The organism is Bradyrhizobium sp. 139 (assembly GCF_023074175.1).
Taxonomy (GTDB): domain Bacteria; phylum Pseudomonadota; class Alphaproteobacteria; order Rhizobiales; family Xanthobacteraceae; genus Bradyrhizobium.
This window is the reverse complement of the sequence record NZ_JADPKS010000011.1, coordinates 1-57294: the sequence shown is the minus strand read 5'-3', so window position 1 is coordinate 57294 and position 57294 is coordinate 1. Positions and strand designations below refer to the sequence as shown.

49 protein-coding genes and 5 pseudogenes are annotated in these 57294 nt (G+C 64.6%); 17 read left to right on the top strand and 37 right to left on the bottom strand.

Annotated elements, in window-relative coordinates; translation table 11 throughout:
• Positions 1-106 precede the first annotated feature (106 nt).
• The 5 genes and pseudogenes from IVA80_RS03820 to IVA80_RS03800 form a co-directional block, all read right to left on the bottom strand.
• Positions 107-1276 (bottom strand): Gfo/Idh/MocA family oxidoreductase, encoded by a 1170-nt coding sequence (locus IVA80_RS03820; protein WP_247425746.1) that lies wholly within the window; start codon positions 1274-1276, stop codon positions 107-109.
• Between the two features lie 47 nt (positions 1277-1323).
• On the bottom strand, positions 1324-1638 hold the full coding sequence (locus IVA80_RS03815) for a septal ring lytic transglycosylase RlpA family protein (protein WP_247425744.1): 315 nt from the start codon (positions 1636-1638) through the stop codon (positions 1324-1326).
• Positions 1639-1741: 103 nt separating this feature from the next.
• Positions 1742-2587: a CmcJ/NvfI family oxidoreductase gene (locus tag IVA80_RS03810; RefSeq protein ID WP_247425742.1), complete on the bottom strand. Its 846-nt coding sequence runs from the start codon at positions 2585-2587 to the stop codon at positions 1742-1744.
• Between the two features lie 515 nt (positions 2588-3102).
• Positions 3103-3510: pseudogene (locus IVA80_RS38530) on the bottom strand (ABC transporter substrate-binding protein); the annotation flags it as partial.
• Between the two features lie 7 nt (positions 3511-3517).
• Positions 3518-3748 (bottom strand): annotated as a pseudogene (locus IVA80_RS03800) (alkanesulfonate monooxygenase); the annotation flags it as partial.
• Here IVA80_RS03800 and IVA80_RS03795 point away from each other — a divergent pair.
• Positions 3748-4488, top strand: a pseudogene (locus IVA80_RS03795) (aliphatic sulfonate ABC transporter substrate-binding protein); the annotation flags it as partial. The pseudogenes IVA80_RS03800 and IVA80_RS03795 overlap by 1 nt on opposite strands.
• Before the next feature lie 130 nt (positions 4489-4618).
• Here IVA80_RS03795 and IVA80_RS03790 read toward each other — a convergent pair.
• Positions 4619-5056: a hypothetical protein gene (locus IVA80_RS03790; protein WP_247425729.1), complete on the bottom strand. Its 438-nt coding sequence runs from the start codon at positions 5054-5056 to the stop codon at positions 4619-4621.
• Between the two features lie 361 nt (positions 5057-5417).
• On the opposite strand from IVA80_RS03790, the gene glgC reads away from it, so the two are divergent.
• The 3 genes from glgC (at position 5418) to IVA80_RS03775 (ending at position 8511) form a co-directional block, all read left to right on the top strand.
• Positions 5418-6680 carry a glucose-1-phosphate adenylyltransferase gene (gene glgC, locus IVA80_RS03785; protein WP_247425728.1) on the top strand — a complete coding sequence of 421 codons (1263 nt, stop codon included), beginning with the start codon at positions 5418-5420 and terminating at the stop codon, positions 6678-6680.
• Positions 6677-8134, top strand: a complete 1458-nt coding sequence (glgA, locus tag IVA80_RS03780; RefSeq protein WP_247425727.1) for a glycogen synthase GlgA — start codon at positions 6677-6679, stop codon at positions 8132-8134. The genes glgC and glgA overlap by 4 nt, the downstream gene beginning before the upstream one ends.
• A gap of 116 nt (positions 8135-8250) precedes the next feature.
• Complete coding sequence (locus IVA80_RS03775; protein ID WP_247425725.1) at positions 8251-8511, top strand: SemiSWEET transporter; 261 nt, start codon at positions 8251-8253, stop codon at positions 8509-8511.
• 70 nt (positions 8512-8581) lie between these two features.
• Here IVA80_RS03775 and IVA80_RS38525 read toward each other — a convergent pair.
• Positions 8582-8715, bottom strand: a pseudogene (locus tag IVA80_RS38525) (dioxygenase); the annotation flags it as partial.
• Positions 8716-8806: 91 nt separating this feature from the next.
• On the opposite strand from IVA80_RS38525, the gene IVA80_RS03770 reads away from it, so the two are divergent.
• Complete coding sequence (locus IVA80_RS03770) at positions 8807-8986, top strand: hypothetical protein (RefSeq protein WP_247425723.1); 180 nt, start codon at positions 8807-8809, stop codon at positions 8984-8986.
• A gap of 17 nt (positions 8987-9003) precedes the next feature.
• On the opposite strand, the gene IVA80_RS03765 is transcribed toward IVA80_RS03770, so the two are convergent.
• Both IVA80_RS03765 and IVA80_RS03760 read right to left on the bottom strand, forming a co-directional pair.
• Entirely contained in the window at positions 9004-10464 is a 1461-nt protein-coding gene (locus IVA80_RS03765; RefSeq protein ID WP_247425722.1) for a carboxylesterase family protein, read from the bottom strand.
• A 313-nt stretch (positions 10465-10777) separates the two neighbouring features.
• A complete protein-coding gene (locus tag IVA80_RS03760; protein WP_247425721.1) occupies positions 10778-10987 on the bottom strand; it encodes a hypothetical protein in 210 nt (69 codons plus the stop codon).
• A 221-nt stretch (positions 10988-11208) separates the two neighbouring features.
• On the opposite strand from IVA80_RS03760, the gene IVA80_RS03755 reads away from it, so the two are divergent.
• From IVA80_RS03755 to IVA80_RS03745, 3 genes are all read left to right on the top strand, one after another.
• Positions 11209-13899 carry an alpha/beta hydrolase fold domain-containing protein gene (locus tag IVA80_RS03755; protein WP_247425720.1) on the top strand — a complete coding sequence of 897 codons (2691 nt, stop codon included), beginning with the start codon at positions 11209-11211 and terminating at the stop codon, positions 13897-13899.
• Positions 13900-14032: 133 nt separating this feature from the next.
• The gene (locus IVA80_RS03750) at positions 14033-14305 is read left to right on the top strand and encodes a hypothetical protein (RefSeq protein ID WP_247425719.1); all 273 of its coding nucleotides are present in this window, start codon (positions 14033-14035) and stop codon (positions 14303-14305) included.
• 89 nt (positions 14306-14394) lie between these two features.
• The gene (locus IVA80_RS03745) at positions 14395-14700 is read left to right on the top strand and encodes a hypothetical protein (RefSeq protein WP_247425718.1); all 306 of its coding nucleotides are present in this window, start codon (positions 14395-14397) and stop codon (positions 14698-14700) included.
• An 87-nt stretch (positions 14701-14787) separates the two neighbouring features.
• On the opposite strand, the gene IVA80_RS03740 is transcribed toward IVA80_RS03745, so the two are convergent.
• From IVA80_RS03740 to IVA80_RS03675, 14 genes are all read right to left on the bottom strand, one after another.
• On the bottom strand, positions 14788-14943 hold the full coding sequence (locus IVA80_RS03740) for a hypothetical protein (protein WP_247425717.1): 156 nt from the start codon (positions 14941-14943) through the stop codon (positions 14788-14790).
• 122 nt (positions 14944-15065) lie between these two features.
• Entirely contained in the window at positions 15066-15590 is a 525-nt protein-coding gene (locus tag IVA80_RS03735; protein ID WP_247425716.1) for a septal ring lytic transglycosylase RlpA family protein, read from the bottom strand.
• A 180-nt stretch (positions 15591-15770) separates the two neighbouring features.
• On the bottom strand, positions 15771-17423 hold the full coding sequence (locus IVA80_RS03730) for an NAD-dependent malic enzyme (protein ID WP_346347957.1): 1653 nt from the start codon (positions 17421-17423) through the stop codon (positions 15771-15773).
• 307 nt (positions 17424-17730) lie between these two features.
• Positions 17731-18729: a tripartite tricarboxylate transporter substrate-binding protein gene (locus IVA80_RS03725; protein ID WP_247425715.1), complete on the bottom strand. Its 999-nt coding sequence runs from the start codon at positions 18727-18729 to the stop codon at positions 17731-17733.
• A 100-nt stretch (positions 18730-18829) separates the two neighbouring features.
• Positions 18830-21163: a mechanosensitive ion channel domain-containing protein gene (locus IVA80_RS03720; RefSeq protein ID WP_247425713.1), complete on the bottom strand. Its 2334-nt coding sequence runs from the start codon at positions 21161-21163 to the stop codon at positions 18830-18832.
• Positions 21164-22044: 881 nt separating this feature from the next.
• Positions 22045-22962 carry a polyphosphate kinase 2 family protein gene (locus tag IVA80_RS03715; protein ID WP_247425710.1) on the bottom strand — a complete coding sequence of 306 codons (918 nt, stop codon included), beginning with the start codon at positions 22960-22962 and terminating at the stop codon, positions 22045-22047.
• The gene (locus IVA80_RS03710) at positions 22922-23941 is read right to left on the bottom strand and encodes a branched-chain amino acid ABC transporter permease (protein WP_247425708.1); all 1020 of its coding nucleotides are present in this window, start codon (positions 23939-23941) and stop codon (positions 22922-22924) included. Before IVA80_RS03710 ends, IVA80_RS03715 begins: the two co-directional genes overlap by 41 nt.
• On the bottom strand, positions 23938-24819 hold the full coding sequence (locus tag IVA80_RS03705) for a branched-chain amino acid ABC transporter permease (RefSeq protein WP_247425706.1): 882 nt from the start codon (positions 24817-24819) through the stop codon (positions 23938-23940). Before IVA80_RS03705 ends, IVA80_RS03710 begins: the two co-directional genes overlap by 4 nt.
• 13 nt (positions 24820-24832) lie before the next feature.
• Complete coding sequence (locus IVA80_RS03700; RefSeq protein ID WP_247425704.1) at positions 24833-25537, bottom strand: ABC transporter ATP-binding protein; 705 nt, start codon at positions 25535-25537, stop codon at positions 24833-24835.
• A complete protein-coding gene (locus IVA80_RS03695; RefSeq protein ID WP_247425702.1) occupies positions 25537-26307 on the bottom strand; it encodes an ABC transporter ATP-binding protein in 771 nt (256 codons plus the stop codon). Before IVA80_RS03695 ends, IVA80_RS03700 begins: the two co-directional genes overlap by 1 nt.
• 15 nt (positions 26308-26322) lie before the next feature.
• Positions 26323-27633, bottom strand: a complete 1311-nt coding sequence (locus IVA80_RS03690; RefSeq protein ID WP_247425700.1) for an ABC transporter substrate-binding protein — start codon at positions 27631-27633, stop codon at positions 26323-26325.
• Positions 27634-27728: 95 nt separating this feature from the next.
• Complete coding sequence (locus tag IVA80_RS03685) at positions 27729-28433, bottom strand: NUDIX hydrolase (RefSeq protein WP_247425699.1); 705 nt, start codon at positions 28431-28433, stop codon at positions 27729-27731.
• A gap of 29 nt (positions 28434-28462) precedes the next feature.
• Positions 28463-29488 (bottom strand): ABC transporter substrate-binding protein, encoded by a 1026-nt coding sequence (locus IVA80_RS03680; protein WP_247425698.1) that lies wholly within the window; start codon positions 29486-29488, stop codon positions 28463-28465.
• Positions 29489-29566: 78 nt separating this feature from the next.
• A complete protein-coding gene (locus tag IVA80_RS03675) occupies positions 29567-32443 on the bottom strand; it encodes an autotransporter outer membrane beta-barrel domain-containing protein (protein ID WP_247425697.1) in 2877 nt (958 codons plus the stop codon).
• A gap of 233 nt (positions 32444-32676) precedes the next feature.
• On the opposite strand from IVA80_RS03675, the gene IVA80_RS03670 reads away from it, so the two are divergent.
• A complete protein-coding gene (locus tag IVA80_RS03670; RefSeq protein WP_247425696.1) occupies positions 32677-33126 on the top strand; it encodes a cupin domain-containing protein in 450 nt (149 codons plus the stop codon).
• Positions 33127-33172: 46 nt separating this feature from the next.
• Here the strand turns inward: IVA80_RS03670 and IVA80_RS03665 are convergent, their stop codons facing one another.
• Together IVA80_RS03665 and IVA80_RS03660 are read right to left on the bottom strand one after the other, a co-directional pair.
• Positions 33173-33958 carry an ABC transporter permease gene (locus IVA80_RS03665; protein ID WP_247425695.1) on the bottom strand — a complete coding sequence of 262 codons (786 nt, stop codon included), beginning with the start codon at positions 33956-33958 and terminating at the stop codon, positions 33173-33175.
• Positions 33958-34776 carry an ABC transporter ATP-binding protein gene (locus IVA80_RS03660; RefSeq protein WP_247425694.1) on the bottom strand — a complete coding sequence of 273 codons (819 nt, stop codon included), beginning with the start codon at positions 34774-34776 and terminating at the stop codon, positions 33958-33960. The genes IVA80_RS03665 and IVA80_RS03660 overlap by 1 nt, the downstream gene beginning before the upstream one ends.
• A 133-nt stretch (positions 34777-34909) precedes the next feature.
• On the opposite strand from IVA80_RS03660, the gene IVA80_RS03655 reads away from it, so the two are divergent.
• Both IVA80_RS03655 and IVA80_RS03650 read left to right on the top strand, forming a co-directional pair.
• Positions 34910-35692 carry an ABC transporter ATP-binding protein gene (locus IVA80_RS03655; protein WP_247425693.1) on the top strand — a complete coding sequence of 261 codons (783 nt, stop codon included), beginning with the start codon at positions 34910-34912 and terminating at the stop codon, positions 35690-35692.
• Positions 35689-37248, top strand: a complete 1560-nt coding sequence (locus tag IVA80_RS03650) for a glycine betaine ABC transporter substrate-binding protein (RefSeq protein WP_247425692.1) — start codon at positions 35689-35691, stop codon at positions 37246-37248. The genes IVA80_RS03655 and IVA80_RS03650 overlap by 4 nt, the downstream gene beginning before the upstream one ends.
• Positions 37249-37454: 206 nt before the next feature.
• Here IVA80_RS03650 and IVA80_RS03645 read toward each other — a convergent pair whose 3' ends face one another.
• The 11 genes and pseudogenes from IVA80_RS03645 to IVA80_RS03595 all read right to left on the bottom strand — a co-directional run bounded on the left by IVA80_RS03645 (position 37455) and on the right by IVA80_RS03595 (position 46493).
• A complete protein-coding gene (locus IVA80_RS03645) occupies positions 37455-39167 on the bottom strand; it encodes a sulfatase-like hydrolase/transferase (protein ID WP_247425691.1) in 1713 nt (570 codons plus the stop codon).
• Positions 39168-39347: 180 nt separating this feature from the next.
• A pseudogene (locus IVA80_RS03640) lies at positions 39348-39467 on the bottom strand (TetR family transcriptional regulator); the annotation flags it as partial.
• A gap of 78 nt (positions 39468-39545) precedes the next feature.
• Complete coding sequence (locus IVA80_RS03635; protein WP_247425690.1) at positions 39546-40778, bottom strand: biotin/lipoyl-binding protein; 1233 nt, start codon at positions 40776-40778, stop codon at positions 39546-39548.
• Complete coding sequence (locus tag IVA80_RS03630) at positions 40771-41262, bottom strand: hypothetical protein (RefSeq protein ID WP_247425689.1); 492 nt, start codon at positions 41260-41262, stop codon at positions 40771-40773. Before IVA80_RS03630 ends, IVA80_RS03635 begins: the two co-directional genes overlap by 8 nt.
• A 94-nt stretch (positions 41263-41356) precedes the next feature.
• Entirely contained in the window at positions 41357-41761 is a 405-nt protein-coding gene (locus tag IVA80_RS03625; RefSeq protein WP_247425688.1) for a cyclic nucleotide-binding domain-containing protein, read from the bottom strand.
• A 242-nt stretch (positions 41762-42003) separates the two neighbouring features.
• A complete protein-coding gene (locus tag IVA80_RS03620; RefSeq protein WP_247425687.1) occupies positions 42004-42201 on the bottom strand; it encodes a hypothetical protein in 198 nt (65 codons plus the stop codon).
• 718 nt (positions 42202-42919) lie between these two features.
• On the bottom strand, positions 42920-43690 hold the full coding sequence (locus IVA80_RS03615) for a sulfite exporter TauE/SafE family protein (RefSeq protein ID WP_247425686.1): 771 nt from the start codon (positions 43688-43690) through the stop codon (positions 42920-42922).
• Positions 43687-44943 carry a CCA tRNA nucleotidyltransferase gene (locus tag IVA80_RS03610; protein ID WP_247425685.1) on the bottom strand — a complete coding sequence of 419 codons (1257 nt, stop codon included), beginning with the start codon at positions 44941-44943 and terminating at the stop codon, positions 43687-43689. The genes IVA80_RS03615 and IVA80_RS03610 overlap by 4 nt, the downstream gene beginning before the upstream one ends.
• Before the next feature lie 10 nt (positions 44944-44953).
• Positions 44954-45217, bottom strand: a complete 264-nt coding sequence (locus IVA80_RS03605) for a DUF6111 family protein (protein WP_247425684.1) — start codon at positions 45215-45217, stop codon at positions 44954-44956.
• Positions 45214-45885: a CoA pyrophosphatase gene (locus IVA80_RS03600; RefSeq protein WP_247425683.1), complete on the bottom strand. Its 672-nt coding sequence runs from the start codon at positions 45883-45885 to the stop codon at positions 45214-45216. Before IVA80_RS03600 ends, IVA80_RS03605 begins: the two co-directional genes overlap by 4 nt.
• Positions 45882-46493: a DUF1285 domain-containing protein gene (locus IVA80_RS03595; RefSeq protein ID WP_247425682.1), complete on the bottom strand. Its 612-nt coding sequence runs from the start codon at positions 46491-46493 to the stop codon at positions 45882-45884. The genes IVA80_RS03600 and IVA80_RS03595 overlap by 4 nt, the downstream gene beginning before the upstream one ends.
• Positions 46494-46780: 287 nt before the next feature.
• Between IVA80_RS03595 and IVA80_RS03590 the strand changes: the two genes are divergently transcribed.
• From IVA80_RS03590 to IVA80_RS03565, 6 genes are all read left to right on the top strand, one after another.
• The gene (locus IVA80_RS03590) at positions 46781-47779 is read left to right on the top strand and encodes a MoxR family ATPase (RefSeq protein WP_247425681.1); all 999 of its coding nucleotides are present in this window, start codon (positions 46781-46783) and stop codon (positions 47777-47779) included.
• On the top strand, positions 47779-48723 hold the full coding sequence (locus IVA80_RS03585; RefSeq protein WP_247425680.1) for a DUF58 domain-containing protein: 945 nt from the start codon (positions 47779-47781) through the stop codon (positions 48721-48723). Before IVA80_RS03590 ends, IVA80_RS03585 begins: the two co-directional genes overlap by 1 nt.
• Positions 48720-51533: a DUF4159 domain-containing protein gene (locus tag IVA80_RS03580; protein WP_247425679.1), complete on the top strand. Its 2814-nt coding sequence runs from the start codon at positions 48720-48722 to the stop codon at positions 51531-51533. The genes IVA80_RS03585 and IVA80_RS03580 overlap by 4 nt, the downstream gene beginning before the upstream one ends.
• 7 nt (positions 51534-51540) lie before the next feature.
• On the top strand, positions 51541-53604 hold the full coding sequence (locus IVA80_RS03575; RefSeq protein WP_247425678.1) for a hypothetical protein: 2064 nt from the start codon (positions 51541-51543) through the stop codon (positions 53602-53604).
• A 144-nt stretch (positions 53605-53748) separates the two neighbouring features.
• Positions 53749-54153: a DUF2946 domain-containing protein gene (locus IVA80_RS03570; protein ID WP_247425677.1), complete on the top strand. Its 405-nt coding sequence runs from the start codon at positions 53749-53751 to the stop codon at positions 54151-54153.
• A gap of 148 nt (positions 54154-54301) precedes the next feature.
• Positions 54302-56665, top strand: a complete 2364-nt coding sequence (locus IVA80_RS03565) for a TonB-dependent receptor (RefSeq protein WP_247425676.1) — start codon at positions 54302-54304, stop codon at positions 56663-56665.
• A gap of 94 nt (positions 56666-56759) precedes the next feature.
• Here IVA80_RS03565 and IVA80_RS03560 read toward each other — a convergent pair whose 3' ends face one another.
• Positions 56760-56936 (bottom strand): hypothetical protein, encoded by a 177-nt coding sequence (locus tag IVA80_RS03560; RefSeq protein WP_346347956.1) that lies wholly within the window; start codon positions 56934-56936, stop codon positions 56760-56762.
• Positions 56937-57294: the final 358 nt, after the last annotated feature.

Below are 57294 nucleotides of genomic sequence, written 5' to 3'. Positions count from 1 at the left end.
AGACCGCGAAGCGGTCGTCTCGAAGGACGAGGCGCTCGCTCAGGTCCCTCCGAGATGTCGTATGCGATAGCCCTGCCCTCCAGGGGAGGGTAAGAGAGCAGCGGCCCTACACCACCACCCGTCGCCCCTCCTCCGCCGCCCAGTATCCCGCGTAATTCACCTTGATCGTCTCGTGCGCCAGCGCCAAATCCGACAGCGGCTGCCGCCCCGTGGCGGCGCATTCCATGAAATCCTGGATCTCCTGGAGATAGCCGCGCGTCCACTCCTCCTCGAGGCAGACATATTGCCAGCCGGTTTTGCGGTCGACCTTCTCAGTGATGTAGACGCTGGCAAGCTTCTCCTCGGAGGTCTGGTAGCTCATCAGATGCGTGTTCGGCGTGATGTTAGCGAACAGCGAACCGCCGCTCGTGTACGTCTCGATCAGGTTGCGCACGCCGCCCATGGTCATGTCGCCGGAGAACACGGTGGCCTTGGTGCCGTCCGAAAACGTCGCGGTCAGCGTGCCCCAATCCTCGACGTCGATCGGGTTGGCCTTGATGTAGGTGCGCTCCTCCGGCTTCAGGACCGCCGTGACGTTGCCGACGTCGCCGGTGACGCTGGCGACGCGGATGGTCTCGCCGCGCGCCTTGGCCTCGACCTGCTTGAGGTAGAGCACGGCCGAGAGCGGATGGCAGCCCATGCGGATCAGCGAGCCGCCGCCGGTCATCGCCCATTGCGCGGCATGCGCCGCGTGCGAGCCGGAATGGCTCTCCTCGCCCTTCATGAACAGGATCTTGTCTTTCGTCGCCTTGATGATCTCCGCGGTCTTGGTCACCGCCGGTGCGTAGATCCAGTCCTCGGCATACATGAAGAGTTTTCCGGTGCGCTCGATCGCGACCCGCGTCGCGTCCATCTCCTCGAGCACCCGCTCATACATCAGCGCCTTCGGCACGCGCTTGCCGATCGGCTGCGCATCGCCTGCGCGGCCGAAATAGCCGGCAAACGGCTTCTCGCAGATGACATGCTTGCCGGCCTGCATGCTGGCTACGATCATCTCGGCATGGAGGTTGGGCGGGGTGCAGATGTCGATGACGTCGAGTTCGCGGTCCGCCACCAGTTCGGCGAAGCTGCGATAGACCCGCGCGATCTGGTGGCGGCCGGCGAACTCGACGACGCGGTCGCCGCGCGCAGCCACGGCGGCGACCTCGACATCCACGCCGTAGACGCGCCGGAACGCATGCATGTGCAGCTCCGACACGAAGCCGCAGCCCACCAGCCCTACCCTGATCCCAGCCATAGCGCCCCTCAGCCTTGTCTAGGCGGCACTATAGCGCCCTTGCGGGCCTAATCCACCGAGACGCGGACCACGCCGGCACTCATCATGCCAAGCGCGCGGGCGGCGGGGACGGAGAGATCGACGATACGGCCCCGGATGAACGGTCCTCGATCATTGACGCGGCATTGGATCGAGCGGCTGCCATAGGACACCCTCAGAACACTGCCGAAGGGGCGCGTTCGATGCGCGCAGGTCAACTCGCCAGCTTTGCCGGCCTTTCCGTAGCCGTAGTATGAAGCAAGACCGCTTTCGGCATGTGCAACAGAAACAGCGGAAAGCGAAAAAGTCGCAATGCAAGAGAATAGCGTCGTCTGCGCTCGCACGGCACCGCTCCGGGTTGGCCCTGCCCGGAGCCCAAACGTTTGTTGGTTCCCCTAAGTTCCCCAGCCACCGCCGGGCATTACCAGGCAGTGCCATCACACATTGTTACTGTTTGTGGAAGACCAGCGTGCGGACCTCGATGCTCTCGCGCGGAGCCGCATCGGTCGGCGTGGTCGGATCGATAAAGGCCGTATGCGGCCCGAACCGCGTCCGGCCGTCGATTGCGGAATCATAGCACTTGAGCAGCAGCGCCTCGTCTGGCGTCATCTCCGGGAAATAGAACCAGCGATGATTCGGATTGTATTTCACCGAATAGGTTTCGCCGCGGCGATTGGGATAGATCAGATCGGAGGCGACGAGATCGTCGGGCGCGACCGTGGTGCCGTCAGCCATCGCCAGCGGTGAATCGCGCAGGGGACCGCGGATCGGCCGCCAGAGATTGATCACCTGCACGCGTCCCCTCAGCAGCTCATCGGCCTCGTCAGGCAGATGCTCGCGGACGCGGTTGGCGCCGGAGACGGCGGTCTGATCGACATGGACGCGCGTCGCAGGCTGGCGCGGGCCACCGTCGCGGATGTCCGGGGCCCCTTCGACGCGCTTGCGCACGGTATGATCGAAGATGACGACGCGATCGGCCTTCAGCGTCGCGCGCAGGAACGCCTCGACGGCGGGATAGTAGACCGCTCGTATTTCCTTGTCGTCGTAAAAATCCTTCACCTGGTTCGGATGGCGCACCAGCGCAAAGCCCTCGCGATCGAGCGAGATATTGTTTGCGATCAGCCGCGCATCGAAGATCGGGACCTGATGCGGCTCCGGCAACGACGTGCTCTTCGGCTCGCCCGGCGGCGGATCGAAAGCATAGGCGCGCGGCTTGCCTGAGACCGGCGCGAGGTAGTTGAGTTCAGCGGTGACGAAGGGAAGCGATTCGATTTTTGTTTCTTGCAGGCCCATGGCCGGTCTCCCGATGTGATCGTCTGCTTGATCTTTGACGGGATGCAGCGGGTTGCAAGAGAGGCGGAGCAAATAGCAATGGGAGTGTTGTCAAGAGCGAGGAATGCAGAAGGAACATTTCGAGGGTAGACCAACGTACGCTCCTCACTTTCTCCCCTTGTGGGAGAAGGTGGCGCGAAGCGCCGGATGAGGGGTCTCTATCCACGAACTCAAATGCGAGAGATTCCGTGCGGAGAGAGACCCCTCACCCGTCTCGCTGCTACGCAGCGAGCCACCCTCTCCCACAAGGGGCTAAGGCGTGCACACATCTTTCGGCCGTTGGTCAGCACCAATGGAAAGCGCAAGTCTTTTCAATGATAGCTGACCGACCGCTCTTTGGGCGGTTCCGAAACCTGGGGTCATCTAAGTCCCTGTATTAGATTCCGTTTTTGAGATGTGTGCATGCCTTAGCCCACAAGGGGAGAGGGGAAGCAGCAGCGTCGCACGCTGCAGCGCGTCCGGGACATGGGAGCGTCCTACAATCCCGCTTTCGCGATCGCGTCGGCAAAGGAGCGGTCGACGATCTCCGCCGCATCGAGCTTCTGCTTGATCAGGCCCCAACGAAAATAGAGATCGATCGTGCTCTGCTCGTCCGCGACCACGCCGTCGTCGATCGGCGCGATCCGGATCTTTGCGCGCGACAGTCAGTTCTGCGGCACGGCGGTCGGGATGTTCATCAGCTTGCCCCAGGTCGCTGCATAGCCCTCGACATTGTTCAGCGACCACGTCCGCGCCGCGGTGAGGCGCCGGATGAAGTCGGTCAGCTCGGCGCGCTTGTCGCGGATCGCGTCGGGCCGCGCCACCTGAAAGCTCAACCCCGGCGTCAGGCCCTCCGAGGTGATGATGCGGCGCGACTTGAACAGCACTTCCTCCTGGCTAACATGAGCCGGATCATTCCGCCGCCTCGCCGCGAACGGCCTGTCGCTTGGCGATCAGCTCACGCGTCAGCGGGATCAGCTCGCGGCCATATTCGATGGCGTCGATCAGGGGGTCAAAGCCGCGGATCAGGAAATGACTGATGCCGAGATCGTAATAGTCGCCAAACACTTCGGCGACCTGCCCGGGCGTTCCGACCAATGCCGTGGTGTTGCTGTTGGCACCGGTGAGCTTTGCGATCTCGGTCCGCCGGTGCGCTCGACGTCGGCTATACGGGCGACCTCTCGTTCCTTTCGGTCTACGCCGCCGGCGCGCCGATCAAGGCGATCGGTGGCACCAGGTCGGATGCGAAGACGCAAGCGATCCTCGTGCGCCAGGATTCGCCGAGCAAGTCGGCCGCCGACCTCAAGAGCAAGCGCCTCGCCGGCACGCGCGGCGGCTGGGGCCAGTTCCTGATCGATGCGACGCTGGAGAAAGCCCAGATCAAGCTGGAGGACGCCACCTTCGCGCCGCTCGGCCCGGTCGATGCCAAGATCGCACTCGTTGCCGGCTCGATCGATGCCTGGGCGGTGTGGGAGCCCTACGTCTCGTTCGCGACGCTGAAGGACAAGGCCCGCGTGATCGCCGACGGTGAGGGCCTGACGCCGACCATCACCTTCATCGTGGCCTCCGACAACGCCATCGCCACCAAACGCGCGGCGGTGCAGGACCTCGTGCAGCGGCTGAACAAGGCGCGGCTGTGGTCGCTGGATCATCTCGGCGAGTACGCCAGGAGCACGGCCGAGCTGACCAAGCTGCCGGAAGACGTGCTGCTGTCGGCCTACACCGCGCAGCGCACCGGCCCGATCGTGATCGACGAGAAATTGGTGAAGGAGGTGCAGGAAGCCTCGGATCGCTCGACGCGCTACGGCATCCTGCCGAAGAAGCTCGATGTGAGCAAAACCGTCGACCGCAGCTTTACGGCTGCGGCCGCGGGATCGAACTAGGCGGAGACGGCGGGATGCGGAGGCTCCGCCTCGAGGCCGGCCCGCTGCATCTCGCCGCAATCGTGCTCGCGCATTTTGCCTGCATGAGCTTGATTGTCTGGCTCTCTTTCTAGTCTAGCGCGCGAGGCGCTCACCAATAGCCGCGGTAATAGGGCCGGTAATACGGCCGGTAGTAGCCGTAACGAGGGCCGTAATACGGACGGTAGGGCCGATAATATCGCGGATAGGCATAGGCCGGCCCGTAGCCATAATACGCCGGCGCATAGCCATAGCCGTAGCCGTAGCCCGGTCCTGGATATCCATAGCCGCCGTAGTACGGGCCGCCGCCGTAATAGCCATAAGGCGCGCTGCTGGCGATGGCGCCGCCGATGAGCGCGCCGGCCGCAAGAGCGCCGATGCCCCATCCGAAGCCTCGGCCGCGCCAATGCACTTGCGTGGTGTCATCGCCGGCCGCGGCTTTCATGGTCGCAACGTTGGTCGGCAGCGGGGCCGCTGCCGCCTGCTCGATTTGGCCGGCCATCACCGCGCCCGCCAGCGAACAGGCAATTGCCGTTTTCCAGATACTCATCGTCTTGCTCCCTGTTTGACGTTTTGCTTGGAAAAAGATCGCAAGGCCATGATCGGGCATCCTTGCGCCGAGTCAAAGTCTCCGAAAGTCAAAGCCTGCATTGCGTGCACCGCACAAGAAAGCCCGCGCATGCCTCAATTCGCGCATGCCTCAATTATGGTCAGGCCAACGCCAGCCCCGCGCGGATATGACACCGCAGCGACGAAGCCTGGGGCCGCAGACCACGGCAAAGCATTAAGCTTCCCGCGCGTTCGCAACCAACAACCACCTTCCCGATTTACTATTCGTGCCACTACTATCGGTTCCTATGCGCGGCGGCCGGGAGGCTTTTCGCGAAGCGCCAGAGTTATGGGAGGATGCCATGAGTGCCGCGAGACCCGAGCCGCTTGCCCGCCAGGCGTTGGCGTTCGTCCTGGCTGGCGGACGCGGCAGCCGGCTCCTGGAGTTGACCGATCGACGTGCCAAGCCCGCGGTCTATTTCGGCGGCAAGTCCCGCATCATCGATTTCGCGCTCTCGAACGCCGTGAACTCGGGCATCCGTCGCATCGCGGTTGCCACCCAGTACAAGGCGCACAGCCTGATCCGGCACCTTCAGATGGGTTGGAACTTCTTCCGTCCCGAGCGCAACGAGAGCTTCGACATCCTCCCCGCGAGCCAGCGCGTCTCCGAACACATGTGGTATGTCGGCACGGCCGATGCGGTCTACCAGAACATTGATATCATCGAATCCCACGCCTGCCGCTTCATCGTGGTTCTCGCCGGCGACCACGTCTATAAAATGGATTACGAGGTGATGCTGCGCCAGCATGTCGAGAGCGGCGCCGACGTCACCGTCGGCTGTCTGGAGATGCCGCGCGCGGAATCCATCGGCTTCGGCATCATGCATATCGACGAGAACGGCTGGATCAAGTCGTTCCTGGAGAAGCCCGCCGATCCGCCGCCGATGCCGGGCAAACCGGACGTCTCGCTCGCCAGCATGGGCATCTACGTGTTCAACGCGAAATTCCTGTTTGAGGAACTCAAGCGCGACGCCGAGGATCCGAACTCCAACCACGATTTCGGCAAGGACATCATCCCCTACCTGGTCAAGAACGGCCGCGCTATGGCGCACCAGTACTCGACCTCCTGCGTCCGCTCCGGAAGCGACCCGCGCGCCTACTGGCGCGACGTCGGCACGGTCGATGCTTATTGGGCCGCCAATATCGACCTCACCGACGTGGTACCCGAGCTCGATTTGTTCGAGAGCGCCTGGCCGATCTGGTCCTACTCGGAGATCACACCACCGGCAAAATTCGTCCACGACGAGGAGAGCCGGCGCGGCCAGGCCGTGAGCTCGCTGGTCTCGGGCGGTTGCATTATTTCCGGCGCCTCGCTGCGGCGCTCACTGCTGTTCACCGGCGTGCGCGTCAACTCCTACGCCAACGTCGAGAACGCCGTGATCATGCCCTACGTCAATGTCGGACGCGGCGCGCGGCTGAAGAACGTCGTGATCGACCGCGGCGTCGAGATTCCGGAAGGACTCGTCGTCGGCGAGGATCCCGAGTTCGACGCAAAGCGCTTCCGCACCACCGAGCAGGGCATTTCGCTCATCACCCAGCCGATGCTCGACAGGCTCAATACATGACGCCTGTTCGCGTCCTGGCGGTCGCCTCTGAGGTCTATCCCATCGTCAAGACAGGCGGCCTCGCGGATGTCGCCGGCGCGCTGCCGCTTGCGCTGAAGACGCATGGCGTCGAGATGCGCACGCTGATGCCGGGCTATCCCGACGTGATGCGGATGCTGGGGAGCGCCGACGAAATCCGGCGCTGGCCGGATTATTTCGGCGGACCCGGACGGCTTCTCGCGGGCTCGCATGACGGGCTCGATCTGTTCGTGCTCGACGTTCCCCATCTCTATGCGCGACCGGGCAACCCCTACGTCACGGCCGAGGGCGCCGACTGGCCCGACAATGGCGTGCGCTTTGCGGCACTGTCGCGCATCGCCGCCGATATCGGCCACGGCCTCGTCCCGGCTTTCGTGCCCGATGTCGTGCACGCCCATGACTGGCAGGCCGGGCTCGCGCCCGCCTATCTGCACTACGACAATCGGCCGCGGCCCGGCACCGTGATGACCATTCACAACATGGCCTATCAGGGCAAGTTCGCGCGCGAGCTGATCGGAGCGATCGGCCTGCCTTGGCACTCCTTCAACATCGACGCCCTCGAATATTTTGGTGGCGTCAGCTTTTTGAAGGCGGGCGTGCAATTCGCCGATCGCATCACCACGGTCTCGCCGACCTATGCGCAGGAGATCCAGAGCGACGAGGGCGGCATGGGGTTCGGCGGCCTGCTTCGCGCCCGTGCGGACGTGCTGAGCGGCATTCTCAACGGCATCGACATATCCGTGTGGAATCCGCAGGAAGATCCGCACATCGCCTACCGCTTCGGCGCGGAGGACCTTACGTTTCGGGCCGCGAACAAGGCGGTGCTTCAGCAGCAGTTCAATCTTAATTCCTCGGATGAGGTGCCATTGCTCGGCGTCATCAGCCGCCTGTCCTGGCAGAAGGGACTCGATCTCCTGCTGGAAGCCATTCCAACCATTTTGGGCGAAGGCATGCAGCTCGCGCTGCTCGGCAGCGGCGACCGCGATCTCCAGGACGGTTATCAGGCTGCCGCCCGCGCGAATCCCGGCCGGATCGGGGTCGTGATCGGCTACGACGAGATCCTTGCGCATCTGATCCAGGCCGGTTCGGACGCGCTCATCCTACCCTCGCGGTTCGAGCCGTGCGGGCTGACCCAGCTCTGCGCGCTGCGCTATGGCGCGGTGCCTATCGTCTCGCGCGTCGGCGGCCTCGAGGACACCATCGTCGATATCGGCGACGCCGACAAATCGGGCCACGATGCCACCGGCTTCAAGTTCGGCCCCGTGACAGCGGATGCCCTCGCCGGCGCGCTGCGCAAGGCCAACACCACCTTCCATGACAAGCTGACCTGGCGCCGGCTGCAATTGAGTGGTCTTGCGACCGACGTCTCCTGGCGCAACCGCGCCGGCGATTATGCCGCGCTCTATCGCGATCTCATGGCGGCGCGCCGGGCGTAGAGCGTTTTCGCGCGAAGTGGATACCGGTTCGCGAAATCTAGAGCCTCGTTCCGATTTCGTCGGAACGGAAAAGGCTCTAGCCATGACCACCGTCGAATCCATGCTATAGAGCCGGCATGGACCCGTTCTTGATCAAGCTGCTCGGCTTTGCTGCCGCAACCTGCACCACCGTCGCCTACGCGCCGCAGTTCATCAAGGTCTGGAAGACCCGCTCGGCCCGCGACATATCGCTCGGCATGTTCCTGGTCATGGTGCTCGGCCTGGCGCTCTGGCTCGTCTACGGCCTGCTCAGCGGCGACGCCCCGCTGGTCGCCGCCAACGCCGTCACCATGGTGCTCGCCGGCGGCATCTTGTTCATGAAGCTGAGATATGGGTGAGGTTGAAGCTGCGTAGGGCGGATTAGAGCCCGATGGTGGATTACGCTTCGCTAATCCACCCTGCGATTCATCAAAAAACATACGACGCCATCGCGACACTCGCGACCTCGTCGACGAAGACGCGGTGACCGACGTCGCTGCCGGCCGCGCCGGCGGCCACCTCAGCGGCAGCAGATGGTCCTCGCGCGGATGCGCAAGCCGCGCGCCGAACCCGTATGGTTAGCAAGCCGTTAACGATTTGCCGCCCACAATCCAGCCGTGGCCGAAGGAGTCGGCCAGAAGACAAGGTCGTAAGATGAAGAAGTTTGCGCTGGGGGACGTCGTCAACAGTGACAAGGGCCGCCGCGGCGTCGTCCGCGCCGCCTACAGGTCGAAGGACGGCCAGCAATTCTACGCTGTCGAGAAGGACGGCGCGATGGACTATCTCGAAGAAGGTCGGCTGAGCCCGGCGCCCCGCGTCGAACTCGCGGCGTAAATCCAACTCATCCTGCCCTAGCGCGCCAGCCGGTCGAGACGCTCCGTCCAGGGGTCGTCTCCGCTCGCGATGCGATCGTTCGTGATCAGCAGCAGGCGATCGCCGTCTGCGGCCGCATCCCAATGCGGCAGATCCGGGCCGTTGGGATTGCCACTCTTTGCAAAGTTGATCCAGTAACTGCGCATGCGGTTCGCGACCGCGCGATCCTCCCATGTGCGCAGTCCCGCGCCGGGTACGCCTTCCGCGCCGAAGATGAATTGCAATTCGCGCCCGTGCCCTTCGTCGGGATTTGTGCGCCGGGCCTCGCTCACGTAAGCGAAGCGATAGCGAAACGTAGGCGCACCGGTTGCGGCATGGAGGCGGGCAAGCAGTCTGACCGGCTCGGAGAAGACCTTGTCGGTGTAGAATTTGGCTCCGCGCTCCGATGGCCTCGCGATGTCCGGGTAGAGCTTGCGCAGCTCATCGCTGCTCGCGCCCGAGGACGCAAGCGTCTCCTTGATCTCCGGCTCGCCATCGAAACGCGTTTCGTCATCGTTCGAGCCGATGATGAGGGGGATGCGGCTTTCATGTCCCGCAGTAAATCCCGCGGCCACGTCTTCGCTCACCAGGATTCCGTCCATCGCCGGCGCGAAACTGCGTACGGATTTTGCGAGCAGGTTTTGTTCGGCAGCAAGCAGTCGCGCCGGCTCGGCGGCGCGCAAATCCGCCTCCTGCCCGAGCGCCGCCACGAATTGCCGGCCCATGGCCTCCGCCTCCTGCACCGAGCGCAGACGCGCGCGGCCGGGCAGCGATTGCAGAATGGCTTTGTGGAAGAGATCGCGCGATTGCGCGCACAGCATCAGCAGCGCGATCGACGTCGCACCTGCGCCGCTGCCGAACAGGGTGACGTTGCTTGGATCTCCGCCGAAGGCCGCGATGTTGTCGTGCACCCAATGCAGCGCCGCGATCTGGTCCATCAGGCCGTAATTGCCGGAGCCGCCTTCCGACAGCGCGGGATAGGCGAGCCAGCCGAGCACGCCGAGACGATAATTCACGGTGACCACGATCAGGCCGGCCTGCGCGAGCCTTGCACCGTCGAACAGCGGATCATTCGCGGTGCCGCTGGCGAATGCGCCACCATGGATGAACACCATCACCGGCAGCGGACCGTCGACCCCGAAGGGACGGAATACGTTGAGCGTGAGGCAGTCCTCGCTCGCACCCGGCAGCGCCGACTGAAGGCACGGCGGGCCGTACTCATAGGCGGTGCGCATCTCGGCGTTCTCGGCCGTTGCCTGCGGTGGGCGCCAGCGCAACGGGCCGATCGGCGCGGCCGCGTAGGCCAGCCCCTTGAAGGACGCCACCTCGCCCTCGACGGCGCCGAGCATCTGTCCTTCACGCGTCAGCGCGAACGGGAACTGTCCGACCGCCTGAGCGACGGCTGCAGCGCCGCAGCAAAGAAGCGAACAGGCCACAACGAGCGCAAACAACGACCGCATCTTGGGGGATCTCGATGCGCCAAAACATTCCCGAGAGGTTACGTCCACCGCCCACGAGGAGGCAAGCTGCGTCTTACCTCGCCCCGCCTGCGGCAGGGCTGACGCATATCATGTGAAGAAACAGGTGGCTGGAAGCTCGGCTGCGGCCATCCTTCGAGACGCCCGCCTATGGCGGGCCCTCAGGATGAGGGACGACTACGCGGCAGCAATTTCAACGGAGACCGATGCAGCCAAGCCTCATCCTGAGGAGACCGCGAAGCGGTCGTCTCGAAGGACGAGGCGCTCGCTCAGGTCCAGCCGAGATGTCATGTGACTAGCCGCGCTTGTCGATGATCTCCGCCAGCGCGCGGCGGGCGACGATGCCGAGCTCACCGAGCGTGGAGTGACCGGCCTGCGCCGCCTCGATCAGGCGCTCGGCGATGAACCTGCGGCTGTCGTGATCGCCGCCATGCGGCAATTGGCGACACGTCTCCTCCAGGACAACGTCCATGTTCGCTTTCGTCCGTTCACTCAACTCTATCATGACGCCCGGTCGGTACGCGTGGCTTCGAATCGCAGCATACACAGAAGGATGCGCCCTGATTAGTCCGGAGAATCCCGGCGATTGTGCATCGCGGTGCGTGTATCGCCGCAACCTTCGTGCGACCACGATGGCGCCGCAAGACTACCGAAGATTGCGCTTGTTCTGATGACAAGCGGCGCCTGCAGCGATAGCCTGCCGGCAAAACACACGGGAGGAATTCCATGCCTGACGCAATGGTCGCCGCACGCGAGTCCGAAGCGGCGAGTGGAACAGCCCACCAGGTCGACGTCGCCGTGGTCGGCGCCGGGTTTGCCGGCCTCTATCTTCTGCATCGCCTGCGCAAGGCCGGGCTCACGGCGGTCGCCATCGAGGAAGCCGGCGACGTCGGCGGCACCTGGTACTGGAACCGCTATCCCGGCGCGCGCTGCGATATCCAGACCATCGATTACAGCTACACGTTCGACCCGGAGCTCGACAAGGCCTGGACCTGGTCGGAGAAGTACGCGACCCAGCCCGAGATCCTGCGCTATCTCGGCTTCGTCGCCGACCGCTACGATCTGCGCCGCGACATCCGCTTCGAGACCAAGGTCACCGAAGCCACGTGGGACGAAGCGACAGAGCGCTGGCAGCTCACCACCAACAACGGCACGCCGGTCTCCTGCCGCCACTACATCATGGCCACAGGCTGCCTGTCCGCGCCGAAGCCGCCGGAGATCGACGGCGTCAAGGATTTTGGCGGCGAGGTCTATTTCACCGGCCGCTGGCCGCATGACGGCGTCAATCTGGCCGGCAAGCGCGTCGCCGTGATCGGCACGGGCTCATCGGCCATCCAGTCGATCCCGCTGATCGCGGAGCAGGCCGCGCACCTGACCGTGTTCCAGCGCACGCCGAATTTCGCGCTGCCGGCGCATAATGGCCCCTCGCCGTCCGATCGCCTGGATCTTTTCCAGAGCGACCGCGCGGCCTATCGCGAGCAGGCGCGCCAGTCGATGGCCGGCGTACCCTATCCGCAGCAGGTGGCCGTGAGCTGGCAGCTCAGCGACGCCGAGCGCCGGGCACGCTTCGAGGAGGCTTGGGGCAAGGGCGACCTCGTCTATATCCTCACGCAGCTGTGGGCCGACCAGGCTGTCGATGTCGGCGGCAACAAGCTGATATGTGACCTCATTCGCGAGAAGATCTCGGCGGCCGTGACGGATCCGGAGACGGCGGCCGCGCTGATGCCGCACGATCATCCGTTCGGCGCAAAGCGTCCCTGCCTCGATACCAATTACTATGCGACCTACAACCGGCCGAACGTCACGCTGGTCAATCTGCGCCAGGAGCCGATCAAGGCGATCACCGCGAGCGGCATCACAACGGCCAGGCGCAGCGTCGATGTCGACGTCATCGTGTTCGCGACCGGATTCGACGCCATGACCGGCGCGATCCGCGCCGTGCATCCGATCACCGGACGCGGCGGCAAGTCGCTGACCGATGTCTGGGCCCAAGGGCCGCAGACCTATCTCGGGCTCACGGTCGAGGGCTTCCCGAATTTCTTCATGATCACCGGCCCCGGCAGCCCGTCGGTGCTGTCGAACATGGCGGTGTCGATCGAGCAGCATGTCGACTGGGTCGTCGATCGCCTCGCCGCGCTGCGCGATGCCGGCTTCACCACGATCGAGCCGACCGAGACGGCGCAGGCGGGCTGGGGCCGGCACATGGCCGACTGCTCGATGCTGACGCTGCACCGGCTCGCCAACACCTGGTACACCGGCGCCAACGTGCCGGGCAAGATTCAGGGACTGATGCCCTATACCGGCGGCGTCGGCCCCTATCGCAGCATCTGCGACGAGGTCACGAGCCGCGGCATGCTCGGCTTCAAGCTGACCGGCCCCAACGTTGGGGTGCAATGCAATGACGGCGAGGTCGTGCGGCTGCAGCCGGATGTGCGGCTGGTGCTGAACCTGCTCGCGCAGCTGAACCTGCCGCCGATCGAATCGATGGGCGCGCTCGGCGCACGCGCCTTCGTCGACGAGTTCAACAAGGGCCGCCCCGCGGGACGGCCGATCGGCGACATCGGCGACGGCACGCTGCCCGGCACCGACGGCCCGTTGCCGTACCGCGTTTACCGACCGGCGGCACCGGGCCCCCATCCGGTCGTGGTCTATTTCCACGGCGGCGGCTGGGTACTCGGCGACGAGCAGTCGGACGATCCGTTCTGCCGCGACATGGTGCGGCGAACCGGCATGATGTTCGTCAGTGTCGGCTATCGCCACGCGCCGGAGCATCGCTTCCCGACGGCGGCCGAGGACGGCTATGCGGCAACGCGCTGGATCGCCGAACACCTGGCCGAGCTTGGCGGCAAGCCGGGTCCGGTGCTGGTCGCAGGCTGGAGCGCCGGCGGCAACATCGCCGCCGTCACCTGTCAGCTTGCGCGCGACCGCGGCGGACCGGAGATCGCCGGCCAGCTCCTGGTGTGCCCGGTCACCGACTGCACCTTCGACCGGCCCTCCTACAACGACAATGCGACCGGCTATTTCCTGACGCGCTCGCTGATGTACTGGTTCTGGGACCTCTACTGCTCACCGGCCGACCGCACCGATCCGCGCGTCTCGCCGCTGCGCGGCAACGTCGCAGGCCTGCCGCCGGCCTTCGTCGTCACCTGTGAATTCGATCCGTTGCGCGACGAGGGCATCGCCTATGCCGAGGCAATGGCGGCCGCCGGTGTCCCCGTCGAGCAGCTCAGGGGGCGCGGCCATTTCCACTCGTCGTTTGCGATGGTGGACGTGGTGATCACCGGCGCCGCGGGCCGGGTGCAGATGGCCGAAGCCATGCGACGCTTCGCCGGGCTTCCCCCGCAGGTCGGCCGCGGCGATGAGGAGAGCCACGGTGATACCATCCCGGGGCACAGAATCGCGGCGGCCGCGAGCTGATGGCGGCAAGGCAGCCGGGAACCTTTTTCCGGCTGCTGCGTTGGGCCGCTTGTGGCATTGAGATGCAGCGATAGGTGTGGGCCCCGGCACGCAAGTTTGCGTGCTGGGGCACTTTTTTGCGTGAGGCGAGGCGATGGGGGACGTGGTTGCGCATTCAAAGGTCGATTTCGGTGCACTCGCGGCCCTGCATAAATGGCCGTCGCTTGCGAACCAGCGCCGACCGGACAGAGCCTCTTACCAGGTGAGTGAGGGCACGCTCGACGAGTGCATCTCCGCGTTCATGGCGAAGCCGTCGACAACCAGGCATCTCTATGAGATCCGCACGGCGGCGCAACCGCCGCTGGTGACGGACATCCTCTCGCCCGATCACATCGCCGAACTATCGCGGCTGAGAGAATTCCTCTGATGGCCTGCAGAAGCACTGATTGAGCGCAGGAACCTTTTTCCGGTTTTTCCCGTTATCTGAGATCGGAAGTCCAGGCGTGAGTGCCACACATGCTTGAATCTGGCGTGCCATCCCCGGTCGTTCCCTATGGCGCAGATCAGACCTTGTTCGTGGTGATCGATCGCGTCGACGAGGCCACCGAAATCCGCGTCGAACGGAGCGATCTCGAAGCCACGATCGGCGAGCTTGTCGCCGGCTGCTTCAATGACCCCATCAAGGTGATTTCATTCAACACGCTCGAGCATTGGATGAAGGACATCTCGACTGATGTGGCCGGCGAGATCCAGGCGCGCTGCGATATCGACGGCCTGACGCTGCCCGATTATCTCAGCGACTTCGTCGAAAGCCATAGCTGAGCGCGCGTTGCTTCAATGGCGCAGACCGCTTCAATGAAGCAGACAAGGAAGCGAGGGCGAATGCGTCCAGTGCATGGTATGTGAGGATCAGGCGCGCCGGTACTTGCCGGCGAAGACCTCGATTTCACGGCGGCGTTCGCCAGCGAAGGTCAGGAGCTTTTCGATCGTCAGTGTATCCGTGATCCGTTTGGCGAGCCGCTCGGCGCGCGCGGCCTGATCTTCGAGATACTGGATCGTGTTCAAACGCCGCCTCCCCAACCCGATTACGAGCCCGATTTGGAGCCCCGACCCGTTGGAGACCCATTGTGCGCGATGGGCAGCTAACAGCCGGTTAAGCGCGACGCCTGCCGTCGGTGAATCGCGCCTTATCGCACGACGTCGAGCCTGACATTGGTGATGCCCTTGTCGACCATGCCGAGCGCCTCGGCCGCGGAGGGAGAGACGTCGACCACGCGTCCGCGAACATAGGGCCCGCGATCGTTGACCCGGACGGTTACGAAGCGACCGGAGGACACGTCGGTGACGCGCAGCTTTGTGCCGAACGGCAGGCTGGGATGCGCCGCGGTCAATTCGTACTTGTCGAACTTCTCGCCGCTCGCAGTCTCCGTATCCGAATAGAAGCTGGCAACGCCGTGCGAGGCGGTTTGCTTGGTATCGCTCGTGTCGGCCCGGATGCGCGCCCGGCTGATGGGCCGCGGATGCAGCGCCGCCACCCTGTGCGGCCGCTCGACGGCAGCCTGCCGGCTGGTGCCGGCCAGATCGGCCTTCTGGCGGCCGACCGGAGATTGTGCGCACGCGGCGAGCGAGGCGGCACCGATGATGGCGAGCAGCAGCCTGCCCGAGGCTGCGAGGGAAATCCGGGCACTGTCGGCACGTGCAAAGCAAGACATGATACGCCCTCCGAACGGCCGGAGTTTCGGTGGGCAATGAGGGCAGAACCTTGTCGGAACAAAAGCGGACCCGAGGCCAGAGTCGGTTTCGCACGGGCTGTGATGATTCCATCACAGTCGCGTATCCTGAATCGAGGCAGACCCGCGACAACCGCACCGTCCTGAGTTCGGCACCGCGTCCTAATATTTCGGCTCGTACATCTGCGACTGAACCAGGTCCTTCACGTCGTTGGGCGCGGGCCCGTCCGCGAGCCCGCGCTGGAAGGCGACGTCGGCGACGGCGGCCGCGATCCGGACGGAGACCTCACGGATGCGGGGCAGCGCCGGATAGAGGCTGCCCTGCGCGAGGTCCTCCTTGCCGACGCAATCGGCAAGCGTATGGGCGGCCGCCATGAACATCTCGTCCGTGACGAGGCGCGAACGGCTGGCGATGACGCCGAGGCCGACGCCGGGGAAGATATAGGAGTTGTTGCCCTGGCGGGGCACGAAGGTGCGGCCGTTGAGCTTCACCGGATCGTAGGGACTGCCGCAGGCGAACAACGCACGGCCCTCTGTATAGCGGTAGGCATCCTCGGCCGAGCATTCGGCCTTCGAGGTCGGGTTGGAGAGCGCGAACACGATCGGCTGCTCGTTGAGCGCGGCCATCGCCTTGAGCACGTCAGGCGTGAAGGCGCCGCCGACCGCAGCGACGCCGATGATCGCGGTCGGCTTCAGCGTCTTGATCGCGGTGAGGAAATCGGCGATCGGCGCCTGGTCGGTATGGGCATAGCGCAGCTTGTGACCGGAGAGGCCTTCACGGCCGCTGACGACGAGGCCGCGGGAATCCACCAGCCAATTGCTGCGGAGCGCCTCGGCCTCAGAGGCGCCCTCCGCCATCATGGCGGACGTCACGAGATCGGCGATGCCGGTCGCGGCCTCGCCCGCGCCGAGGAACAGGATTCGCTGATCCCTCAGCTTGCCGCCGTTGACGCGCAGCGCCGAGAACAGCCCGGCGAGCGCCACGGCCGCAGTGCCCTGGATGTCGTCGTTGAAGACGCAGGCTTCGTCGCGATATTTATGCAGCAGCTTGAACGCGGAGTGATTGGCGAAATCCTCGAACTGAATCAGCACGCCCGGAAACGTTTTGCGCGCGGCGACCATGAATTCATCGACGAAGCTGTCATAGGCCTCGCCCGTGAGCCTCCGCTCGCACAGGCCGAGATAATAGGGATCGTTCAAGAGCTCCTCGTTATTGGTGCCGACGTCGAGCACGATCGGCAGACATAGCTCGGGATGCACGCCGGCGCAGGCCGAGTAGAGCGAGAGCTTGCCGACCGGAATGCCCATGCCGTTGGCGCCGAGATCGCCGAGACCGAGGATGCGCTCGCCATCGGTCACGACGATGAGCTTTGCGGGATAGGGCCAGTTTTCCAGGATCGCCGCGATCTGGCCGCGGTCGCGCGATGAGATGAACATGCCGCGCGGCCGCTGGAAGATCAGGCCGTATTTCTGGCAGGCGAGCCCGACCGTCGGCGTGTAGATGATCGGCTGGATCTCGTCGATATTGTCGACGACGACGCGGAAGAACAGCGCCTCGTTGCGGTCATGCAGCGCATTCAGCGCGACGTATTTTTCCAGATCCGTCGGCAATGTGCGCAGATTGACGAGCACGCGCTCGACCTGCGTCTCCATCGTCAGCACGCAAGGCGGCAGCAGGCCGCGCAAGCCGAGCTCGTGGCGCTCCTGCGCGGTGAAGGCGGTGCCCTTGTTCAGCAAGGGATCGCGCAGCAGAGTCATGCCGTGCGTGGATTCGGGTGATGTCGAATGGGCGTTGACCCAAGCAGGTCTATTCACGAATTCCCCCGGGGAGTTTCTTATTGAACCGCAAACATTGTCGGCCAGCGCTCACCTGAGATCAAGGACGTAGAGACTCAGGCATCGATTGTGATCTCGCACCGCAGCGAAATTTTCGCGTGCGATGAAGGGTTAACGCCGTAAGGCTCCCGCTCCTCATGGAGAGGAGCGCGTCTTCGCGCGTCTCCGGACGATGCTTTGCATCGCCGGGCGAACCATGAGGCCCTGCTCTCGCCCGCGGCGCATCCTCCGAGACGCCCGCTTCGCGGGCCTCAGGATGAGGAAGAGTGCGTGTGAGAGAGCAAACCTACTCAGGCTTGATGTCGGCGGCCTTCACGATCGGCCACCACTTCTCGGTCTCTGCCTTCTGGAATGCGCCGAGCGCCGAAGGCGATTGCTGGTCGGCAGGCGGAATCTCCTGCCCCAATTCGGCGAAGCGCTGCTTGACGGAGGGATCGGCGAGCGCGGCGACGATGGCGGCGTTGAGCTTCGTGACGATCTCCTTCGGCGTGTTCTTCGGTGCCCAGATGCCGTGCCAGTAGGAGATGTAGAGGCCGGGCAGGCCTGCCTCGTCAACGGTCGGGATATCAGGCGCGGAGGCAAGCCGCGTCGGCGAGGTCACTGCGAACGCCTTGATCGCGCCGTTCTTGTGTTGCGGCAGCGAATTCGAGGCCTGGTCGAACATGATGTCGATCTGGCCTGCGACGAGATCAATCATGGCGGGTCCGGCGCCGCGATAAGGCACGAACTGGAAATCGGTGCCGGTCTTTTCCTTGAAGAAGACGCCGGCGACGTGTGCACCCGTGCCGGCACCAGCTGTGCCAGCAGTCGCCTTGCCGGGATTGGCCTTCAGCCACGCAATCATCTCTTTCAGATTGTTGGCCTGGAGCGACTTCCGGCCGACGATGAGCTGCGTTCCCATCGCGATCGTCGCGACCGGTTCGAAATCGGCGATCACATCATAGGGCAGTTTGAAGACCGCGCCGTTCAGCACATGCGTACCCCAATGGCCGATCGTGATCGCAGTGCCGTCAGGGGCCGCGCGCGCGACGCGAGCACCGGCGATGCTGCCGGAGGCGCCGGCCACGTTCTCGACCACGACGGTCGTGTGCAGCTGAGCGGCGATCCGCTCGGACAGGATCCGCGCCAGCGTGTCGGTCGGGCCGCCCGCGGCAAACGGCACCACGAGGGTGATGGGACGCGACGGGAACGGCTGGGCGCTGCCAGACGCGGTCCACGCCACACATCCAATCAACGCGCACACGACCATCACATGGCCGCGCAATCCGGCCCACAGCCCCCGCATTAGTCCCTCCCAGCCTTTTTACCGCCCGCATGTCGTCAGCGGGCCGGGGCCGGAGTGAACGCTGCCGGGCGGGCAGAGGCAAGCTGGAATATGCCGAGCGCTAACCAGCCGCCCGCCGCGGGGCCAGATTGGCAGCAGCGTCGGCGGGCGGTGCGATCTGCATCAGGATGGTCTGGACCGGGGATGCGACCTCGATGCCGTTCTGCTGGAAGCGCAGCTTCATGCGGCGGTTGAATTCGCGCTGGACCGGCCAGCGGCCGGTCTCGGTGCAGCGGATCTGGCCGACGATCGACACCATGGCACCATCGACCTTGTCGATGCCCCACAGTTCGAGGTCGCCGCGAATCGCCGCGCGAAACTCCGGCTCGCGGCGCATCTCGTCGACGATGTCCTTGAGAACCTGGCCGGCGCGGTCGGTGTCTTCCTTGTAGGCGACGTTGACGCTGACGGACGCATTGCCGGCGCCGCGGCTGGCGTTGGTGATGGTCGTGACCGCGCTGAACGGCACGATGTGCACTGCGCCGTCACCTGCGCGCAGACGAATGGTGCGGATCGAGACGTTCTCGACCACGCCTGAGACTCCCGAGACGCTGACTGAGTCGCCGACCTGGACCGTGTTCTCCAGCAGCAGGAACAGGCCGGTGATGAGATCCTGCACCAGCTTCTGTGAGCCGAAGCCGATGGCAATGCCGACGATGCCGGCACCCGCAAGCAGCGGCGCGACGTTGACCCCGATCTCGCTCAGCGCGGTGAGACCGACGACGGTCGCGATCAGACAGAGCAGTGCCGTCCGCAGCATCGGCTGGAAGGTGCGCAGGCGCGCGGCGCGAGCGTAATGTCCGTCGCGTGACAGCGTGTTGATCTGACGATCCAGCAGCGCGTTGCTGGCTTCCCAGATTGCTGCGGCAATGACGACGGCGATGCCGATCGTCGCCACGGCCGAGATCAGGCGGCTGCCGATCTGGCCGCCATAGAACCAGACGATGGCGTCGACGCCCCAGACTTCGAGCACGGCCACGAAGCCGATGAACGCGATCACGCCCGAGACGATCTTGCGCAGCAGCGGCAGATAGCGGTTGGCGCGGATCTCGAGGCCAGGAAAGCGCTGCAGGATTTCCGGCTTGATGCGGAAGCCGCGGTCGATCAGGCTCAGCGTCACCATGATGGCGACGCGCGTGATCAGCGCCACCACGACGGTGCCGACGAAATATTGCAGCAGCAGCGAATAGCCGTTGCGAATGTTGAGCGCCCAGACCGCCCACAGCGCGAGATCGAGCGCGATGGCGAGATAGTGCCAGCCGCCGGCAATGCGATTCCGCAGGCGGGCCGCGATGCCCTGCTTTTCAGCCGGCGCACGAATGGCGTCGGCAACCTGGCGGCGGCATTGCAGGATGATGACGACGACGAAGAGATGCACGACCAGCATCACCATGCGCAGCAGCGCCGCATAGCCGGCACGATGCAGGCCGAGCAGCAGCGCCACATTGGCGAAGGCGATTCCCGAGACGCCGACGCCGACGATGCGCCGCGCCCAGATCTCGATATAGGCCGCGGTTTCCGCCCGAACCGGGATCAGGCCAAACGGCCCCGCCAGCGCGCGGACGACGCAGATGAGCCCGCGCGAGAACGCGTAGGCATTGACGACGGCGAGGATCACGAGACGGACGGTCGCGGGATCGCCGATCTCTGTGCCGAGCAGTGCGGTTGCGACGCCGATGAAAACGAACACGGGCAGCAGTTCGAGCAGGAGACGACCGAGCACGAAGGGCAGCCGCAGCAACAGCTGCCAAGCGCGCGCCAGGCTATGGCGGCGCTTGTGCAGCTCAGGTTCGGGAGTGACATCGGCGACCGATGATGGCGGATCGGCAATGGGCAGTGCCCGCACCGGCAGGCGCGCAGTTTGTGGTACGCGTTCTTCCAGGAATGCGACCGGGCGCCGGATCACACGGAAGATGATCCACTCCGCCGCAATGGCGCAGCCGAGCACCAGCGCGAGCTTCCACGCGATCTCGATCAGGAGGTTGTAGGCGGCGGGATCGTTGGCGGTACGTACGATCCAGTAATAGAAGGTTGGGAAATGCGTCAGCGTCCGCGCCACGCTGGCGATTTCGCGCGAAATCTCGCCGATCTCTTCCGACACTGTGAGCAGGAGCTGCGCGCCGAGGCCGTCGGCCGAGAGCGGGATCGGCGATTTCTGCTCGGACGCGGAAGGCGCCGGCTGCTGCTGACCGGACGCATTCGCGATCACGCGCAACGTATCGATCATCTGCGCACGCTTTTTGTCGTCCTGGAGCGTCTCCAGTGCACGCTTGGCCTCGTCCGGCGACAGTGCGGCAGCACTGTTGGCGGCCGGCGGCTCGGCGCGGACGCTGGAAAGAGATGAGATCGCGAGGAAGAGTGCGGCGAGGAACGCCGGGGCAAGCTTATGCGACACGAGGATTCCCTGGAACGAAAAATGAATGCGCCGGCGGAGGCGGGACAGTCACCGCCGAAGCACTGCGTCATGTCGGATCGCAGCTATTCGCCCCGGCGCTGTGTCGGAAGTTGGCCAACGAGGCGACATTCTCTTGGCATTTGCCGCAGTGCAGGAATGGGAACCCTCGGCTCCGCGCAGACAAACATCGATCAATTGCGATGCGCACACAAAAGCTTTCCCGTCATTCCGGGAGTCGGCCCGGAATGACGGCGAGGAGGAGAAGAGAACCTGGATGTCAAAAGCACCTGTGATGTCGAAAACACCTATCGCGGCGGCCCCGTCACGGCCATCCGACATGATCGGTGTGATGCATCGGTGTGATGCAAAATACAGCGCCGGGAAGGTAGGGGCTTTGCCTCACTGATGCAGCCCGCTAAACCTTGACCCGGCGTGCCGTTCGCGGTTTCTGCCGCTATGCGATAGTCCGAACGAGCTCCATCGCACTTAACGCGGCTGGATCTGCGGAGGTGGTGTCATAGACCTCCCCTTGCTCATGAGGTTGACGCTATACGTCGCGTATTCGCGACTATCGGCATGCTCCTCCCGCGACACAAAACTGTCAAGCGGGATCAACGGCCCCAAAGATCACATTTGGAGGTGCGAGTTCCTGGACTGCGGCGCAAATTATCGGCTTGGTTTTGAGGAGCTTGGGCGATGATGACATCATGCCCCTGTTTTGCCCGACGGGTCAAACGGTTTCGTTAAATCCGTAACTGCGCGCGCTGGCCGTCAAGTCATTGATTTCGCTATCCGCGGCTACTGTGCATGGGGTTGTTTTCGCGTTTTTTGTGTGTGGCCATCCTGAAGCTCGCGGTCGAGCAAGGACGCGCAGCTTGGCGTCACCGCTTTCCCTTCCCTTCCTTCTCCAGCGCCTTGCGCACCTGCTTGAATTCGTCCAGCGAGGCCTTGTCGGCATGGGGGAAGCGCAAGTCGAGTTTTTCGAGCGCAGCATTGATCGCCGAGCCGATCACGATGCGCGCGAACCATTTGTGATCGGCGGGCACGACGTACCACGGCGCATGCGACGTCGCCGTATGATGGACGATGTCCTGATAGACCGCCTGGTAGCGCGGCCACAGCGCGCGCTCCTCGATGTCGCCCATGGAGAATTTCCACTGCTTGGACGGATCCTCCAGCCGGTCCAGGAAGCGCTGGCGCTGCTCATCCCTGGAGAGATTGAGGAAGAATTTCAGCACGATTGTGCCGTTGCGCGTCAGGTAACGCTCGAAGGCGGAGATGTCCTCGAACCGCTCTTTCCAGATGTTCTTGGTGACGAGCTTTGGCGGCAGCTTCTCCTTGGCGAGGATCTCCGGGTGCACGCGCGTCACCAGGCATTCCTCGTAATGGGAGCGATTGAAGATGCCGATATGGCCGCGCTCGGGCAGCGCGACCGCGTGTCGCCAGAGGAAATCGTGGTCGAGCTCCTTGCTGCTCGGCGCCTTGAAGGCATGGACTTCGCAGCCTTGCGGATTGATGCCCTCGAAGATCGCCTTGATCGCGGAATCCTTGCCGCCGGCGTCCATGGCCTGAAACACGATCAGCACCGACCAGCGATCCTGGGCGTAGAGCTTCTCCTGAAATTCGATCAGCCGCTTCTTGTTGGCGTCCAGAATCTCCTGCGCCTTTTCCTTGTCGAGATCGCCCTTCTCGTCGGTCTTGTAGTCCTTGAGATGAAACTTGCCCGATCCATCGTAGCGGAACGGCGTGACGTAGCGGTCAAGTTCCTGGGCGAGCGATTTGGACGGCTTCTTGCTCATGAGCGCGGGGCACCTTGCGTTGCGGCTTCAATTTGTCGAGCACGCTACCAAGGATACCCTTGGGAAGGAATATGATGAAAAGAACGAGCAGCACGCCGTAGACGAGATTGTCCCAGCCGACCGCCTTGGTGCCGAAGCCGATGCGCAGGGTTTCCGCGAGCAGAATCGTGATGACGGCGCCGAAGGTCGGGCCGAGCGAGACGAACAGGCCGCCGACGATGGCCGCGAACACCATCTGGAGCGATACCGCGATGCCGCTGACGGTGTCGGGTGTGATGAACATCTGGTACTGGCAGTAGATTGCGCCGGCGAGCGCCGTCATCACCGCACTGAGCAGCGTGATCTTCAGCTTCTCCGCGGTGACGTCGACGCCGGCGGCAGCCGCGGCATCCTCGTCCTCCGAGATCGCCTCCAGCGCATAGCGGGCCATGCTGCGGTCGACCCAGTGCCAGACCACAATGCCGAAAAGCCAGACCCCGAGCGCGATCAGATACCAGGTGATCTTGTCGTCGAATTGCAGCGCCAGCAGCTTGTTGCCCGACGCACGGTTCGGCGTATAGCCGAGCGAGCCGCCGGTGTAGTCGCGCGTCGCCGTGATGACCTGGAGCACGATGCCTGATAGTGCCAGTGTCACCAGCACGAAATAGTGTCCGGTGATGCGGAAGCGGAAACAGGGATAGCCGACGATCAGCGCCAGCACGCCGGCTGCGACCATGCCGACGGGAATGCCGATCCAGGGCGACCAGCCCAGGTGATTCCAGAGCAGCGCCGTGACATAAGCGCCGATCCCCATGAAGCCGCCATGGCCGAGCGAGACGAGGCCGAACCGCCCCATCATCGACCATGAGGTGTAGGCGAACGACCAGATCAGGATCAGCACCAGGATGTGCAGATGATAGGGATCGCGGTAGACGAAGGGCAGCGCGATCAACGCCGCAAGACCCATCGCCCATGCTGCAAGCCGGCCCTGCCCCATCATCGGCGCCTCGCAAGCAGGCCCGCGGGCCGGATGAACATCATGACGATGAAGAAGGCGAAGGCGAGCACGTAGCCCCATTCGAGATCGGAGAACAGGCCGCCGAGCGAGATGATCTCGGCGAACACAAAGGCAGCGATGAAGCCGCCGATGAAATTGCCGAGGCCCCCGAGCACGCAGATCAGGAAGGTGATCGGCCCGAACGACAGGCCGACGAAGGGGTGCACGTCATACTGCAGTACGAGAAGACAAGCCGCGAGCCCGGCCAGCGCACCGCCGAGCGCCGAGGTGACGAGATAGATCCTCTTCGTATCGACGCCCATCAGCGCCATGATCTGGCGGTCCTGCGAGATGGCGCGGATCGCGGTGCCGGTGAAGGTGCGGGTCATGAACAGATAGACCGCGACCATGCCGACCAGCGCCGCCAGGAACGACAGAAGTCGAGCGTAGCTGAAATTCATGTCGCCGAAGGCAAGCACCGGCAGGCGGATGCCGAGATTGCGGAAGTCGATGCCGAAGGCGACGGTGGCAAAGCTCTGGAGCACGAACAGCACCCCACCGGTCGCCAGCAGCTGGTTGATCGGCGGCGCGGTGAGCAACGGCGCTATCACGAGGTAGTGCAGCGCTGCGCCGAGGATCGCGACCAGCAGGATCGTGAGCGGCGCCGCGATGAAATAGCTGAGGCCATAGTACTGGACCATGAAATACATGGCGTACATGCCGATCATCACCAGCTCTGCGTAGCAGATCCAGGTCACGTCGATGACGCCGAAGATCAAATTGAGCCCGAGTGCCAGCAGCGCCAGCACGCCGCCGAGCAGGATGCCGTTGATCACGGCCTCCAGCAAATAGATGTCGAAAATGTCCAAAAAAGCTTGCATGCCTGCATGCCCCTCACACCCCGAGATACGCTTCCTTGACCGTGTCGCTCGCCAGCATCTCGGCGGAGGTGCCGGACGCCCGGATCGTGCCGGCCTCGATCAGATAGGCGCGGTCGACAACACGCAGTACCTGCTGAACGTTCTGCTCGACGATCAGCACGGTCAATCCGCGCGCGCGGATCCGCTTGACGAGTTCGAATACCTGCTGCACCACGACCGGCGCCAGTCCCGCCGATGGCTCGTCGAGCAGCAGGAGCTTTGGATTCGACATCAGCGCGCGGCCGATCGCGCACATCTGCTGCTCGCCGCCGGACATGGTGCCGGCCATCTGCTGGCGGCGCTCCTTCAGGCGCGGAAACAGGTCGAACACGACGTCCAGCCGCTCGGCGTAGTGGCCGCGCGCCTCCCTCATGAAGGCGCCCATCTTGAGATTGTCGTCGACCGAGAGCTGCGGAAACAGCCGCCGGTTCTCCGGCACATGCGCGATCCCGAGGCCGACGATCTTGTGCGGCGGCGTTGCCACGACGTCAGTGCCTTCCATCCTGATCGAGCCACGCGAGGGACGGATCAGGCCGGAGATGACGCGCATCAAGGTTGTCTTGCCGGCGCCGTTCGGACCGATGACGCCGACGGCCTCGCCCGCCTTCACGTCGAGATGGACGTCGAACAGTGCCTGGAACGTGCCATAACCGGCGTTGACGGCGCGGAGCTCCAGCATCACTGCCCTCCGGCGCGGCGGCGCGCAGCGGCGGCCGCGGCCTGCGTGGTCTCGGCGTCCGTGCCGAGATAGACCTCGATCACGCGCGGATCACCCGCAACTGCGCTCGGCAAACCTTCCGAAATCTTCTCGCCGTGATCGAGCACCATGACGCGATCGACGACGCGCATCAGCACGCCCATGATGTGCTCGACCCAGATGATGGTGATGCCGAGTTCGTCGCGGATGTTGCGCAGCATGTCGGCCGCCTGCCCCATCTCGGCCTCGTCGAGACCGCCGAGGCTCTCGTCAGCGAGCAGCAATTTTGGCGCGGTGGCGAGCGCTTTCGCAAGTTCGAGCTTCTTCAGGCCAGCCGCCCCGAGGCCATCGACGCTGGCATGACGATCGCTCGGCAGGCCCACCATGGCCAGTGATCGTTCGGCCGCTTCCTCCGCCCTGGCACGACTGTGGCGGCCCTGGCCGTAGAAGCCGGCCAGCGCGACATTCTCGAAGATCGTCAGGCGCCGGAACGGCCGCGGAATCTGGAAGGTACGGCCGATGCCGCTGTTGATGATCCGGTGCGGCGCGAGGCCCGCGATCTCATGCCCGCCAAACAGGATCGAGCCGGACGTCGGCGCCAGCGTGCCCGAGAGCATGTTGAAGATCGTGCTCTTGCCCGAGCCGTTGGGGCCGATCAGGCCGAGGATCTCGCCCTGGTCGACCCTGAACGACACGTTGTTGACGGCGGTGAAGCCACCAAAGCGCTTCACCAGCCCGCTGACTTCCAGCACCGCCCCGCTCCGCCGCTACTGGTTGCTATAGGTGGTGCCCTTCGGCAGCGGCAGCACGGCCTCGCGCTGCGCCTGGCTCTTGGGCCACACCACGGAGGACTTGTCGTCGATATACTGGATCACAACGGGAAACGAGCGCTCGTTCTGCCCGGCCATGGGCGTGCCCTCGCCGTAGAACTTCACGCCGAAGCCGAGCATGGTGCCGCCCTCGGGAATGTCGGTGTCGAGCGCCGCCTTGCGCAACGCGTCGGGATCGACCCCGCCATATTTCTTGATCGCACGCGGCAGCACGTCAGACATGAAGACGTAAGTGTTGGACGCGCCGATGCCGACATGGGCGGAGCGGATGGCGACGCCGGGCCTGAGCTTGTCGAACTCCTCGCCGACCATCTTGATCACGGGCGGAAGCTTCGGATCCATGGTCTTCTGGTTGGCGAGCCAGATCGAGATCGGGTCGGTGTTGAAGATGTAGGTAGCGTCAGCCCCCATGCCTTCCTTCAGCTTCTCATAGACGCCGTAGCCGGCGCCATGGCCCATCAGTGCCCCGAACCTCAGCCCTTGCTCGCGGGCTTGGCGCAACAGCAGCGTGATGTCGGGATTGTAGCCGGTGTGGAAGATCACGTCGGGCTTGGCGCGCTTCAGCTTCGTCACCAGTGCGGACAGATCAGGCGCGGTGGCCGAATAGCCCTCCTTCATCACGACGTTGAAGCCCGCCTTCCTTGCGCCGGCTTCGTTCCCCCTGGAGACATCGACGCCGTAGGCGCCGTCTTCATGGATGATCGCGACGCGCAGGTCCTTCGGCTCCTTGTCGAACTTCGCTTTGGCGTTCTGCGCGATGAAATCCATCGTCATCATGCCGAACTGGTCACCGCTCGCCTGCGGGCGGAAGACGTATTTGTAGCCCTTCTCGTTGAACACGGCCGACGAGATGCAGGTCGTCATCCACATGAACTTCTTGAGCTGCTCGACGCGGGCGGCCACCGGCACGCATTGCGCTGAGGAGAAGAAGCCGAGCACCATGTCCACTTTTTCCTGCTCGAGCAGGCGGACCGATTCGTTGATGGCGATGTCGGGCTTGCTCTGGGCGTCGGCATAGACCGCCTCGATCCTGTAGCCCTCGACGCCGGTCTTGGCGAAATGGTCGAGGATGATCTTTGCGCCGATATAGCCGAGTTCAGACCCGCCGCCGGCGAGAGGCCCTGTCAGGTCGAACACCACGCCGATCTTGATCTTCTTCTCTTGAGCCTCGGCCGAAGCCATCAAGCCCATCGCGGCAATCGCGATCAACAGCCCACGTACCGAGCGGGCAGCCATGCGCAGGCGCATCAAAACCTCCCTGGACGATTGTGCATTGCATTCGTCGTGCTTTTTGGTTTTTGCCCATCACATGGGCTGAGCGCAGCGATGTCAAGCCTCGCGCATCAGCGCGAGGCGAACTGCTGCGCGACGAAGGCCGTGACAAATCGCGGCATGGACGGCGTGAGATCACTCATCCCGCGCACGAGATGAATGGCCGACAGCTCCGGCTCGATCTCACGCGCGAGATACGCTTCGATCAGGCCGCGAGCCATGTCGCCCGGCATGTCCAAGTTGAGAACCTGGATCATTGCAATCGTGGGGCCGGTGACCACGCAGTGCCAGTCCGCCTCGGCCGAGAAATCGGCAACGGTCAGGCCGGTCTCCTCCGCGACCTCGCGGACGACGCTGCCGGGGATGTCGAGCACGCCATTCCTAACATCGTCGAGATCGGGCGTTCCCGAGGGGAAATAGATCCGTCCTGCATTGGCGGTATGCTGTGCCATCTCCCCCATGATGAAGGCGCCGTCGGGGGTGCGTAGCGCGCCCATGCCGAAGCCGTTGAACACCGCCTTGTCGGGAAAGCCCCAGTCGCGCCAGGCAAGGAAGCTTGCGAAATCGGTCTCGAAATAGGTCGCGGAAAGCTGGCCATCCGCAAAGACGGCATCCCGCCCGAGCAGGACGCGGCCGTTCCAGATCTTCGGCCGTTCGCGCTGCTTCTCGATGAAATGCGCCGCGATCTCGGCGCGCCGCTCCTCGGCGAACGGCCACGCGATCGGCCGTACCGCGAGATCAAGCGTCGCGACGCGATGAATGACCGGTGACGTCATGACGCCCGATGACCACGCCTTCGCGTCAGCTATTTGGCGCTCCCCGTGGTCTTCCTGGCCTGCTCGACGTACTTGTTGGTGAAGGTCTTGCTGAGGTCGATCTTGGCGTTCGCGACCTCCGGCGAGCCGACGCTGAACACCGCGAGCACAGCGTCCGCGCCCTTCGGATCCATCTTGCCGGTTTCCGAGAACATCGGGATCGTGTTCTTCAGCGCGGCAAGATAGAGATCCTTGTTCTTGCCGACCATCTCGTCGGGCATCTTCGCCATGATCTCCTCGGGCGAGTGCGAATGGATCCAGGCGAGCGTGGCGAGCATCGCGTTGGTGAGCGCCTGCGTTTCCTTCTCGTGGCCATTGATCCAGGCCGCGGTCGAGTACAGCGCGCCGCCCGGATATTCGCCGCCGAACGTCTCGAGCGTGTCTTTTTGCGTGCGGGTGTCGCTGAGGATGCGCAGATCCTTGTGGCTGCCCTGGAGCACGGTCACGGAGGGATCGAGCATCACGGCGGCGTCGATCTGGCCCTGCTCCATCGCGGCGACCGCGGTGGCGCCGAGGCCGACGCCGATCACCGCAATGCCGGCAGGATCGAGACCGTTCTTCTTGAGGAGATATTTCAGGAAGAAGTCCGTGGAGGACCCGGGCGCGCTGACGCCGACCTTCTTGCCGGCGAGATCCTTGACCGACTTGATCTCATTGGTGCGTGACGGCGCGACCACCAGCACGAGGCCGGGATAACGGTCATAGACCACGAAGGCCTGAAGCTCCTGCTTCTTGGCGGCAAGGTTGACGCAGTGGTCGAAATAGCCGGAGACCACGTCGGCGCTGCCGCCGAGCACGGCCTTGAGCGCGTCCGAGCCGCCCTTGAGGTCCACCAGTTCGACACTGAGACCCGCCTTGTCGTATTCGCCGAGCTGCTTGGCCAGCACCGTCGGCAGATAGCACAGGCAGGAGCCGCCGCCGATGGCGATCGTGATCTTGCTTTGCGCCACGGCAAGACCGGTGGTGAGCGTCAGCGCGAGCAGCGCGCCGGCGAGCCGGCCAAACAGTTTCTTCATGGTTTCCTCCCGGTCTCAATTCGAGGCGCACGATAGAGCAGCGTGCGCCGCCTGAGAAGATGCCGTGCCTACGATAGACTAAAAGCCGATGCGGAGGCCGCCCCGGCCGCTGACGATCGAGCCCGAATTGTTCCACGCGAGATATTCGGCCGCGGCGAAAAGAGACACGTTGCGCGACTGCCATTCCACGCCAAGGCCGCCGAAACCACCCCAGACATTGCCCGCGCCCGGTGCGGTGAAGGCGAGCGGCTGCGTGAGCAAGGTGGCGTTGACGGTATCGCCACCGACCCGCTGCAAACCGAGCGCCCCGCCGGACAGGTGGATGGTTAGCAGCGATGCCGGGGATATCTGCCTGGTTCGGATGAACTTCAGCTCGGCCCGCTCCTCGACATTTTGCGTATTGCGGCCGCCGGCCGTCAGCGGCGCGGTGGTGCCGGTCTCGGTATAGCCGTCGAAACCGGCATAGAGGTAACGGACCTGCACGTTCGGCGTCAGCGCGTAGTGCGAATCGAGCAGCGTTCCGAGCGCGAAGCGATGGCCCCATGTCAGTTCGGGACTGACGTACCAACCGGTGTAACCCGCGGTCGCCGTCTCCAACCCATTAGCCACGAGATTGTTGTTGACCAGACGAGACGTCGAACTGTGCAGGGCCCCGCCCTGCAGCGCCGCATTGAGGAACGATGCGCCCGACGTGTAGCGCGCGTAGGCTCCGCCAAATGCGAGATTGCTGTCGGTGGCGTCGCCGTTCAGATCGAGGCGGTTATGGGTGCTGCCCGCGCCGACGAACAGGCCGAGCCGCAAATCCGGCCGCAGCGATTTGTCGATGCCGATCGCACCGCCATACCAGGTCGTGACGTTGCGCGACAGCAGGCCATCGGCAGCCTGCACATGCCGTCCGCCAAACCCTCTGCCCCACACGGCGGTGCCGTCGGCATAAACCGCGGTCGGACTCTTGTAGGCAACCTCGTCCGAGGCATAGGCCGAAAGGCCGGGAATGCCGGCAAAGGCATCGGCGATGCCCGACATGCCGCTATCGGGCGCAGCGAATGCGGACACGCCGCCACCGGATGCCATCACGCTGTCGAATGCCGGCACGATCGCAGTGACGCTGCGCGAGAAGTCGGCAAGCACGCTGCCGGCCGTTGCAAACGAGGACGGATCGACCGAGGCGATCCGGTTGCCCGAGACCACGTAAGGCACCGTGCCGTTCACCGTTGCGCCGGCCAGCGTATCGAAGGTGAGGTTCTGGTTGACCGCCCGCATGTTGACGGTGTCGCCGCCGCCGCCAAGATTGATGGCGCCGATGATGCGCGATCCCTGCTGCACGGTGAGCGTGTCGGACAATCCCACGAACTGGAGCGCGGCGAGCCGCCCGCTGAGGATACCGGAATTGGTCAAATTGCTGGAGCCAAAGGCCTGAATGCCGAAGCCGCCGGCCGAGACGGTGCCGGAATTGATCACGGTGGCATTGTGCTGATCGACTAAAATGGCAATGCCGCCCGTACCATTCGCGGAAATGATTCCGGAATTGACGACATGGGCGTTCTGAAGACCGATGATCGCGACGCCGGAGGGTCCATTGGCAGCGATCACGCCCGAATTCGTCACATTTGCATCTCGCACGGCGATGATAGCTGTAGCGGACAGACCGTCAGCCAGAATGGACCCGGAATTGAATACATTTGCATCTCGACCGGCACCGATGCCGGTACCGACGCCCGACGACGAGATGGTGCCGGAATTGACCACGTTGGCGTCTCGGCCGGCAGAAATTCCAACCGTGCCCGCGATCGTGCCCGAAATGACTCCGGAATTGGTGACGTTGGCATCCTGAAAAGCGCGGATCGCGCGCGCGGTGAAGCCGCCGACCGAAATGGTGCCGGAATTGACCACGTTTGCGGTCGTTGCAGAGATTGCGAACAGATTTCCCAGGACGAGCCCTGAGTTGTTGACGTCGGCGATCTGGGTGGCGGCAATGGCGGTGCCGCCGGTATCGTTGGCTCTGATGAGCCCCGAATTGGTCACGGCGGCATTCCGCAGCGCGTGAATGGCGACGCCAGTGCTGGAAGCAGTGATCGTGCCGGTGTTGGCTACGGTGGCATCTCGAATCGAAAGGACACCGCGGCCGCCGTCCCCGGCCGAGATGATTCCGGAGTTGGTCAAACTGACGTCTTGATAACTCTTGATACCGATGCCGCTGACGCCGTTCACCGAGATGGTGCCGGAATTGGTCGCAAGGACGGTCTCGCCGGAGACAATGCCGATGCCGCCGCTTCCATTGGCCGAGATGACCCCGGAATTGATAACGGTGGCAGTGTGCAGATCGACGAAAATACCGAAGCCATCGGGGCCGTCAGTCAGGATGCTTCCGGAATTGATCACATAGGCATTTCGACTGGCGATAATACCGGTGCCTTGGGCACCGTTGGCCGAAATCGTGCCGGAGTTAATTACGTTGGCGTCGCGCGTAGCCACAATAGCGTTACTCATACCATCGTCAGCCTGAATGATCCCGGAATTGCTAATGGTGGCATCCCGTCCCACCGCAACGGCGCTGTTGGCAGCACCCGCGGCAGCGACACTTCCTGAATTCGTCAGGTTCAAATCCTGATTGGCGAAGATGCCCAGACTGCTGAAGCCGCTGCTGGAGATCACGCCGGCCGCGGTGTTGGTCAGACTTAGCGTCCCCAGATCCTGCAAGCCGACATTGCCAATGCCCCGAATACTGGTATCAGCGAGCGTCCCGCCATTGGTGCAAGTCTGATTGGTCTCGACCGGGAAACCGACGCACTGCGCATTCGCAGCGTCCATCGGCCAAAGCATCAGCGGCAACATCGCCGCCAAGAACACAGCCCCCGACATTCGGCAGCCATCGAAAGGCATTCCCAGACAAGACCTGAAAATTCGCAAAATATTCCTCAAACGTTCATCAAAAATAACGCCGAAGCGATCCAAGCGTTGGCGGCATGTTATTCAAATCAGGCGACTAAAGTCGATCAGCCCCGCGAATATGGCCGCCTATTTCAAATCCCTGTGGCAAACGCGCAACGCTGGGAACGCCGACCATATCGGCCGATCGCCGCAAAGCAGCATGCGGCCCTTGAGACGGCGACTTTCCGACCGCTGGCCAAGCAAGTACCGGCGGCATACCATCGCTCGCATAATAATCAGCACGGGGAGGACTACCCATGAATCGCCTGGCCATCACGCTATCGCTCGCCACCGCTTTTGCCGCCGGGTGCGGCGCAACCCACCTGATGCGGCCGGCGCTCGCCGCCGAGAACATCACCCCGCAGATCATCCACACCGGCGAGATGGAAGGCGACGCGCTCGGCCCCGCCAACAATGTCGGATACCGTTCCAAGATGTTCGCCAGCGCCGACGGCGCCACCATCTCAATCCAGGTCGGCAATGTGCCCAAGCACATGCATCCCAACACCAACGAGATCCAGTACATCCTGGACGGGACCGGGACGATCTGGCTCGGCGGCAAGGAGGTCACGGTGAAGCCCGGCGACCTCGTCATCATTCCGAAGGGCACGCCGCATGGCGGCACCAAGCCCATCAGCGGACAGGTCAAGGCGATCGCGATCAAGACGCCGCCGCAGGCGCCGGACGACACCAAGCTGCTGGATTGAGCCTTCGCGCTTCCGGGGCTCGCGCCGATACGCGGCCCCGTTGCGGCTAGCCTCGCCCGTCCACGGTCGGGCGCCAGACCAACAGTCTCCGCTCCACCAGCGTGACGCCAAAATCGATCAGGATGACGAAGGCCGACAACACGAACATGCCGGCGAACACGCCGGCGACGTCGAAGATGCCTTCGGCCTGCTGGATCAGATAGCCGAGCCCCGCTGCCGATCCCAGATATTCGCCGACGACCGCGCCGACCACGGCGAAGCCGACTGAGGTGTGCAGCGAGGAGAACATCCACGACAGCGCCGACGGCCAATAGACGTGCCGCATCAACTGCCGCTCGCTCATGCCGAGCATGCGGCCATTGTCGAGCACGGTACGGCTGACTTCCTTGACGCCTTGATAGACGTTGAAGAACACGATGAAGAACACCAGCGTCACACCGAGCGCGACCTTGGACCAGATGCCGAGGCCCAGCCACAGCGCGAAGATCGGCGCAAGCACGACACGGGGCAGCGCGTTGACCATCTTGACGTAAGGATCAAACACTGCCGCCACCAGCGGCTGGCGCGCGAACCAGAAGCCGACCAGCACGCCACCGGCCGATCCGATCACGAAGGCCAGCAGCGACTCCACCAGCGTGATGCCGAGATGCTTCCAGATCACGCCGGATGAGAACCACTTCACGATCTGGCTGAACACGTCGACCGGATTGGAGAAGAAGAACGGCGGCAGCAGGATCTTTCCGAACACCGGCACGGTCGACAGCAATTGCCACAGCGCGAGGCAGACCACCGCGACCAGGACTTGCAGCGCAAGCAGCGTCACGCGCGACATCAGACCGCCTCCGCCGCTTGCGTGGATTGCGCGTAGCCCTTCATGACCTCGTCCTTGAGCACGCTCCAGATCTCGCGGTGGAGCGCGTGGAACTCCTTGTCCAGCCGCACCTCGAAGATGTCGCGCGGGCGCGGCAGCATCACGCGCCAATTGCCGATGATGCGCGAGGACGGCCCCGCCGACATGATCACGACGCGGTCGGCGAGCGCGATCGCCTCCTCCAGATCGTGGGTGACAAACAGCACGGCCTTGCGGTCGGCATTCCAGAGGTCGAGCAGCAGATTGCCCATGACCTGACGGGTCTGCGCGTCGAGCGGCCCGAACGGCTCGTCCATCAAGAGTATCTTTGGGTCACGGATCAGCACCTGCGCCAGGGCCACGCGCTTGCGCTGACCGCCCGAGAGCATGTGCGGATAGCGGTTGGCAAAGGCACCCAAGCCGACAGACGTCAGCCATTTCAGCGCCCGCGGCAGCGCTTCGGCGCGCGGCGCGCCCTTGATCTCGAGCCCGATCGCGACATTGTCGAGCGCGGACTTCCAGGGGAACAGCGCGTCGGCCTGAAACAGATAGCCAGCATCCCGGTTCAGCCCGGCGAGCGGCCGGTCGAATATCTTGACCGTGCCGGCGGCAGGCTTGAGCAGGCCGGCGGCGACGTTGAGCAGCGTGGATTTCCCGCAGCCGGTCGGCCCGACGATGGCGACGAACTCGCCCTGCGCGACCGCGAGATGGGCCTTCTCCACCGCCGTATAGACCCGCCCGTCCCCGAGCCGGAACGCGACCTTGGCATCTTCCAGCGCCACTGCCGTGGGCGTTGTCATGTATTATCTCCGAATTTGGGTCGATGCCTTAGCCTCTCGCGCGACCAAGTTCAATCAACCCGCCAAGCGTGCTACGCATGGGCCTCGTCATCCCCTCCCTCCGCGGGCGGGTCAGCGCAGTGAGCCCCGCCCGATGCCGTCCAGGCCGATGATTGGCTATGCCCACGTCACCAAGAGCTTTGGCCCCCTCAAGGCCGTGGACGATCTGTCGCTCGACATCGCCGAGGGCGAATTTGTGGCCATCGTCGGCGGCTCGGGCTCGGGCAAGACGACTCTGCTACGGCTTGCCAACCGGCTGATCGAGGCTGATGGCGGCACCATCACGGTCGAGGGCGAGGACGTGCAAAACGTCGATCCTGTCGCGCTGCGGCGCCGGATCGGTTACGTCTTCCAGAGCGGCGGGCTGTTTCCGCATCTGAGCGTCGCCGACAATATCGGGATCACGCCAAAACTGCTGGACGTGCCGGCTGCAGATATCACAGCGCGCGTCGACGAGTTGCTGGAGCTCGTGCAGCTCGACCGCACCGCGCATCGCGACCGCCTGCCAGAAGCGCTCTCCGGCGGCCAGCGCCAGCGCGTCGGCGTGGCGCGGGCGCTGGCGGCACGTCCCCGCATCGTGCTGATGGACGAACCGTTTGGCGCGCTCGATCCTCTCACCCGCGATGCGCTCAGCGAGGATTTTCGCGAACTGCATCGCAAGCTCGGCCTGACCACGGTCATGATCACCCATGACATGACGGAGGCGATCCTGCTCGCCGACCGGATCGCGGTGATGCGCAGCGGAAAGCTGCTGGCGCAGGGCACGCCGGCGGAGCTCTCGAACAGCAGCGACGGCTACGTGCTCGAGCTGCTGCGCACGCCGCGACGCCAGGTCGAGCGGCTGAACGCGCTGCTGCCGCGGAGCGGTGCGGCATGAGCTTCTTCACTGATCCGCGCTGGGACGAGGCGCTGTCGCATCTAGCGGATTATCTCGGCAACCATGTGCAGGTGAGTCTCGCCGCGCTCGCGCTCGGCCTCGCCGTCAGCCTGCCACTGGCGATCCTGACCCGCAACCGCCCGGCGCCACGCGCACTCCTGCTTGCGCTTGCGAGCATCGTGCAGACGGTCCCAGGGCTGGCGCTGCTCGCGCTGTTCTATCCGCTGCTGCTGTTCGCTGCTTCCGTGGCGCTGGCCTGGTTTGGCGTCTCCTTCTCGGCCTTCGGTTTCCTGCCGGCCATGCTGGCGCTGGCGCTCTATTCGATGCTGCCCGTGCTGCGCAACGGCATTACCGGATTGAACGGCATCGATCCCGCACTGATCGAGGCCGCAAAGGGAGTCGGCATGACGGCGCGGCAGTCGCTCATCATGGTCGAGCTTCCGCTAGCGCTGCCGGTGATGATGGCCGGCATCCGCACCGCCGCGGTGTGGGTGATCGGCACCGCGACCCTGTCAACGCCGATCGGGCAAACCAGCCTCGGAAACTACATCTTCGCCGGGCTTCAGACCCAAAACTGGGTGTTCGTGCTGTTCGGCTGCTTTGCGTCTGCGCTACTCGCGCTCGCCGTCGATCAGCTGCTCGGCCTGATCGAGAGCGGCTTGCGCCATCGCAGCCGTCCGCATACCGCGCTTGGCGGCATCGGGATCGCGGCACTGGTCATCGCAACGCTGGTGCCGACGATGGGGCGCTCGTCGCAGAGCTATGTCGTCGGGGCCAAGACATTCGCCGAGCAATATGTGCTGTCGGCATTGCTGAGGGACCGCCTCCAGGCTGCCGGTCTCTCCGCCACCGCGCGATCAGGCCTTGGCTCAAGCGTAATCTTCGAGGCGCTGAAGGCCGGCGATATCGATCTCTATGTCGACTATTCCGGCACGCTCTGGGCCAACCAGTTGCACCGCACGGACATCAAGCCGCGCGCGGAACTGTTGGCGGAGCTGAAGACAACGCTCGCCAACGACAACATCACCCTGCTCGGCGAGCTCGGCTTCGAGAATGCCTATGCCCTGGTGATCCCCAGGAAACGCGCCGAGGCGCTTGGCATCCGCACCATCGCCGATCTCGCCGCGCATGCTTCCACGATGTCGATCGCCGGGGACTACGAGTTCTTCTCGCGGCCCGAATGGGCAGCGCTGCAAAAGGCCTATGGCCTCTCGTTCAGCGCCCAGCGCCAGATGCAGCCGGACTTCATGTATGCGGCGGTCGCCAGCGGCGAGGTCGACGTGATCGCCGGTTACACCAGCGACGGGCTGATCGCGAAATACGACCTCGTCGCGCTGGACGATCCCAGGCACGCGATCCCGCCCTACGACGCGATTCTGCTGCTGGCGCCGAAGCGCGCCGGTGACGAGCGATTGCAGACGGCGTTGAAGCCGCTGCTGGGAAAGATCGATATCGCCACGATGCGCGAGGCGAACCTGCGCGCCAGCGGCAACGACGCGAATTCATCCCCGGACGCAGTGGCGAAGTGGCTGTGGGGGAAGGTGGGCGGGCGCTAGGCCTGTGCCCGGGTACGCTCAAGCCCCGTCATCCTGAGGCGCGAGTTGCGCGGTGCGCAGCACCGTGCGGCGAGCCTCGAAGGATGAACAGCCCCGATGCAGCCGGGCCGTCGCCCTTCGAGGCTCCCCCCGCAGCGCTTTGCGCCGCAGGGCTCACACCTCAGGGTGACGGTCAGAGAGTATCGCTTGCGGCCAAAGCTAAGGAGCTACAGCCCCCGGATCATCCCGGCATTGATCAGCAACCGGTTGAGCCGCCGCGCCTCGGCGCCGTCCTTGCAGCCGTAGAAGATGCCTTTGCAGCGGAGCATGATTTCCTTCTGCTCGGCAAAGGACGGATCGAGCGGAATGCCGGCGGCTTCCTGGATCACCAGCGGCAGATAGGGACCGTCAATCGTGTCCATCACGGCGTCGCTCTTCACCGGCTCGAAATTGACGGCATCGATCGCGTAATAGGTCGCGTAGAGACGCGGATCGTAAGCGTCGAGCTTCTTGCCGAGAGCGCCCTCGTCGAGCCCGGGCTCGAGGATGTTCGGCGCAAACTCAGGCTGATGATCGCCATAGCGCACGATCAGGAAGGGCTCGCCGGGAAAATTCTTCTTCAGGCCCGCGACAAACGCTCTGTACTGCTCCGCGCTCATCGCCTGCCGGCGCAGATATTCGTCGATGGACGCCACATTGCCCGGCGCGCGCCAATTCGGCAGCAGATCGGGACGGAAGCGCGTCTCCCAGGGGAAATGATTGGCGCCCAGATAGATGAAGGTGAACAGCGGCTTGTTCGGCGGCTGCTGGCCCATCAGCTGGAGCGCCTTGTCGTAGAAGAAGGAGTCCGGCTCGACGTCCTTGGCGCCGAGATCCTTGGAGTCGAAGAAGCGTTCGACGCCGGTCGTCATCTGAAAGCTGCGCGCGGCCATGAAGCCGCCATAGGCAGGATAGAGCGACATCGTGTCATAGCCGCAGCGCCGCAGCGCCAGCGGCAGGCCGCGCTCGACGCGGCCCGTCGCGATGCGCGTCACGAAATAGGCGAAGCGGCCGAACGAACGCGACGAGAGGCCAGCGAGCACGTTGTATTCGGTGAACCAGCTCGGCCCGCCATTGCTCTCGGCCAGGAACGTGCGCTGCTTGCCGTCCCAGGATTTGAAATAATTTCCATAGCCCTGCGGCACCTTGATGCCCTGCGCGGCGCGAATGTCGAAGCTCGATTCATCATGGACCATGATGATGTTCGGCCGGCGGCCCGCGGGGTGGCAGGCGTCGACCAGCGGCATGTTGAGCCGCTCGTTGGTCGATGCCGCCGACTCCATGAAGCCGTATTGCGCGAAGTCGGAGACCGCGCTGACGCCGGAGCGGAAGAATTTAGAGAGATAGCCGTCGTCGTAATAGCCCCGCCAGGCCTCGTCCGGATGATAGAGCGAATAGCCGACCAGGGCGGCGACACAGGCGAGCATGGACGCAAGCGCCGGCAGGCGGCGGATGCGGAACGGATCGAGCCACCACAGCGCATACATCAGCGGCAGCGTGACGAGGCCGGCCAGGATCACCGACCAGCGCAAATTCGGAAAGATCGTGAACAGGAACGCGACGGTATCGCGGTCGATCATCATCAGGTCGATGAAATTAACCGTCATCTGCGCGACATCGTGCTTGAGCTGCGACAGCAGCACCAGCACCACGACCATGGTCAGCGACAGCGCCCCCGACGGCGCGGGCCGCCGCAGCAGCGTGATCCAGAAGAAGTTGAGGATGCCCCAGGCCAGTACGAAAGACAGCCGCGCGCCGAAATCGGTCTCGGTCTCGTACATCAGCGCGATCGCTGCCAGATGCGGCGCCGCAACCGCAAGCAGCCGCCAGATGCCGAGCGCGGCGACGCTCGTCAGCACGGCGGTGGTGGCAGAAGGACCTGGATTGGGCGCGGACGCCATCGACGACACGCAACTGCTGGTCCGGCGCGGTGATGCCCAGCCATCTGGCCGGCCTAGCGACGGCAAAGGCGTCCGGCGCAGCCGGAAGCCTGCACCGTGTCATAAAACTGTAACGGAACGGTCAAGGACAGGCAACGCGTGCCGCGACCCGACCTTCGCCTATTATTGGTGGGCGGCGACGTCGCGGTTGGGAAAGTGCCGGAACGGTGCCCCCGGCGACACCGCGGCCCGGCGCGCGGCCTCGCGCACCGAGATTTCGGCCCCCTCCGCCGCCAGTTGCAGCGCAGCATCGATCAACACGCGGCGGAGGTCGCCGTGGTGATAGGGCCGGGCCTCGGGGGTTGGCGGCGGGTCCCCGGCTTACTTTAAACCACCCGCTCAATGTCCGCTCAGCACCAGCGTCTTTATCGGCAGCACTAGCGCCTGGATTCGCAGCAGCATGGCGTGCACGATGCCAGTGGCGTCGACGGCGTGCAGCACAAAGCGCTTGAGGGCACCGGTCGCTTTCGCCTCAATCACATCGTGATTACTGGTGTAGGCGTTGGCAACACAACTGCTGCCGGGCGTCACGCCCTCCAGCCCGCCCTTGTAGATCGGCTCCATGAAAACGAGAATGGTGCCGGGACGCGCGACCTGCTGCGCCTCGACAAGTTGTTCGCCGCCCCTGAACTGGCCCGCCGCGATGTAGTCCTGCACGTTGGTCACGACCATCGGAATGATCGTCCATGGCTTGGAGATGCAGGTGGCTTCGGCCACCATTCCGACCTTCATGACCTGAGCCTCGATCTGCCCAAATCCTGCCAACAGAGCGCGCCGTCCCGCTCCCTCCGGAATCAGAACGCCGGCCGACCGTATCATCGGATTGACAATATCACCCGGTCTCAGCCCGAATTGCTCGACCCGCCCGTCGACGCCGGCGCGAATAAAGGTCTTGTCCAGATCGACCTGTGCTTCGGCCAGCGCCGCCTCTGCGCTTGCCTTCTCCGCCGGTAGCAGAGCGCTCAGCCGGGTCGTGGCGGATTGTTTGGAGGCGGTCGCAGAGTCGAGAGCGCCCTGGCGCCCCGCAACGGCCACACCGAGCTTTTCGATGTCGCGCTGCGGAACGATTCCGGGATTGCGCTTCTGCAATTCAGTTTTGGTATCGAGTTCGTCCTGCGCCTGCTGTAGCGAGCCCTTTGCCTCCTGAAGCTGGCCGTCCGCCTTCATGACATCGGCCTGCGCCGCCAGCATGGCCGCATCGACTTCGGCGATCTTGCGTTTGGCTGTGAGGAGCGACGCATCCTGCTTGGCGCTGTCGAGTCTGAAAAGCACGTCGCCCTGTTTGACGGACGCACTGACATCGACGTGAACCTCCGCGACGCGGCCGATGACTTCGGACACAATCGGAACGGTCCGATAGTACAAGGTCGCTGACGTGGTGGACGGATGAAAGTAGAAGATCATCGTGATTAGCGAAACCGTCAGCATCAGGCAGGCGACGATGCCAAATCGCAGTTCGAACCAGACCGAATACAGTGTTATCTCGCGACCGAAGCGCTTGCCCTGCACGTAACGGCGATAGAGATAGTCCGGAAGGATTGTGAAGGTGGCGCAGAGGAGGAGTTCAAGCATTGCCCGGCGTCCCCCGCTTGAGATCGCGCTCGATCCTGCTCTTGATCTCGTCCACGGCAACGCTGGTCTTCACCTCGTCTGACACGTTAGCCGCGTGAGGGGCAGCATGGTCCGGCGCTTCGGTAGCATCCGGCTCTGGCGCAACACCGGCCATTTTTTCGACTGACCCAGCGATCTTCCGCAGCGGCGTGCTGAAATCCGGCAGGTCGACCATGGCAAGGAACAAGCCGATCACCCAGAACAAGTGGTTGTGCGTGAACAGCGCCAGCAGTCCCAGCACGGCCACGATTTCAAACTGGAATTTCTGCGACTTGTGGGCCATCCGCTCCGGCATCGTGTGCAGGTGCAAATAGAAGTTGCCGACCATCAGAACGGCGCCGATCAGAAAGATGCCGACAACGACCATCAGGACGTCGGTATCGCCAGGCGCCGTAATGAAGGAAGGCAGGTGATGGGGGGCAGCGGGATGAAGCGATTCACTCACGCGACCCTCCCAGAAATTGCATTGGGAGCCGGCCGCTCCAAATTCATCCTTTCACATTCCGGGAACTTGGCAAGCGCAAATCCGGCCGCTGCCCCTAATACGCGCTGAGCAGGTCGAGCTTCGCGTTCGCGAGCATCAGCCGCCGTGCCAGAGTCGCGGCGAGATTGCGCATGATCTTCAGCGAGGTCTCGGGATGCAGGCGGCGGTAGTCGGCAAATCTGTCGAGCGGCAGTTCGAGGCAGGTCACTGGCGTATCGGCGAAGACGTCGGCGCTACGGCTTCTCTCGAGGATCGCCATCTCGCCGAATTCCATGCCGGGTCCAAGCGAGGCCAGCCGCACGCCGCTCCGCAATTTGACGCTGACCATGCCGCTCCGGAGGAAGAACAGCGAATTGGCGGGCTCGCAGGCCGCGACGATGCGCTGGCCGGCGGTGTAGTGGCGCGTGGTCGAGAGCTTGACGATGGCGGCGATCTCGTCGCAATTGCGGTGATGGTGCACTTAACTAGACGGGTGTTGATCGGAGTTGATTGCACTGTCACCGTATGGTGATTGTTGCTCCAAAAGGCACGGTTGCGTGAGATGCTAATCGCACGACAGGCATATCGGCTCAGGCTGGGAATTCGCGCTCTCGTTTCTCGAAGCATGTCCGCAGATAGTCCAGGCGACGACGTGCACGACGAAGAATGCGGCGGCGACTGCCAACAGCCAGCCCGTTTCATTTTGGGTATGGGATCGGGTCGTCAATCTTGTTTGCGTCGCTCTGCTCGTAACGACCATTCTCGTTCGGGTTCGTTTCCGAGCAAATGCTCATACTGGCGTATGACGCGGCCTGCCTGGCGGCGTCGCGACGCATGCAGTGCGGACATGATGAAAGCGATGATGCCTTGCTCTTCAGAAATCTGAGAGGCTGCTTTGGATGGATGCGAAATGGCGCTCATTCTCGATCCCAATTGACTAGAAAAACGCAACGCTGAGATCCAACCCGTAGGTCAACGACAACAGCCACACGAAGAGGACGGCTCCGCAGAGCAACGCGACCTGCTTGAGGAGAGCGGCCCAGAGTGGCGATATGGGGATCGCCCGCACGAGAGCGACCAGCAGACAGGCTCGATCCCTGGCGGTCTGGATCATGAGATTCCCATGCAAAATAAACTTCAGAACGACGGAAACGTGCGCAAAACTGGCTTGATCAGGGAACGCTGACGCCCGGCATCGGACCAGTCGGGCGGATCGACACCCCGGCCGGTGATTGCTGCGCAAAGGCTGAGAGTGTAATCAGAACCGCGGATAACAGAGCGATGAAAAAGCTGGGACGCCGTCGCCTCTCCGTCCGGCCGTCACCGGGCCTCTCAAGCCGGCGCGCGCCCGTTGTTGTGCGCATCGTTGATCTCCCAATGTCATTACGGTGAGAGGACCCGTTCTTCCCAGCACCCGCGCTGAATATCGCGCCACTTAATGCGTCTGAAAACTACCTAGAAAGGTGGTTCGCTGTCCTTTATGTATCTCTTTCGCTGAGGTCCGTATCTCAAGGCGACGCACATCCGATTGGCGCGGTACGTCTGAGTTCAGATCGAGCTGGCCAACGGCGTCTACGAGGTGGAGGTCATCCGGCCTCCTGCACGGTCGACGCGCGAATGCCAATTGAGCCAGGGGCATCTACCCGATCAGCTGCCTTGCCGCCGCCGAGATCATCACCAATCCGCCGGTGATCACGGCAATGTCGAGGATGGCGGTGTGGATGTGCACCGGCATCCGCTCGACGAATGCTTTTGCGAGGAACGCGCCGGGAATGGCAATCCCGCCGATCAGAAGCGCAAAGGCGAGCACCTGCGCGGTGACCGCGCCGGCAAGGCCGAACACGGAGATCTTGATGAGGCCGGTGCCGAGCGAGATCATCGCGTCGGTCGCGATCACGGCGGCGCCTTCGAGCCCCGCGGCCATCAGCAGCGACAGAAGGATCACGCCGGAGCCCGAGGTGCCGCCGACCAGCACGCCATAACCGACGGAGCCGGCCGCAAGGCCGGTGTCGCCGATCCTGACCTGGCGGCGGCGGAGCCCGCGGCGCAGCGGCACGCTCAGGATCAACATGGAGCCGATCACGAGCGCCGCACCTGCATTGGTCAGCCGCGTATAGCCATAGGCACCGAGCGCGGTCGTGACCGCTGCACAAGCCAGCACGATCAGCGCGCGGCGGCGGTCGGCATAGCGGAGATAGGCAACCGCACGGCTGGAATTGGTGAAGATCGCGGAGATCGCGATGATCGGCACCACGGGCTCGGCGCCCACAAGCGGCACCAGCACCAGCGGCATCAGGGCGCCGGTGCCATAGCCGGCGAGACCACCGATGATCGAAGCAAACAGCGCCATCAACGCGACCAGCAGCAGCTGGAAGATCGAGATGTCGGCGAAGCCTGAGACGATGGTCAATTTTTCTGATCGCGGCTGATTCGTGCCGCAGCTTGATCCGCGATGGAAGCGAGTGCGGCTTCCTCTAGTGGAAAATCCGCCGCAAGCCAAGCGTCCTCGGCGAGTGTCAACACATGTCCGAGCGCAGGTCCTTCCGCCAGGCCGCGCGCTATGAAGTCGGCGGCGCGAAGTGGAAATTTCGGCGGAGTCCAGCGCTGCGGCAGCTCGGCGAGCGCACGCCAGCGCGACGAACGGACATCGCCGCCGGCTCGCGCCCAGCCGAGCAACACGCGATCGTGATAGCGCTCCGCGCCGAGCCGGTAGAGCAGCCGCCGCGCATGGGCCTCGTCCTTGGTGGCGAAGCGCCACCAGCGATGCCCCATCGAGTCCAGCGCCTTGGCTTCGGCGTTGGAGAGGCGCAGCCGCGCGGCGATGCGTTTGGCATCCTCGGTCACGGCCACCGTCAGCGCGGCCAGGCGCCGGGTCACGCTCGCCGGCACGCCGAGCGCGCGTTCGATCGCGATCATCGCCGACAGCGGTCCGGTATAGGTGACGCCGCCGATCAGCGCTTGCAGCAATCCGGCCTCAGTCATTGCCAGCGCCGCGGCGGATGCGCCGCCCGCCACCAGCAGTTTCAGCATCTCCATGCGCACCCGTTCGGCCGACAGGCTCGCAAGGCCTGCGCGGCCGCGGATGCAGGCGAGATAGCCGTCGCGATCGGGATCGCCGGCGCCGAAGGCCGCGTGGATGCGGAAGAAGCGCAGGATGCGCAGATAATCCTCAGCGATGCGCTGGTCGGGATCGCCGATGAAGCGCACGCGCCGCGCGGCGGCGTCCGCAATCCCGCCGACATAGTCGTAGACGACGCCGGCTGCATCGGCCGACAGTCCGTTCATTGTGAAGTCGCGCCGCTCGGCGTCCTTCACCCAGTCGCGGCCGAACGCGACCTTGGCCTTGCGGCCGAAGGTCTCGGTGTCCTCGCGCAGCGTCGTGACCTCAAAGGGTTGCCCATCGATGACCAGCGTGATGGTGCCGTGATCGACGCCGGTCGGGACGCTCTTGATGCCGGCGCTTTTTGCACGCCGCATCACCTCGTCCGGCAGCGCCGTGGTGGCGATGTCGATGTCGCCAGGCACGAGATCGAGCAATGCATTGCGCACGGCGCCGCCGACCACGCGCGCTTCCTCGCCGCCCGCGTTGAGCAGCGCCAGGACGCGCGCGGTCCCGCCGGAGGTCAGCCAGGGCGCATTGGCGAGTAACGGCTCTGCGCTCATCGTCCTGCCCCTATTTTTCCCTGCCCGGCACGAGCCTGCCGTTCTCGATATGGGCGGGAATGTAGGTCGAATCCGGCGCGGCGCCGGAGAAATGCGCCAGGCCGATCAGCCCGGCGATCACCAGGACGAGCGCCGCCAAAGCGAGGCGCGCGACGACATAGATCGGCCATGACGATTGCATGAACAGGCCGGAACGGGTCGCGGCCAGGAACAGCGCATAGACGGCAAACGGGATGAGGAAGATTCCGATCTCGGTCAGAATCGGCCGGATCATGATGAATAAATCCGCTCATACAGCACACGCAGCATTCCGGCCGTCGCACCCCAGATGTAGCGCTCCGCGAACGGCATCGCGTAGTAGGACCGCTCCATGCCGCGAAATTCCTTGCTGTGCGTCTGGTGGTTCACCGGGTTCATCAGGAAGGAGAGCGGCACCTCGAAGGCATCATCAACCTCGGAATGGTTGATCGTCAGCTCGAAGCCGGGCCGCACCTTGGCGACCGTCGGCAGGATGCGGAAGCCGAAAGCGGTGCCGTAGAGATCGAGATAGCCGATCGGCTCGACGAAGTCTCTGGACAGGCCGACCTCCTCCTCGGCCTCGCGCAGCGCCGCATCGAGCGGTGAGGAATCGGTCGCATCGATCTTGCCGCCGGGGAAAGCGATCTGACCGGCATGATCGTTGAGATGCGCCGCGCGCTGCGTCAGCAGGATGGTCGGCTCGGGATGGTCGACCACCGCGATCAAAACCGCCGCCGGCCGCACCGGCTGCTCGCGCGCGATAATCTCGAGCATCTTGTCGGTGCCGGGATCGCCCGAGGCGGGGATGATGTTCGGATCGTAGAGGCCGGGCGGCACGTCGAAGCCGAGCTTCGCCCTGGATCGGGCGAAGAAATCCGCCGCGCCAATCGCGACCGGATCGCTCTTCAGGATAGGCTTGTTCAAAGCGCGGCCCTCACCTGCTCCGCATCGGCCATGGCGAAGAATTCGCCGGCCGACTCGACGCCGAACATCGGCTGGCCATCGATCATCCGCTCCTCACCCATGTCAACCAGATCGTAGTAGAGCGCGCGAGTGACCTTGGCCCAGAGATCGGCGCGGACATGCAAGTATGGCGTCAGCCCGCCGTCCCTGGCCTGCTCGAAGCGCAGCCGGTGCGCGGCATCGCAGGTGACCCAGTCGTCGACATTGGTGCGGAAGCTGAGCACGCGATGGGCGTCCTCGCCGTCCTTTTGCATCTCGACCGCCATGAACGGCGCGTCGTCGACGCGAATGCCGACCTTCTCCACAGGCGTGACGAGAAAATGCTTGTCGCCTTCACGCTTGAGGATGGTCGAGAACAGCCGGACCAAAGCGTGACGGCCGATTGGCGTCCCCATGTAGAACCAAGTACCGTCGGATGCGATTCGGATGTCGAGATCGCCGCAAAATGGCGGATTCCACAGATGCACCGGAGGCAGGCCTTTTTTGGCGCCTTCTGCATTGCCGGCGCTTTTGGCGGCGGCAGTCAGGCCCTCAAGACCTCGATCGGCGCTCTGCCCTTGGTTTGCCATGGTTCGCCCTGAGTTTGTCATTTGGCACGTCGGTCATTTGGCACGATTGGTGCAGGTTTACGTTGTACTCGGATGCAAAGTTCCACTCCGGATCAATCCGGTGTGGAGGTCGCCACTTCGTGATGCCCTACATATCTCCAAGCCGATAAGGTGGGGATAGGTTAATTCAACGAATACATGGCCTTCCTGCAAGTCTAGCATAGGCCCATGTGCGACCTGTGATGACTTGACGGCTGATGACTTGACGGCGCAAGCGAGCCGCGTGGCGGACTTTAGGGAGCTGACGGATGGCGGAAAGTGTCGAGAAACTGGAAGACGGAATCGTCCGTTCGGCCGAGCAGGTGTCGGGCCAGATTCGCGCGGCGAAAGACGCAATCGCGTCCGTCATCTTCGGCCAGGATCGCGTGATCGAGAACACGCTCGTTACCATCCTCTCCGGCGGCCATGCGCTGCTGATCGGCGTGCCCGGACTCGCCAAGACCAAGCTGGTCGAGACGCTCGGCGTCACGCTCGGTCTCGACGCCAAGCGCATCCAGTTCACGCCGGACCTGATGCCGTCGGACATTCTCGGCGCCGAAGTGCTCGACGAGAGCACCGCGGGCAAGCGTGCCTTCCGCTTCATCGCAGGTCCCGTGTTCGCGCAGCTGCTGATGGCCGACGAGATCAACCGCGCCAGCCCGCGCACGCAGTCAGCGCTGCTCCAGGCGATGCAGGAGCAGCACATCACCGTGGCCGGCGCGCGGCACGATCTGCCGAAGCCGTTCCACGTGCTCGCCACGCAAAACCCGCTGGAGCAGGAAGGCACCTATCCGCTGCCGGAAGCGCAGCTCGACCGCTTCCTGATGGAGATCGACGTCGACTATCCCGATCGCGACGCCGAGCGCCGCATCCTGTTCGAAACCACGGGTGCCGAGGAGACGCTGGCCAGGGGATCGATGACCGCGGATGCGCTGATCACCGCGCAGCGGCTGATCCGCCGCCTGCCGGTCGGCGATTCCGTGGTGGAGGCGATCCTGTCGCTGGTCCGCTCGGCCCGTCCGGGTCCCGAGAGCGGCGACACCGGCAAGTTCATCGCGTGGGGTCCCGGCCCACGCGCCAGCCAATCCTTGATGCTCGCCGTGCGCGCACGCGCGCTGATCGACGGGCGGCTTGCGCCGTCGATCGACGACGTGCTCGACCTCGCCGAGCCCGTGCTGAAGCACCGCATGGCGCTGACGTTCCAGGCGCGCGCCGAAGGTCGCACGATTGCGGAGGTGATCCGGCAGTTGAAGACACGGATCGGTTGATGGCTGCGGAGAACGGGCACAGGGCGAAGGAGATCATCGCGATCCGACGTGCCGATGGCGAAAGCCGCACGCTCGCCGCTTCGCTGCCGCGCCTGGTGCTTGAGGCCCGCCGCATCGCCGCCAACGTGATCCACGGCCTGCATGGCCGGCGCCGCGCCGGCTCCGGCGAAAATTTCTGGCAGTACCGCCGCTTCGTTTCCGGCGAGCCGTCGCAGAACGTCGACTGGCGGCGCTCGGCGCGTGACGACCATCTCTATGTCCGCGAGCTTGAATGGGAAGCCTCGCACACGGTCTGGATCTGGCCTGACCGGTCGCCCTCGATGGCCTTCGCGTCGAAGCAGGCGCGCGAATCCAAGCTCGAACGCACGCTGATCGTCGCGTTCGCGCTGGCCGAGCTGCTGGTCGCGGGCGGCGAGCGCGTCGGCATCCCCGGCCTGATGGCGCCGACGGCAAGCCGCAGCGTCATCGACAAGATGGCGCAGGCGATGCTGCATGATGATGCCGACCGGCCGAGCCTGCCGCCGTCCTTCGTGCCTGCGGCGCTGGCCGAGACCATCGTGCTGTCGGATTTCTGGTCGCCGATCGCGGAGATCAGAACCACGCTCGCGGGCCTGTCCGGCTCCGGCGCCCATGGCACGCTGGTGCAGGTGGTCGATCCCGCCGAAGAGTCATTTCCTTATTCCGGCCGCGTCGAATTCGTCGAGCCGGAAGGGTTCGGCATGATCACCGCCGGCCGCGCCGAAAGCTGGGCGCAGGATTACGCCGCGCGGCTCGCGCTGCACCGCGACCAGATCCGCGCCGAGACCAACAAGCTCGACTGGCTGTTCGCGACGCATTCGACCGACCGTTCCGCGGCCGAACTGCTGCTGTTCCTGCATGCCGGCATGCAGGTGAGCAAATCGGGCGCCCGCACCACGACGATCAAGGCGGGGCCCGCCGCATGATGGGATTGCCGCTCGCCTTCACCGAACCGCTGCTCCTGATCGGCCTCGTCAGCCTGCCGATGCTGTGGTGGCTGCTGCGCGTGATGCCGCCGCGGCCGCGCCGCATCGAGTTTCCGCCGACACGCCTGCTGTTCGACATCGCTCCCCGGGAAGAGACGCCCTCGCGAACGCCGTGGTGGCTGACCGCACTGCGGCTTTTGGCTGCAGCCCTCGTCATTTTCGCCGCCGCCGGCCCGATCTGGAATCCGCAAGTCGGCGCGGCCGGCAGCAAGGCGCCGCTGATGATCATGTTCGACGACGGCTGGAGCGCCGCATCGCACTGGGATGTCAGGATCAAGGCCGCCGACGAGCTGATCGCCAATGCCGACAATGACCGCCGCGCGATCGCGCTGGTGCCGCTGTCCGAGCCGAACCGCGACATCACCCTGATGCCGGCGGGTGCGGCGCGCGTTGCGCTGCGCCAGCTCGCGCCAAAACCCTATTCGATCGATCGCGTTGAAACCCTTGTCACCATCGACCGTTTCCTGAAGGCCACCGGCGACTGCGAGATCGCCTGGCTGTCGGATGGCGTCGATACCGGCCGTGGCGAGGAATTCGTGCAAGGCCTTGGCCAGACCATCGGAGATCGCAGCTTGACGGTGTTCGAAGGCGGCACGTCCTCCCCGCTGGCGCTCGTCGCCGCCGAGAACGCCGCCGCCAGGATGACTGTGAAGGTGCTGCGCACCGACAGCGGCATCGCCCTCGGCACCGTGCGCGCGCTGGACCAGAAGGCTTCGCCGATCGGCGAAGCGCGTTATTCGTTCGGCCCGCAGGACAAGGAGACCGAAGCCTCGTTCGACCTGCCGGTCGAGCTGCGCAACGACATCACGCGGCTCGATATCACCGGGGAGCGTTCGGCCGGCGCGGTGCAACTGCTCGACAAGCGCTGGCGTCGCCGCGCCATCGGCATCGTCACCGGCACGAGCAGCGAGACCGCGCAGCCGCTGCTGGCGCCGACCTTCTATCTCACCCGTGCGCTGGCGCCGTTCGCCGATGTGCGGCTCGCCGATCGCGGCTCGCCACAGCAGGGCATCACGCAATTCCTTGACCAGAAGCTGCCGATGATCATCCTCGCCGATGTCGGCACCGTCGCCCCCGAACTGCGCGAGCGCCTCAACGCCTGGATCGACCAGGGCGGAGTGCTGGTGCGCTTCGCAGGTCCCCGGCTGGCGCAGGCCGAAGACGATCTCGTTCCGGTCAAGCTGCGCAAGGGCGGCCGCACGCTCGGCGGCAGTCTGACCTGGGAGAAGCCGCAGCATCTCGCCGCCTTCGCGGCCGATGGTCCGTTTGCCGGCGTCGTGGTCCCCAAGGACATCACCGTGAGCCGGCAGGTGCTGGCCGAGCCCGACGCGGTGCTCGCCACCAAGAGCTGGGCCTCGCTGGAAGACGGCACGCCGCTGGTCACCGGCGAACATCGCGGCAAGGGCCTGGTCAGCCTGTTCCACGTCAGTGCCGACATGCGCTGGTCTGATCTGCCGATGTCGGGCACCTTCGTCGAAATGCTGCGGCGGGTTGTCGACATGTCCGGCTACACGGCCAAGCCCGGGCCCGGGGTTGCAGGCGAGGCGACCGCCGAGACGGTGGCGCCGCTGCACATCCTCGACGGCTTCGGCGCGTTCGGGCCGCCACCGGCCACCGCAAAGCCGCTGCCGGCGGATTATCGCGACCGCGCCACGCCCGATCATCCGCCCGGCTTCTATGGTCCGGCAGAAGGACCGCTCGCAGTGAACACGCTCGCCGCTTCGGACCGCATCGCCGCACTGAACACCGCAAGCCTGCGCGCCCGGCACGCGACCTACACCAATGCCGAGCCGCGCGACCTACGCGGCTGGCTGCTGTCGACGGCGCTCGCGCTGTTCCTGATCGATGCCATCATCGTCGCGGTGCTCGGCGGCGGGATTGCGGCCCTGCTGCGCCGACGCGCTGCGCCCGCAATGATCGTGTTCGGGCTGGCGATTGCAGGCCTGGTGTCGCTCTCGCCCACGCCGTCGCGCGCCGATGGCGCCTCCGACGAATTCGCAATGAAGGCGGTGTCGCAGACCCGCCTCGCCTATGTCGTCACCGGCAACGCCGATGTCGATTCCATCGTCAAGGCCGGTATGTCCGGGCTGACGCAGTTCCTGGCGCAGCGCACCGCGCTGGAGGCCGGCGATCCCGTCGGCGTCGATCCCGGGCGCGACGAGCTCGCCTTCTTCCCGCTGATCTACTGGCCGATCGTGCCGGGCGCGCCCAAGCCGCCACAGGACGCCATCAACAAGATCGACGCCTACATGAAGCAGGGCGGGACCGTGCTGTTCGACACGCGCGACGCGATCGAAGCGCCGCCCGGCGACAACGGCGCCGCACAGACCGCGGGCATGCAGACGCTGCGCCAGATCCTGTCTTCGCTCGACGTCCCCGAACTCGAACCGGTGCCGCGCGAGCACGTGCTGACCAAGACCTTTTATCTGCTGCGCGACTTCCCCGGCCGGTTCAGCACCGGCCAGACCTGGGTCGAGACCTTGCCGCGCGACGACGACGACGACAGCGCGCAGCGGCCTGCCCGCGGCGGCGACGGCGTCTCGCCGATCATCATCACCTCGAACGATCTTGCCGGCGCCTGGGCTCAGCGGCTCGACGGTCAGTTCATGCTGCCTATGGCCGGCGGCGACGCCCGCCAGCGGGAATTCGCCTACCGCGCCGGCGCCAACATCGTGATGTACACGCTGACCGGCAACTACAAGGCCGATCAGGTGCACGCACCGGCCCTGATCGAACGGCTGGGACAATAGGATCGACATGAATTACGGCGTCGCGTTCACACCGCTTGTTCCCGCGATCGTCCTGTGGCTCGCGCTCGCCGCGATCGTCATCGTTGCGCTCGTGCTGCTGCTTGCGCGCGCGCGCGGCGCCGCCGTGCGCGTGGCCGCGCTGGCGCTGTTCCTGCTGGCGCTCGCCAATCCCTCCTTCACCCGCGAGGACCGCGATCCGCTCACCTCGGTCGCCGCCGTCGTCGTCGACAAGAGCCCTAGCCAGAACTTCGGCAACCGCAATCGCGAGGCCGCGCAAGCGCAGGAAGCGCTGGTCGACAGCCTGAAGAAGATCAAGGGCCTCGAGGTCCGCGTCGTCGACGCCGGACAGGCCGACGGCGAAACCGACGGCACGAAACTGTTCGGCGCCCTCGCCTCGGCATTGTCGGACGTGCCGGTCGACCGCGTCGCCGGCGCGTTCCTGATCACCGACGGCCGGGTCCACGACATCCCGGCCAACACTGCCGGCCTCGGCTTCCAGGCGCCGGTGCAGGCGCTGATCACCGGGCAGAAGGACGAGCGCGACCGCCGCATTGCGATCACGGCCGCGCCGCGCTTCGGCATCGTCGGACAGACCCAGACCATCACCTATCGCCTCGACGACCAGGGCGTCTCCGGCGAGCGCGCCAAGGTCACGATCCGCAGGGACGGCGAGGTCCTCAACGAGCGCACGCTCGGAAGCGGCCAGAGCGCAAGCGTCGACGTCGACATCAAGCATGCCGGCCCGAACATCGTCGAGATCGAAGCCTCGCCGCTCGAGAAAGAGCTGACGCCCGTGAACAATCGCGCGGTCGTCGCCATCGACGGCGTGCGCGACAAGCTGCGCGTGCTGCTGGTCTCGGGCGAGCCGCATTCCGGCGAGCGCACCTGGCGCAACCTGCTGAAGTCCGACGCCAGCGTCGACCTGGTGCACTTCACCATTCTGCGTCCGCCGGAGAAGCAGGACGGCACGCCGATCAACGAGCTGTCGCTGATCGCGTTTCCGACCCGCGAGCTGTTCCAGCAAAAGATCAACGAATTCCAGCTGATCATCTTCGACCGCTACGCCCGCCAGGGCGTGCTGCCGATCGCCTATTTCGACAACATCGCGCGCTATGTCCGCGCGGGCGGCGCGGTGCTGGTCTCGGCCGGCCCCGACTATGCCTCCAACACCAGCATCTGGCGCACGCCGCTGGATTCGGTGCTGCCGGCCGAGCCGGTCGGCGTGACCGAGAAGCCGTTCTATGCGCATCTGTCGGAGATCGGCAAACGCCATCCGGTCACGCGCGGCCTCGAAGGCTCCGCCAGCGAGCCGCCGCGCTGGAGCCGGTTCTTCCGCACCGTCGATACCCGCAATGCGGTCAACCCGCCGGTCATGACGGGCGTCGACGGCAAGCCGCTGCTGTTCCTGTCCCGCTTCGGCGAGGGCCGCGTTGCGCTCTTGCTCTCCGACCACATCTGGCTGTGGGCGCGCGGCTATGAGGGCGGCGGCCCGCATCTCGATCTCTTGCGGCGGATGTCACACTGGCTGATGAAGCAGCCGGATCTGGACGAGGAAGCGCTGCGCCTCCAGGTGCAGGGCAAGAATCTCGTGGTGGTGCGCCAGACCATGTCGGACAGCGTCCAGCCCGTGAGCGTGACCTCGCCGTCGGGTGTGTCGCGCGATCTGACGCTGAGCCCCGGCGATCCCGGCGAATGGCGCGCCAGCCTGCCGGCCAGCGAGCTCGGCCTGTGGCAGGCGACCGACGGCACACTGAAGGCGCTGATCAATGTCGGCCCGACCAATCCGAAGGAATTTTCGGAAGTCACCTCCACCATAGACACCTTGAAGCCGCTGACGCAGGCGACCGGCGGCAACGCCGTGCGGGTGGTCGACGGCGCCAGCGTCGAGCTGCCGCGCATCGTGCCGGTGCGCTCGGCGAGCGTCTTCGCCGGCGATGGCTGGATGGGCGTGCGGATGCGCGACGCCAGCGTCGTCAAGGGCGTCGGCGTGCTGCCGATCTTCGCCGGCCTGATCGGTCTGCTGCTGCTGCTCGGCGCATTCGCCGCGACCTGGGTCCGCGAGGGACGCTAGTTGCAGGAACGGCACATCGCATGGCTGGCTCATATCGGGCCGGCCCGACAGCGGTTGACATTCGCTGACCGATCGGGCGATGTTACATTATAACATCGCGTTGGCCGGGGATCGGTACCTCGCGATATGGGGTGGCGTTTCCAGATGAAGTGGTTCCGGTCGAATATCAGGCACGGCGCCCGGCTCGCGCTTTTCGCGATGCTGGTGCAGTTTGCGCTGACGTTCGGCCACAGCCATTGGTTCGCTCAGGCCACCCCCCTCGCGCAAACCTCGCTCCAGCAGACGCACGGCAGCAAGAGCACCGCTTCGATCGACCGCGCCGCGGTCCAGAAGCAGTCGCCCGCAGGGTCCGACCGGGAGCAGCCGGGCGACGATAATTGCGCGATCTGCACCGTCGTCGCGATGGCCGGCACCGTCATGTTCGCGGCGCCGCCTCTGTTGCTGCTGCCGCAGGCGATCGAGCTGCTCTACCGCACCACCGACGCCGAATTCATCCATCTGAAATCGGCCGGCGCGGCGTTCCAGCCCCGCGCCCCTCCCGCGTCCTGACTTCCAACATTGCTTGATCACGCCCGGGCCTGCCGCATGTCGGCGAATGTCCGGGAGCCGTTGAAGTCGAATTCCGTCGCGCTGCGACGGCAGGCCGCCTCCGATCAGCACCAAATCTTTCGGACGGCGCCTGACTGGAATCAGGACCATGTCATTTGAATTGCGGCGCATGCAGCGCCTTGGCGGAGCAGGCCTGCTCCTGCTCGGCGCCGCCGCCACATCGGCGCTGGCTCAGGACAAGCCGGCGACCACCGAGCTTCCGTCGGTCACGGTCACCGCTCCCAGCCCCATCGTGCGCAGAGCGGTGGTGCCATCACGCAACCCGGTCCGCGCCACGCGAACGGCGCGGGCCCGCAGCCACGAGCGCTCGGCTGAAGCCACGCCGGCAGCTCCGGCGCCCGCTGCGCCCCAGCAAGGCGTGCTGCCGATCGTGACCAACCAGTTCGCGACGGTCACGGTGGTGCCGAACGAGGAGATCCGCCGTGAAGGCGGCGGGCAGCTCGGCGACCTCCTGTTCTCCAAGCCCGGCATCACCGGCTCGAGCTTTGCGCCCGGCGCCTCCAGCCGGCCGATCATCCGGGGTCTCGACGTCAATCGCGTCGGCATCGTCGAGAACGGTACCAATTCGGGGGGCGCTTCCGATCTCGGCGAGGATCATTTCGTCCCGATCGATCCGCTCGCGACCAACCAGATCGAGGTGGTGCGCGGGCCGGCGGCCTTGCGCTACGGCTCGACCTCGATCGGCGGTGTCGTCAGCGCCACCAACAACCGGATTCCGGACGCGCTGCCGAGCTGTGCTCCGTCGTTCCAGACTTACGGCATGCCGACCAAGGCCCCGCTTGCGACCGCCGCTACATCGCCTTGCGTTACCGCCGAAACACGCACCGCGTTCAGCTCGGTCGACCGCGGCATCGAAAGCGGCGTGCTGCTCGATACCGGCGGCGGCAATTTTGCGTTCCATGCCGACGTCTATGGACGCAGCACCACCGATTACGGCATCCCGAGCTATCCCTATCTCACTGACCAGACGCGATCCGTCGCCAACGGACGCCAGCCGAACTCGGCGACGCGCTCGGACGGCGCCTCGATCGGCGGCTCCTACTTCTTCCAGGGCGGCTATATCGGTGCGGCGATCACGCAGAACGACGCGCTCTACCACATCCCCGGCATCGACGGCGCCGACCACAACACGCGGATCGACGGCCACCAGACCAAGATCAACGTCAAGGGCGAGTACCATCCCGACGCTGCGGCGATCGACGCCGTCCGGTTCTGGGCCGGCGCGACCGACTACCGGCACAACGAGATCGGACTTGCCGACACCGCCGATCCGAACAGCGATGGCATTCGGCAGACCTTCACCAATAAGGAGCAGGAGATCCGCACCGAGGTGCAGCTGATGCCGTTCAATGCGCGCTTCGCCGAAGTGACGACGGCATTTGGCTTGCAGGTCGGGCATCAGGAGTTGACCGCGCCGAGCCCCGACAATCCCGGCACGCTGTTCAACGGCCTGTGGGACCCCAATAACAACACGCGCGTCGCAGGCTACGCCTTCAATGAGTTCAAGTTCACGGACGCGACGCGGGCGCAGATCGCCGGCCGCATCGAGCATGTCGAGCTGCACGGCACGACGCCGGACTTCCCGGCGGATTACCTGCCGGACGGCACGCCGCAGGCTGGCATTGCGCGCAATCCGTCCTTCACGCCGAAGAGCGGCAGCATCGGCCTGTTGCAGGACCTGCCAGGCGGCATGGTCGGCAGCATCACCGCGCAATATGTCGAACGCGCGCCGAAGGCGGCCGAGCTGTTCTCGCGCGGCGGCCATGATGCGACCGCGACGTTCGACATCGGCAACCCGAACCTCACCATCGAGACCGCGAAGTCGGTCGAGCTCGGCGTGCGCAAGGCGGCAGGGCCGTTCCGCTTCGAGGCCACCGTCTACTACACGCACTTCGACAACTTCATCTATCGCCGCCTCACCGGCGTGACGTGCGACGACGACTTTGCGTCCTGCGGCACGCCGGGCGCCGAGCTGAACCAGGCCGTCTACTCGCAGCGCAATGCGAATTTCCGCGGCGGCGAGTTCCAGTCGCAGCTCGATGTCGGTGCATTCCAGGGCGGCATCTGGGGTATCGAGAACCAGTTCGACGTGGTCCGCGCCACCTTCACCGACGGCACCAACGTGCCGCGCATTCCGCCGCTGAGACTGGGCGGCGGCGTGTTCTGGCGCGACGACAACTGGCTGATGCGCGTCAATTTGTTGCACGCCTTCGCGCAGAACAACGTCGCTGTGATCGCGGAAACGCCGACATCAGGCTACAACCTGTTGAAGGCCGAGGTCAGCTACAAGACCAGGCTCGACCGCAACTGGTTCGGTGCGCGCGAGATGATGGCCGGCATCGTCGGCAACAATCTCCTCAACGAAAACATCCGCAACTCGGTGTCCTACACCAAGGACGAGGTCCTGATGCCCGGCATCGGCGTCAGGGCGTTTGCGAATTTCAAGTTCTAGCCGAGGCGCCGGACGATCAAGCCCGGTTTCGACCCGCAGCCGGAGGTGCGCCTGCACCCCCGGTTGGGGCATTCGGCAAACATGCGAAAGACACTCAGGCCGCGCGTGCCAGCTCGGACGGATTTTCGCGCCGGCGCTCCAGCAGGGCGATCGAGGCGCGCAGATTGTCCAGGCGAGTCCGCAGCGTCCGAGCCAGCATCGGGTAGGTCGCGCTGCCGGTATCGGCATTTCCGGCCTTGCGTTCCTCCTCCTGGATGTCAGCCTCGAGCATCCGACTGCGCCAGTGCAGGTCGGAAATGAGAGCATGGAGGTGCAGGGACGCAGTCGCATCGAAACGGGACGTGGATTGCATGGTATCGCCTCAATCTGAAACAGCCCCGCTTGCGGGGCGGTGCTTTGCCCACATTGCAGCAAGACGGGTGCCAGGATGGAGCCGGTTCCCTTCGCGCGCTGGCGATCATCACGCAATAAGGGAGTATGAGGCGCAGCCGCAGCACTTCCAATTCACGGCGTCGTAGCCCGGATTTCGCTTCGAGACTGGGCAAGATTCTTATAGCGAAGGAAGGTACGATTCGGCATGACGAATCGTACCTTCAAGACCGGTGTCAGCCGGGATCAGCCGAGCTTTC

Excerpts from the sequence above, each read along its gene's own strand:
- IVA80_RS03820 (WP_247425746.1), bottom strand. The coding sequence starts at position 1,276 with ATGGCTGGGATCAGGGTAGGGCTGGTGGGCTGCGGCTTCGTGTCGGAG.
- IVA80_RS03810 (WP_247425742.1), bottom strand. The coding sequence starts at position 2,587 with ATGGGCCTGCAAGAAACAAAAATCGAATCGCTTCCCTTCGTCACCGCT.
- IVA80_RS03790 (WP_247425729.1), bottom strand. The coding sequence starts at position 5,056 with ATGAGTATCTGGAAAACGGCAATTGCCTGTTCGCTGGCGGGCGCGGTG.
- glgC (WP_247425728.1), top strand. The coding sequence starts at position 5,418 with ATGAGTGCCGCGAGACCCGAGCCGCTTGCCCGCCAGGCGTTGGCGTTC.
- glgA (WP_247425727.1), top strand. The coding sequence starts at position 6,677 with ATGACGCCTGTTCGCGTCCTGGCGGTCGCCTCTGAGGTCTATCCCATC.
- IVA80_RS03775 (WP_247425725.1), top strand. The coding sequence starts at position 8,251 with ATGGACCCGTTCTTGATCAAGCTGCTCGGCTTTGCTGCCGCAACCTGC.
- IVA80_RS03770 (WP_247425723.1), top strand. The coding sequence starts at position 8,807 with ATGAAGAAGTTTGCGCTGGGGGACGTCGTCAACAGTGACAAGGGCCGC.
- IVA80_RS03765 (WP_247425722.1), bottom strand. The coding sequence starts at position 10,464 with ATGCGGTCGTTGTTTGCGCTCGTTGTGGCCTGTTCGCTTCTTTGCTGC.
- IVA80_RS03760 (WP_247425721.1), bottom strand. The coding sequence starts at position 10,987 with ATGATAGAGTTGAGTGAACGGACGAAAGCGAACATGGACGTTGTCCTG.
- IVA80_RS03755 (WP_247425720.1), top strand. The coding sequence starts at position 11,209 with ATGCCTGACGCAATGGTCGCCGCACGCGAGTCCGAAGCGGCGAGTGGA.
- IVA80_RS03750 (WP_247425719.1), top strand. The coding sequence starts at position 14,033 with ATGGGGGACGTGGTTGCGCATTCAAAGGTCGATTTCGGTGCACTCGCG.
- IVA80_RS03745 (WP_247425718.1), top strand. The coding sequence starts at position 14,395 with ATGCTTGAATCTGGCGTGCCATCCCCGGTCGTTCCCTATGGCGCAGAT.
- IVA80_RS03735 (WP_247425716.1), bottom strand. The coding sequence starts at position 15,590 with ATGTCTTGCTTTGCACGTGCCGACAGTGCCCGGATTTCCCTCGCAGCC.
- IVA80_RS03725 (WP_247425715.1), bottom strand. The coding sequence starts at position 18,729 with ATGCGGGGGCTGTGGGCCGGATTGCGCGGCCATGTGATGGTCGTGTGC.
- IVA80_RS03715 (WP_247425710.1), bottom strand. The coding sequence starts at position 22,962 with ATGAGCAAGAAGCCGTCCAAATCGCTCGCCCAGGAACTTGACCGCTAC.
- IVA80_RS03710 (WP_247425708.1), bottom strand. The coding sequence starts at position 23,941 with ATGATGGGGCAGGGCCGGCTTGCAGCATGGGCGATGGGTCTTGCGGCG.
- IVA80_RS03705 (WP_247425706.1), bottom strand. The coding sequence starts at position 24,819 with ATGCAAGCTTTTTTGGACATTTTCGACATCTATTTGCTGGAGGCCGTG.
- IVA80_RS03700 (WP_247425704.1), bottom strand. The coding sequence starts at position 25,537 with ATGCTGGAGCTCCGCGCCGTCAACGCCGGTTATGGCACGTTCCAGGCA.
- IVA80_RS03690 (WP_247425700.1), bottom strand. The coding sequence starts at position 27,633 with ATGCGCCTGCGCATGGCTGCCCGCTCGGTACGTGGGCTGTTGATCGCG.
- IVA80_RS03685 (WP_247425699.1), bottom strand. The coding sequence starts at position 28,433 with ATGACGTCACCGGTCATTCATCGCGTCGCGACGCTTGATCTCGCGGTA.
- IVA80_RS03680 (WP_247425698.1), bottom strand. The coding sequence starts at position 29,488 with ATGAAGAAACTGTTTGGCCGGCTCGCCGGCGCGCTGCTCGCGCTGACG.
- IVA80_RS03670 (WP_247425696.1), top strand. The coding sequence starts at position 32,677 with ATGAATCGCCTGGCCATCACGCTATCGCTCGCCACCGCTTTTGCCGCC.
- IVA80_RS03665 (WP_247425695.1), bottom strand. The coding sequence starts at position 33,958 with ATGTCGCGCGTGACGCTGCTTGCGCTGCAAGTCCTGGTCGCGGTGGTC.
- IVA80_RS03660 (WP_247425694.1), bottom strand. The coding sequence starts at position 34,776 with ATGACAACGCCCACGGCAGTGGCGCTGGAAGATGCCAAGGTCGCGTTC.
- IVA80_RS03655 (WP_247425693.1), top strand. The coding sequence starts at position 34,910 with ATGCCGTCCAGGCCGATGATTGGCTATGCCCACGTCACCAAGAGCTTT.
- IVA80_RS03650 (WP_247425692.1), top strand. The coding sequence starts at position 35,689 with ATGAGCTTCTTCACTGATCCGCGCTGGGACGAGGCGCTGTCGCATCTA.
- IVA80_RS03645 (WP_247425691.1), bottom strand. The coding sequence starts at position 39,167 with ATGGCGTCCGCGCCCAATCCAGGTCCTTCTGCCACCACCGCCGTGCTG.
- IVA80_RS03635 (WP_247425690.1), bottom strand. The coding sequence starts at position 40,778 with ATGCTTGAACTCCTCCTCTGCGCCACCTTCACAATCCTTCCGGACTAT.
- IVA80_RS03620 (WP_247425687.1), bottom strand. The coding sequence starts at position 42,201 with ATGAGCGCCATTTCGCATCCATCCAAAGCAGCCTCTCAGATTTCTGAA.
- IVA80_RS03610 (WP_247425685.1), bottom strand. The coding sequence starts at position 44,943 with ATGAGCGCAGAGCCGTTACTCGCCAATGCGCCCTGGCTGACCTCCGGC.
- IVA80_RS03605 (WP_247425684.1), bottom strand. The coding sequence starts at position 45,217 with ATGATCCGGCCGATTCTGACCGAGATCGGAATCTTCCTCATCCCGTTT.
- IVA80_RS03595 (WP_247425682.1), bottom strand. The coding sequence starts at position 46,493 with ATGGCAAACCAAGGGCAGAGCGCCGATCGAGGTCTTGAGGGCCTGACT.
- IVA80_RS03590 (WP_247425681.1), top strand. The coding sequence starts at position 46,781 with ATGGCGGAAAGTGTCGAGAAACTGGAAGACGGAATCGTCCGTTCGGCC.
- IVA80_RS03585 (WP_247425680.1), top strand. The coding sequence starts at position 47,779 with ATGGCTGCGGAGAACGGGCACAGGGCGAAGGAGATCATCGCGATCCGA.
- IVA80_RS03580 (WP_247425679.1), top strand. The coding sequence starts at position 48,720 with ATGATGGGATTGCCGCTCGCCTTCACCGAACCGCTGCTCCTGATCGGC.
- IVA80_RS03575 (WP_247425678.1), top strand. The coding sequence starts at position 51,541 with ATGAATTACGGCGTCGCGTTCACACCGCTTGTTCCCGCGATCGTCCTG.
- IVA80_RS03570 (WP_247425677.1), top strand. The coding sequence starts at position 53,749 with ATGAAGTGGTTCCGGTCGAATATCAGGCACGGCGCCCGGCTCGCGCTT.
- IVA80_RS03565 (WP_247425676.1), top strand. The coding sequence starts at position 54,302 with ATGTCATTTGAATTGCGGCGCATGCAGCGCCTTGGCGGAGCAGGCCTG.
- IVA80_RS03560 (WP_346347956.1), bottom strand. The coding sequence starts at position 56,936 with ATGCTCGAGGCTGACATCCAGGAGGAGGAACGCAAGGCCGGAAATGCC.